51 protein-coding genes and 4 pseudogenes (1 of these 55 cut by a window edge) are annotated in these 56,854 nt (G+C 59.2%); 28 read left to right on the top strand and 27 right to left on the bottom strand.

Annotated features, from left to right (window positions below; translation table 11 throughout):
* Together ACR0NT_RS18230 and ACR0NT_RS18225 are read left to right on the top strand one after the other, a co-directional pair.
* Positions 1-752: the 3' portion of an aldehyde dehydrogenase family protein gene (locus ACR0NT_RS18230; protein WP_170674956.1), read on the top strand. The gene continues 751 nt to the left of window position 1, outside the view; 752 of the gene's 1,503 nt are visible here — the last part of the coding sequence; its start codon lies beyond the left edge, outside the window; it ends in the stop codon at positions 750-752.
* Positions 752-2,353 (top strand): GMC family oxidoreductase N-terminal domain-containing protein, encoded by a 1,602-nt coding sequence (locus tag ACR0NT_RS18225; RefSeq protein WP_170674954.1) that lies wholly within the window; start codon positions 752-754, stop codon positions 2,351-2,353. The genes ACR0NT_RS18230 and ACR0NT_RS18225 overlap by 1 nt, the downstream gene beginning before the upstream one ends.
* Positions 2,354-2,427: 74 nt before the next feature.
* On the opposite strand, the gene ACR0NT_RS18220 is transcribed toward ACR0NT_RS18225, so the two are convergent.
* Complete coding sequence (locus ACR0NT_RS18220; protein ID WP_170674952.1) at positions 2,428-3,246, bottom strand: aldo/keto reductase; 819 nt, start codon at positions 3,244-3,246, stop codon at positions 2,428-2,430.
* A gap of 144 nt (positions 3,247-3,390) precedes the next feature.
* Between ACR0NT_RS18220 and ACR0NT_RS18215 the strand changes: the two genes are divergently transcribed.
* From ACR0NT_RS18215 to ACR0NT_RS18205, 3 genes are read left to right on the top strand one after another with little or no spacing between them, the layout of a single operon-like run.
* Positions 3,391-4,971, top strand: coding sequence for an acyl CoA:acetate/3-ketoacid CoA transferase (locus ACR0NT_RS18215; RefSeq protein ID WP_170674950.1), 1,581 nt, complete (start codon positions 3,391-3,393; stop codon positions 4,969-4,971).
* Positions 4,971-5,735 carry an enoyl-CoA hydratase/isomerase family protein gene (locus tag ACR0NT_RS18210; protein WP_170674979.1) on the top strand — a complete coding sequence of 255 codons (765 nt, stop codon included), beginning with the start codon at positions 4,971-4,973 and terminating at the stop codon, positions 5,733-5,735. The genes ACR0NT_RS18215 and ACR0NT_RS18210 overlap by 1 nt, the downstream gene beginning before the upstream one ends.
* Before the next feature lie 24 nt (positions 5,736-5,759).
* Positions 5,760-6,071 (top strand): Dabb family protein, encoded by a 312-nt coding sequence (locus ACR0NT_RS18205; RefSeq protein WP_170448804.1) that lies wholly within the window; start codon positions 5,760-5,762, stop codon positions 6,069-6,071.
* Positions 6,072-6,080: 9 nt separating this feature from the next.
* On the opposite strand, the gene ACR0NT_RS18200 is transcribed toward ACR0NT_RS18205, so the two are convergent.
* Genes ACR0NT_RS18200 through ACR0NT_RS18185 form a run of 4 tightly spaced genes read right to left on the bottom strand, consistent with a single transcriptional unit; the run spans position 6,081 to position 10,015 of the window.
* Positions 6,081-6,941 carry a sugar phosphate isomerase/epimerase family protein gene (locus ACR0NT_RS18200; RefSeq protein WP_170674948.1) on the bottom strand — a complete coding sequence of 287 codons (861 nt, stop codon included), beginning with the start codon at positions 6,939-6,941 and terminating at the stop codon, positions 6,081-6,083.
* A 3-nt stretch (positions 6,942-6,944) separates the two neighbouring features.
* A complete protein-coding gene (locus ACR0NT_RS18195; protein ID WP_170674946.1) occupies positions 6,945-8,093 on the bottom strand; it encodes a dihydrodipicolinate synthase family protein in 1,149 nt (382 codons plus the stop codon).
* Positions 8,094-8,102: 9 nt separating this feature from the next.
* Positions 8,103-8,873 carry a 3-ketoacyl-ACP reductase gene (locus ACR0NT_RS18190; protein WP_170448797.1) on the bottom strand — a complete coding sequence of 257 codons (771 nt, stop codon included), beginning with the start codon at positions 8,871-8,873 and terminating at the stop codon, positions 8,103-8,105.
* On the bottom strand, positions 8,870-10,015 hold the full coding sequence (locus ACR0NT_RS18185; protein ID WP_170448796.1) for an acyl-CoA dehydrogenase family protein: 1,146 nt from the start codon (positions 10,013-10,015) through the stop codon (positions 8,870-8,872). Before ACR0NT_RS18185 ends, ACR0NT_RS18190 begins: the two co-directional genes overlap by 4 nt.
* Before the next feature lie 158 nt (positions 10,016-10,173).
* On the opposite strand from ACR0NT_RS18185, the gene ACR0NT_RS18180 reads away from it, so the two are divergent.
* From ACR0NT_RS18180 to ACR0NT_RS18170, 3 genes are read left to right on the top strand one after another with little or no spacing between them, the layout of a single operon-like run.
* A complete protein-coding gene (locus ACR0NT_RS18180) occupies positions 10,174-11,190 on the top strand; it encodes an aldo/keto reductase (RefSeq protein WP_170448794.1) in 1,017 nt (338 codons plus the stop codon).
* Positions 11,187-11,642, top strand: coding sequence for a MaoC family dehydratase (locus ACR0NT_RS18175; protein ID WP_170448792.1), 456 nt, complete (start codon positions 11,187-11,189; stop codon positions 11,640-11,642). Before ACR0NT_RS18180 ends, ACR0NT_RS18175 begins: the two co-directional genes overlap by 4 nt.
* A gap of 35 nt (positions 11,643-11,677) precedes the next feature.
* Positions 11,678-12,103, top strand: coding sequence for a heme-binding protein (locus tag ACR0NT_RS18170; RefSeq protein ID WP_170448789.1), 426 nt, complete (start codon positions 11,678-11,680; stop codon positions 12,101-12,103).
* 19 nt (positions 12,104-12,122) lie between these two features.
* Here the strand turns inward: ACR0NT_RS18170 and ACR0NT_RS18165 are convergent, their stop codons facing one another.
* The 8 genes and pseudogenes from ACR0NT_RS18165 to ACR0NT_RS18130 all read right to left on the bottom strand — a co-directional run.
* Positions 12,123-13,673 carry a polyamine aminopropyltransferase gene (locus ACR0NT_RS18165; protein WP_170448787.1) on the bottom strand — a complete coding sequence of 517 codons (1,551 nt, stop codon included), beginning with the start codon at positions 13,671-13,673 and terminating at the stop codon, positions 12,123-12,125.
* Between the two features lie 77 nt (positions 13,674-13,750).
* Entirely contained in the window at positions 13,751-14,338 is a 588-nt protein-coding gene (locus ACR0NT_RS18160; RefSeq protein WP_170674944.1) for a hypothetical protein, read from the bottom strand.
* A 9-nt stretch (positions 14,339-14,347) separates the two neighbouring features.
* Positions 14,348-15,655 (bottom strand): rhomboid family intramembrane serine protease, encoded by a 1,308-nt coding sequence (locus ACR0NT_RS18155; protein ID WP_170674943.1) that lies wholly within the window; start codon positions 15,653-15,655, stop codon positions 14,348-14,350.
* Positions 15,656-15,662: 7 nt separating this feature from the next.
* Positions 15,663-16,052: an adenosylmethionine decarboxylase gene (speD, locus tag ACR0NT_RS18150; protein ID WP_170448782.1), complete on the bottom strand. Its 390-nt coding sequence runs from the start codon at positions 16,050-16,052 to the stop codon at positions 15,663-15,665.
* A 238-nt stretch (positions 16,053-16,290) separates the two neighbouring features.
* Positions 16,291-16,494: pseudogene (locus tag ACR0NT_RS18145) on the bottom strand (preQ(1) synthase); the annotation flags it as partial.
* Entirely contained in the window at positions 16,439-17,080 is a 642-nt protein-coding gene (locus ACR0NT_RS18140) for a 6-carboxytetrahydropterin synthase (RefSeq protein ID WP_170674936.1), read from the bottom strand. The gene ACR0NT_RS18140 and the pseudogene ACR0NT_RS18145, both read right to left, overlap by 56 nt.
* Positions 17,028-17,431 (bottom strand): annotated as a pseudogene (locus tag ACR0NT_RS18135) (7-cyano-7-deazaguanine synthase); the annotation flags it as partial. The pseudogene ACR0NT_RS18135 and the gene ACR0NT_RS18140, both read right to left, overlap by 53 nt.
* Positions 17,432-17,467: 36 nt before the next feature.
* Positions 17,468-17,744: pseudogene (locus ACR0NT_RS18130) on the bottom strand (integrase core domain-containing protein); the annotation flags it as partial.
* A gap of 371 nt (positions 17,745-18,115) precedes the next feature.
* Between ACR0NT_RS18130 and ACR0NT_RS18125 the strand changes: the two are divergent.
* Together ACR0NT_RS18125 and ACR0NT_RS18120 are read left to right on the top strand one after the other, a co-directional pair.
* Positions 18,116-18,390 (top strand): annotated as a pseudogene (locus ACR0NT_RS18125) (class I SAM-dependent methyltransferase); the annotation flags it as partial.
* Between the two features lie 30 nt (positions 18,391-18,420).
* Entirely contained in the window at positions 18,421-18,831 is a 411-nt protein-coding gene (locus ACR0NT_RS18120) for a hypothetical protein (RefSeq protein ID WP_170448776.1), read from the top strand.
* Between the two features lie 54 nt (positions 18,832-18,885).
* Here the strand turns inward: ACR0NT_RS18120 and ACR0NT_RS18115 are convergent, their stop codons facing one another.
* From ACR0NT_RS18115 to ACR0NT_RS18090, 6 genes are all read right to left on the bottom strand, one after another.
* Complete coding sequence (locus tag ACR0NT_RS18115) at positions 18,886-19,590, bottom strand: DUF1868 domain-containing protein (protein ID WP_480443465.1); 705 nt, start codon at positions 19,588-19,590, stop codon at positions 18,886-18,888.
* A 64-nt stretch (positions 19,591-19,654) separates the two neighbouring features.
* Positions 19,655-20,665, bottom strand: a complete 1,011-nt coding sequence (locus ACR0NT_RS18110; RefSeq protein ID WP_170674934.1) for an Ldh family oxidoreductase — start codon at positions 20,663-20,665, stop codon at positions 19,655-19,657.
* Positions 20,666-20,677: 12 nt separating this feature from the next.
* Entirely contained in the window at positions 20,678-21,307 is a 630-nt protein-coding gene (locus ACR0NT_RS18105; RefSeq protein ID WP_170448772.1) for a DUF3726 domain-containing protein, read from the bottom strand.
* A complete protein-coding gene (locus ACR0NT_RS18100; RefSeq protein ID WP_170674932.1) occupies positions 21,304-22,992 on the bottom strand; it encodes a hypothetical protein in 1,689 nt (562 codons plus the stop codon). The genes ACR0NT_RS18105 and ACR0NT_RS18100 overlap by 4 nt, the downstream gene beginning before the upstream one ends.
* A 4-nt stretch (positions 22,993-22,996) precedes the next feature.
* Positions 22,997-23,971, bottom strand: a complete 975-nt coding sequence (locus tag ACR0NT_RS18095; protein ID WP_170674973.1) for a membrane dipeptidase — start codon at positions 23,969-23,971, stop codon at positions 22,997-22,999.
* Positions 23,971-25,470, bottom strand: coding sequence for an aldehyde dehydrogenase family protein (locus ACR0NT_RS18090; protein WP_480443462.1), 1,500 nt, complete (start codon positions 25,468-25,470; stop codon positions 23,971-23,973). The genes ACR0NT_RS18095 and ACR0NT_RS18090 overlap by 1 nt, the downstream gene beginning before the upstream one ends.
* A 45-nt stretch (positions 25,471-25,515) precedes the next feature.
* On the opposite strand from ACR0NT_RS18090, the gene ACR0NT_RS18085 reads away from it, so the two are divergent.
* Positions 25,516-26,388 carry a LysR family transcriptional regulator gene (locus tag ACR0NT_RS18085; RefSeq protein ID WP_170448769.1) on the top strand — a complete coding sequence of 291 codons (873 nt, stop codon included), beginning with the start codon at positions 25,516-25,518 and terminating at the stop codon, positions 26,386-26,388.
* 91 nt (positions 26,389-26,479) lie between these two features.
* Here the strand turns inward: ACR0NT_RS18085 and ACR0NT_RS18080 are convergent, their stop codons facing one another.
* Positions 26,480-28,618 (bottom strand): ATP-binding protein, encoded by a 2,139-nt coding sequence (locus tag ACR0NT_RS18080; RefSeq protein WP_170674930.1) that lies wholly within the window; start codon positions 28,616-28,618, stop codon positions 26,480-26,482.
* Entirely contained in the window at positions 28,615-29,322 is a 708-nt protein-coding gene (locus ACR0NT_RS18075) for a response regulator transcription factor (RefSeq protein ID WP_170448765.1), read from the bottom strand. Before ACR0NT_RS18075 ends, ACR0NT_RS18080 begins: the two co-directional genes overlap by 4 nt.
* Positions 29,323-29,643: 321 nt before the next feature.
* Between ACR0NT_RS18075 and ACR0NT_RS18070 the strand changes: the two genes are divergently transcribed.
* The gene (locus ACR0NT_RS18070; RefSeq protein WP_170448763.1) at positions 29,644-30,270 is read left to right on the top strand and encodes an adenylate/guanylate cyclase domain-containing protein; all 627 of its coding nucleotides are present in this window, start codon (positions 29,644-29,646) and stop codon (positions 30,268-30,270) included.
* A 134-nt stretch (positions 30,271-30,404) separates the two neighbouring features.
* On the opposite strand, the gene ACR0NT_RS18065 is transcribed toward ACR0NT_RS18070, so the two are convergent.
* Positions 30,405-31,172, bottom strand: coding sequence for a DUF5765 domain-containing protein (locus ACR0NT_RS18065; protein WP_170674928.1), 768 nt, complete (start codon positions 31,170-31,172; stop codon positions 30,405-30,407).
* Positions 31,173-31,245: 73 nt separating this feature from the next.
* Here ACR0NT_RS18065 and ACR0NT_RS18060 point away from each other — a divergent pair, with 73 nt between their 5' ends.
* Positions 31,246-32,067: a class I SAM-dependent methyltransferase gene (locus ACR0NT_RS18060; protein WP_170674926.1), complete on the top strand. Its 822-nt coding sequence runs from the start codon at positions 31,246-31,248 to the stop codon at positions 32,065-32,067.
* Between the two features lie 9 nt (positions 32,068-32,076).
* On the top strand, positions 32,077-33,216 hold the full coding sequence (locus ACR0NT_RS18055; protein WP_170674924.1) for a fatty acid desaturase: 1,140 nt from the start codon (positions 32,077-32,079) through the stop codon (positions 33,214-33,216).
* Between the two features lie 119 nt (positions 33,217-33,335).
* On the opposite strand, the gene ACR0NT_RS18050 is transcribed toward ACR0NT_RS18055, so the two are convergent.
* Entirely contained in the window at positions 33,336-34,316 is a 981-nt protein-coding gene (locus tag ACR0NT_RS18050; protein WP_170674922.1) for a zinc ABC transporter substrate-binding protein, read from the bottom strand.
* A 56-nt stretch (positions 34,317-34,372) separates the two neighbouring features.
* Between ACR0NT_RS18050 and ACR0NT_RS18045 the strand changes: the two genes are divergently transcribed.
* The 8 genes from ACR0NT_RS18045 (at position 34,373) to ACR0NT_RS18010 (ending at position 42,024) form a co-directional block, all read left to right on the top strand.
* Positions 34,373-34,885: a Fur family transcriptional regulator gene (locus ACR0NT_RS18045; RefSeq protein WP_170448753.1), complete on the top strand. Its 513-nt coding sequence runs from the start codon at positions 34,373-34,375 to the stop codon at positions 34,883-34,885.
* 2 nt (positions 34,886-34,887) lie between these two features.
* A complete protein-coding gene (locus ACR0NT_RS18040; protein ID WP_170674920.1) occupies positions 34,888-35,628 on the top strand; it encodes a metal ABC transporter ATP-binding protein in 741 nt (246 codons plus the stop codon).
* Complete coding sequence (locus ACR0NT_RS18035) at positions 35,628-36,425, top strand: iron chelate uptake ABC transporter family permease subunit (protein ID WP_170448748.1); 798 nt, start codon at positions 35,628-35,630, stop codon at positions 36,423-36,425. Before ACR0NT_RS18040 ends, ACR0NT_RS18035 begins: the two co-directional genes overlap by 1 nt.
* 133 nt (positions 36,426-36,558) lie before the next feature.
* Positions 36,559-37,230, top strand: a complete 672-nt coding sequence (locus ACR0NT_RS18030) for a Crp/Fnr family transcriptional regulator (protein WP_170674918.1) — start codon at positions 36,559-36,561, stop codon at positions 37,228-37,230.
* A 103-nt stretch (positions 37,231-37,333) separates the two neighbouring features.
* A complete protein-coding gene (locus ACR0NT_RS18025; protein ID WP_170674916.1) occupies positions 37,334-37,546 on the top strand; it encodes a YgaP family membrane protein in 213 nt (70 codons plus the stop codon).
* A gap of 46 nt (positions 37,547-37,592) precedes the next feature.
* Positions 37,593-38,477, top strand: coding sequence for an MBL fold metallo-hydrolase (locus ACR0NT_RS18020; RefSeq protein WP_170674914.1), 885 nt, complete (start codon positions 37,593-37,595; stop codon positions 38,475-38,477).
* Between the two features lie 21 nt (positions 38,478-38,498).
* Positions 38,499-40,178 carry a bifunctional protein tyrosine phosphatase family protein/NAD(P)/FAD-dependent oxidoreductase gene (locus ACR0NT_RS18015; RefSeq protein WP_170448740.1) on the top strand — a complete coding sequence of 560 codons (1,680 nt, stop codon included), beginning with the start codon at positions 38,499-38,501 and terminating at the stop codon, positions 40,176-40,178.
* Between the two features lie 85 nt (positions 40,179-40,263).
* A complete protein-coding gene (locus ACR0NT_RS18010; protein ID WP_480443456.1) occupies positions 40,264-42,024 on the top strand; it encodes a SulP family inorganic anion transporter in 1,761 nt (586 codons plus the stop codon).
* 51 nt (positions 42,025-42,075) lie between these two features.
* Here the strand turns inward: ACR0NT_RS18010 and betI are convergent, their stop codons facing one another.
* A complete protein-coding gene (betI, locus tag ACR0NT_RS18005; protein ID WP_170674912.1) occupies positions 42,076-42,660 on the bottom strand; it encodes a transcriptional regulator BetI in 585 nt (194 codons plus the stop codon).
* 143 nt (positions 42,661-42,803) lie between these two features.
* Here betI and ACR0NT_RS18000 point away from each other — a divergent pair, with 143 nt between their 5' ends.
* Positions 42,804-43,163, top strand: a complete 360-nt coding sequence (locus ACR0NT_RS18000; protein WP_170674909.1) for a cupin domain-containing protein — start codon at positions 42,804-42,806, stop codon at positions 43,161-43,163.
* A gap of 5 nt (positions 43,164-43,168) precedes the next feature.
* On the top strand, positions 43,169-44,905 hold the full coding sequence (gene betA, locus ACR0NT_RS17995) for a choline dehydrogenase (protein WP_170674969.1): 1,737 nt from the start codon (positions 43,169-43,171) through the stop codon (positions 44,903-44,905).
* 118 nt (positions 44,906-45,023) lie between these two features.
* On the opposite strand, the gene ACR0NT_RS17990 is transcribed toward betA, so the two are convergent.
* Positions 45,024-45,395, bottom strand: a complete 372-nt coding sequence (locus ACR0NT_RS17990; RefSeq protein ID WP_170448732.1) for a winged helix-turn-helix transcriptional regulator — start codon at positions 45,393-45,395, stop codon at positions 45,024-45,026.
* 132 nt (positions 45,396-45,527) lie between these two features.
* Here ACR0NT_RS17990 and ACR0NT_RS17985 point away from each other — a divergent pair, with 132 nt between their 5' ends.
* The 4 genes from ACR0NT_RS17985 to ACR0NT_RS17970 all read left to right on the top strand — a co-directional run bounded on the left by ACR0NT_RS17985 (position 45,528) and on the right by ACR0NT_RS17970 (position 50,292).
* Positions 45,528-46,136 (top strand): NAD(P)H-dependent oxidoreductase, encoded by a 609-nt coding sequence (locus ACR0NT_RS17985; protein WP_170448730.1) that lies wholly within the window; start codon positions 45,528-45,530, stop codon positions 46,134-46,136.
* The gene (locus tag ACR0NT_RS17980; RefSeq protein WP_170674907.1) at positions 46,123-46,842 is read left to right on the top strand and encodes a glutathione binding-like protein; all 720 of its coding nucleotides are present in this window, start codon (positions 46,123-46,125) and stop codon (positions 46,840-46,842) included. Before ACR0NT_RS17985 ends, ACR0NT_RS17980 begins: the two co-directional genes overlap by 14 nt.
* Positions 46,843-47,024: 182 nt before the next feature.
* Positions 47,025-47,993, top strand: a complete 969-nt coding sequence (locus ACR0NT_RS17975) for an ion transporter (protein WP_170448725.1) — start codon at positions 47,025-47,027, stop codon at positions 47,991-47,993.
* A gap of 205 nt (positions 47,994-48,198) precedes the next feature.
* Positions 48,199-50,292 (top strand): tetratricopeptide repeat-containing sulfotransferase family protein, encoded by a 2,094-nt coding sequence (locus ACR0NT_RS17970; RefSeq protein ID WP_170674905.1) that lies wholly within the window; start codon positions 48,199-48,201, stop codon positions 50,290-50,292.
* Positions 50,293-50,372: 80 nt separating this feature from the next.
* On the opposite strand, the gene ACR0NT_RS17965 is transcribed toward ACR0NT_RS17970, so the two are convergent.
* Together ACR0NT_RS17965 and ACR0NT_RS17960 are read right to left on the bottom strand one after the other, a co-directional pair.
* Positions 50,373-55,196: a hypothetical protein gene (locus ACR0NT_RS17965; protein ID WP_170674903.1), complete on the bottom strand. Its 4,824-nt coding sequence runs from the start codon at positions 55,194-55,196 to the stop codon at positions 50,373-50,375.
* A 562-nt stretch (positions 55,197-55,758) separates the two neighbouring features.
* On the bottom strand, positions 55,759-56,736 hold the full coding sequence (locus ACR0NT_RS17960; protein ID WP_170674902.1) for an HpcH/HpaI aldolase/citrate lyase family protein: 978 nt from the start codon (positions 56,734-56,736) through the stop codon (positions 55,759-55,761).
* Positions 56,737-56,854: the final 118 nt, after the last annotated feature.

Genomic DNA, 56,854 nt, shown 5'->3' with positions numbered 1-56,854 from the left:
CAGCGGCGGGGCAGAGCAATTTCAAGAAGCTTGGGCTGGAGCTGGGCGGCAAGAACCCTCAGATCGTCTTCGCAGATGCGGATCTGGAGGATGCTGCCGACGGTGTTGCCTTTGGCATCGCGTTCAACACCGGTCAGTGTTGCGTATCGGGTGCGCGGCTGCTGGTGGAACGCTCGGTGGCGGACAAGTTCGCCGAAATGGTCGCCGACAAGCTGCGCAAAGTGCGCGTAGGTGATCCGCTGGACGAACGCACACAGGCCGGAGCCATCACCACCGACGCGCAAAACCGGACGATCCTGTCCTACATCGCCAAGGGTCAAGACGAGGGCGCGACCCTGCTGACCGGCGGCACCACGCCCGAAATCTCGGGCGGGCAGTATATTGATCCGGTCGTGTTCACGAACGTGACCAATGACATGGCGATTGCGCGGGAAGAGATTTTCGGGCCTGTTCTGGCGGTCATCCCGTTTGACACGATTGACGAGGCGATCTCGATTGCCAACGATACCGAATACGGTCTGGCGGCCAGTGTCTGGACCAAGAATATCGACAAGGCGCTGACCATCTCTCGTCGCGTTCAGGCCGGACGGTTCTGGGTGAACACAACTCTGGCCGGTGGACCCGAGCTGCCGATTGGCGGGTTCAAGGCCTCGGGCTGGGGTCGTGAGGCCGGGATGCATGGTGTCGAGGAATACACGCAGATCAAGTCGATCCATGTTGAGATCGGCAAGCGATCGCATTGGGTGGAGTGATGGCTGAATCCGGATATGACTATATCATCGTCGGCGGTGGCTCGGCCGGATGCGTTCTAGCCAACCGCCTGACCGAAGACAGCGCGGTCAGGGTGCTGCTGCTTGAGGCGGGCGGCAAGGACAGTCATCCATTGATCCACATGCCGGTGGGCTTTGCCAAGATGACCGATGGCCCTCACACATGGGGCTTTACCACCGTCCCGCAGGTCAACGCCAAAAACCGCGAGATTCCCTATGCGCAGGGCCGGGTGATCGGTGGTGGCAGCTCGATCAACGCCGAGGTGTTCACCCGTGGCAATCCCATCGATTACGACCGCTGGGCCAATGAGGAAGGCTGCGAGGGCTGGGCGTTCAAGGACATCCAGAAATACTTCGTCCGGTCCGAACGCAACGCCATCCTGTCCGGCGATTGGCACGGAACGGAAGGGCCGCTGGGAGTGTCCAACCTTGACGCCCCGCAGAAAATGACACGGGCCTTCGTGCGCTCGTGCCAGGAAGCGGGTATTCCGTACAACCCGGATTTTAACGGCCCGGTTCAGGAAGGTGCCGGGGTTTATCAGACGACCACGTGGAACGCGAAACGCTGTTCGGCGGCAGTGGGATATCTGAAACCGGCCCTGTCGCGCCCGAACCTGACCTTGGAAACCGGATGCCAGGTGCATCGCGTGGTGATCGAGGGCGGCCGGGCCACCGGCGTCGAATACGATCAGGGCGGACAGATGCGCAGGGCGGGCGCTGATCAAGAGGTTCTGGTGACCTCGGGCGCGATTGGGACGCCCAAGCTGATGCTGCTGTCAGGCATCGGGCCGGCTGCGCATTTGCGCGAGCATGGAATCGAGGTCCAGCAGGACCTGCCGGGTGTCGGCGAAAACCTGAATGACCATTTCGGTATCGACATCGTGGCTGAATTGAACGGCCATCACAGTCTGGACAAGTACAACAAGCCACACTGGGCGGTCTGGGCCGGTATGCAATATTACCTGTTCGGCTCGGGCCCGGTGGCGTCGAATGTCGTCGAAGGGGGCGCGTTCTGGTATGCGGACAGCGCCCAGCCTGCTCCGGACCTGCAGTTCCATTTCCTGGCCGGTGCAGGGGCCGAGGCCGGGGTGCCGAGCGTCCCCAAAGGCAGTTCCGGTATCACCCTGAACTCTTACACCCTGCGTCCCAAGGCACGTGGAACCGTGCGGCTGCGGTCAAACCGGGTTGAGGACATGCCGCTGGTCGATCCCAATTTCCTCGGCCACCCGGATGATCTGAAGGTCTCGGTCGAAGGGGTCAAGCACAGCGTCGAGATCTTCCGGCAGAAAAGCCTGCAGAAATACATCCGCCAGATTCGTTTCCCCGATGACAGTGTGAAAACGCAGGCCGATTACGAGGCCTATGCACGGCAATATGGCCGGACCTCATATCACCCGACCTGTACCTGCAAGATGGGCGTGGATGAAATGGCGGTGGTTGACCCGCAGATGCGTGTCCGGGGGATCGATGGGTTGCGGATTTGTGACAGCTCGGCCATGCCCAGCCTGATCGGATCAAACACCAACGCACCGACGATCATGATGGCGGAGAAGGCATCGGACATGATCCGGGGCAATCACTGAACCTCCCGGCTCTCAATGGCTCAGGGGTTTTCCCGGTAAAAAGGCGGTACCTTAAGTGGTACCGCCTTTTTCATTCAATCCCACTTGGGTGCCCAGGGTACCAGGTCTTCACCAACGATCCGGTAACCGGTGTGGGTTTTGGCATCAATCCGGGCCATGTCGCTGCTGGACAGGGTGAAATCCATAACATCGAAATTCGCGTCGATATTGGCGCGTTTGGTCGACATGGTGTTGATCGAAACGCCCTTTTGCAGAATCCAGCGCAGAACGACCTGGCCCGCTGTTTTGCCATAGGTCTTGCCGATCTCGTCAAAAATCGAGTGTTTGAAGACCTCGCCGCGTGCGACCGAGCAATAGGACGACAGGGGAATGCCGGTTTCCGCCGCCGCTGCCAGCAGAGTGTCCTGGTTGAGCAGCGGGTGGAATTCGACCTGATTGGTGACCAGCGGCGTATCGATGATCTTGACCGCGTCGCGCATCATCTGGGCGGTATAATTCGACACGCCGATATTCTTGGCCAGCCCCTTGGCATGGGCCTGTTCCAGCAGTTTCAGCGACGGGGCGATATCTTCGCCGATCGGCGGCCAGTGCAGCAACAGGACATCGACGTAGTCCAGCTGCAGTTTTTTCAGGCTTTCCTCGACCGAAGGCAGAAAGGCCTCGTCGGTGAAATTGTCGGGGTGAACCTTCGTGGTTACGCAGATCTCATCCCGTTCGAAACCGATCTCGGCCAGGGCGTCGCCGGTTTCCTTTTCATTTTCATACATTTGCGCGGTATCGAACGAACGGTACCCAACCTCGGCCGCAACTTTCATCGCGTCGCGAAGCTCGTCCCCGGTCAGGGGAAATGTGCCGAAAGTGCGTTGATTGGTTTTTTGAAAGTAAATGTTCACGGTAGTTCTCCCGAAGCAATCCCTAAAGTAACTTAATGGTTACTTAGTTTCAGGTCAATTCCCGCGATCTGCGGATTCCTGTTGATTTTCGCGGTCCCTCGCGGCATAAAGATATAACCAGTTAGTTACTTTTGTGGGGACCGCATGACCAAGCAGATGACGGCGCGCGAAGCAGCAAATCTTGTTCCTGACGGGGCGACCGTTGCGGTGAATTCGTCAAGCGGCCTGTGCTGTCCGGACGCGGTTCTCAGGGGTCTTGGTGAACGGTTTGACGACGAAGGTGCGCCGCGGGACCTGACGACGATTCACCCAATTGCAGCCGGTGACATGTTCGGCACCAAAGGGGTGGATCATATCGCCAAGCCAGGGCTTCTGACCCGGATCATCGGAGGATCGTACCCGTCTGGTCCCAGCAAGGCAGAACCCCCATTGGTGTGGCAGATGATCACCGCCGAACAGGTCCGCGCCTATAACGTGCCATCGGGAATTATCTTCGACATGCTGCGCGAAGCGGCGGCCAAGCGGCCGGGCGTTCTGACAAAGGTGGGCATGGATACTTTTGTAGATCCCGATATCGAGGGCTGTGCCATGAATGACGCCGCGCGCGCCGAGCCCATCGTCAAACGTATGGAGTTCGAGGGCGACGATTGGCTTTACTTCAAGTCCATGGCCCCCAATGTCGCGATCATCCGTGCAACCACGGCTGACGAAAAAGGCAACCTGAGCTTTGAGCACGAAGGTGCCTACCTTGGTGCGATGGAAATGGCGCTGGCGGCGCGAAACAATGGCGGAGTGGTCATCGCACAGGCCAAGCGCGTTGCCGCAGCGGGCAGCATCCGTCCGCATGACGTGCATGTGCCGGGCATTCTAGTTGATGCCATCGTTGAGGCGCCGGACCAGTTGCAAACCACGGCCACCGAATATGACCCGGCGATTTCGGGTGAGCTGACACGCCCGATCGAAAGCTTCCGTACGGCGGAATTCAATGTCGGTAAGGTGATCGCGCGCCGTGTGGCCATGGAACTGAAGGACGGCTGGGCGGTCAATATCGGCTTTGGCATCTCGGCCAATGTGCCCCGCATTCTGGTCGAGGAGGGGCTTCATGGTTCGGTCACATGGATGATCGAACAGGGGGCCGTGGGCGGCGTGCCGCTGTTGGACTTCAAGTTCGGTTGTTCCGCCAATGCCGAGGCTTTCGTACCCTCGCCGCACCAGTTTTGCTATTTCCAGGCGGGCGGGTTTGATGCCTCGCTCTTGTCCTTCCTCGAAGTTGACAAGAACGGGTCGGTCAATGTCTCGCGCCTGTCGGCCATTCCGCACCGAACGGCGGGGGCGGGCGGTTTTGTCGATATCACGGCGCGAGCCCGCAAGATCGTGTTTTCGGGCAATTTCAACGCCGGGGCCAAGATGACGATTGAAAATGGGCAAGTGAAAATCCTGCAAGAGGGCAAGGTTGCCAAATTCGTGGATGAAGTCGATCAGATTTCCTTCTCGGGCAAGCGCGCAAAGGCGCAAGGGCAGGACGTAACCTATGTGACCGAACGCTGCGTGATCAAGCTGACGGATCAAGGGTTGATGGTCACCGAAATTGCGCCCGGTCTGGACGTGCAGCGGGACGTTCTGGATCAGGCGGCAACGCCTTTGCTGGTGTCGGATGATCTGAAAACCATGGATGCGGCCCTGTTTGATCCGGTGCTTATGGGTCTGGACCTGTCTGCCGCGTGATGGACCATTTCCAGCTGGATATCAGCGACGGGATTGCCCGCCTGACGCTTGACCGTCCCGAGCGGCTGAACGCGCTGACCGAGAAGATGATGGACGATCTGATTGCGCTGTGCCGCCAGATCGAACATGCCGAAGAGGCGCATGTGGTGATCCTGACGGGGGCTGGCAAAGCCTTTTGCGCCGGTGGCGATATTGATGCCTGGGCCGCACGGTCGGCGGACGGCTTTGGGCGTCACTGGCTGCGCGATGGGCATCAGGCATTGGATGCGCTGGCCCGTCTGCGTCAGCCGATGATCGCGGTATTGAACGGCCATGTTCTGGGCGGCGGGCTGGAACTGGCGGCCTGTGCCGATTACCGCATTGCGGAATCGCATATCCGTATCGGGCAGCCGGAGCCTGCGCTCGGGATCATCCCCGGCTGGTCCGGGACACAGCGCACAGTGCGCCGTTTCGGCTCGCAACTGGTGCGGCGTATGGCAATATTTGGCGAGGAGTTTTCCGCAAGCGATGCGCTGGCCGCAGGTCTGGTCGATCAGGTCACTGAAAAAGGGCAGGGCCTTGCGGCGGCAACGGAACTGGCCAAGCGGATGCGCCATCGCGGGCCGGTCGCGACCGAGCTGGTGAAAATGCTGATCAACGCCGCCGAAGGCGAAGAGAGTGAGCGGGTGTTTGAATCACTGGCGGGCTGGGTTGCCGCTGCGCAGCCCGAGCTACAGGTCGGTCTGGCCGCATTCAAAGGCCGCAAAAAGGCAGATTTCTGGTAAACGTCTCTGGGAAGGAAGAATGAAATGATACGTCATCTGGTGCATCTGCGCTTTGAAAGCGATGTTTCCGAGGTTGAGAAGTCTGCGCTTTTCAAGGATCTGGAAGGTCTGAAAGGTCATATCGACGGCATTCTCGATTTCCAGAGCCGCAGGAACGTGTCCGTCGAAACCGATCTTGTGCGCGATTTCAACGACATGTTCTGGTTCGATTTCCGCGACGCGGCGGTGCGCGATGCCTATCTGGTCGATCCGACCCATCAGGAGATCGGCGGCCGGATCGTTGCGAAGACCGTGGGCGGTGTGGATGGCGTGTTTGTCTGCGATATCGAGGTCTGATCGCGGGGTCTAACAACAGGTTCTGAAGCGATCCACGATCACGTCCAGAACCTCATTCGGGTCCCGTTTCCACCAGTTTTCAGCCGAGAAGATTTCGACCTCGCACAAGCCATCATAGCCGGCATCTTCCACGGCTGCGCGCAGCGCATGCAGATCGGCAACGCCGTCGCCCATCATCCCTCGGTCCAGCAGAATATCCGACGTATCAGCCAGCCAATCGCACAGGTGATAGCCATAAACGCGTCCCTTTGCTCGGGTCGAAAGGGTGTCGGCCAGCGTTGTATCCCACCAGACATGGTAGACATCGATCGCGACACCCACATTGTCCGCGCCAACCACATCACAGACATTCAACGCATCCGCGGCGGTCATCAGGCAGGTGCGGTTACCGGCGGTCGCGGGGTTCAGCGGCTCAAGGGCCAGTTTCACGCCGCGCTCAGCCGCGTACGGGGCGGCGCGCGCCACGCGGTCCGCGAGGATTTTCTGGCTTTCCAGAACGCCTTTGGTTCCCGGTTCAGGTCCGCCGGTCACGATGGTCAGAACCTGGGTTTCCAGCGCCGCGGCCTGATCGATGGACAGGTGAAAATCGTCCATGATTGCTTGATCCGACGGCAAGGCAAGTGGCCCGGTCAGGAACGGCGTGCGGCACAGGCCCACAACCTGCATCCCGGCGGCGCAAACACGCTGGCCAATCTGCGCCGCGCGCCCGTCCAGCTCGCGCCGCCAGAAGGTGATCCCGCCATATCCCCGTGCCGCGCAGGCGTCGATCACCTGCTCTGGGCTCCACCCCGCGCCGTAGCCATCAAGATTGTGGCCCAGCGTCGCCGTGTTCAGCGCCAGCGCGGAATGGTCGTTCGAGAAATCGCGCAAAGCTCAGACCCCGTGGAGTTTCAGCATATGCCCCATCCGCTCAATCGCCAGATCGGGATCGCGCAGCAGCCCGCATTCATCGGCCATTTTAAAGCAATCGGTGAAATAGGGCAGGGACCGTGTCGCCTGCGCGCCGTTCAGCATGATGAAATGGTCCTGAAACCCGTTCAGCCAGGCCAGGAACACCACCCCGGTTTTGTAGTACTGCGTTGGCGCACGGAAGATATGGCGGGCCAGCGGGACCGTCGGGTCCAGCGTTGCGCGGAAGGTCTTGGCGTCCCCTTCGCTCAGCTTGCTGACCGCATAGGCCGCTGCCGGGGCGAGGGGGTCAAATATCCCCAGCAGCGCATGCGAGTGGCCCAGATCGTCGCCTTCGATCAGTTCGGGGTAGTTGAAGTCGTCGCCCGTATACATGCGGACGCCTTCGGGCAGACGGCGGCGCATGATCACCTCTTTCTCGGCGTCCAGAAGCGAGATTTTGATGCCGTCCACCTTGTCCACATTGGCGCCGATGATCGACAGCACGGTTTCCAACGCGTCTTCGAAATTGTCGGCACCCCAGTAACCGGCTAATTGAGGGTCAAACATTTCGCCCAGCCAGTGCAGAATGACAGGCTCATCACAGGCGTCCAACACGTCATTGTAGACCGAGATATAGTCGTCCGGCCCGGTTGCCACCTTCGCCAATGCGCGCGAGGCCATCAAGATGATGCGCCCGCCCAGTTTCTGGATTGCCTCGACCTGCTCAAGATAGGCGCGGCGCACGTCGTCCAGCGATTTGGCGTCCGCGGGGTCCAGATGATCCGTGCCGCAGCCATTGCCGACCAGCGCGTCGGGCAGCTCTTCCTTGGTGCGCCGGATCAGCTCCAGCGCGCCGGTCCAGTCCAGCCCCATACCGCGCTGTGCGGTGTCCATCGCCTCGGCAATGCCCATGCCCATGCCTGCCAGATAGTGGCGGAATTCCATGGTCTTACCCCAATCCACATGGGCCGGGCCGGTCGGGTCGTGATCACCAAACGGGTCCGCCACCACATGGGCGGCCGAATACAGAATCCGGGCCGAGTTCGGGGTCAGTTTCGAAGGCTGAACCGGGGTGCCGATCAGCGCGTAATCATGCAGTTTTCCGGTGGTATCGGGCAGCTGAATTTTCATCGAAACACCTCAGAAACGGGGAACAAGCATACCGGCATCGGCCGAGATGGCCTGACCGGTTGTGTAGGGAAGTTTGCCGCTGGCCAGAGAAGCGATGATCCGGCCTATATCCTCGGGCTGGCCGACGCGGGGGAACAGGGTCAGCCCGTCCTTGGCACGTTGGTCGTACATTTCAATCACCGGGGCGGTCATGTCGGTGGCGATCAGGCCGGGCTGCACATCATAGACAGCGATGTTTTCCTGCCCCAGACGCACGGCGAAGGTTTTCGAGATCATCGCCGCCGCCGCCTTGGATGCGCAGTACTCGGCGCGGGGAACGGCCACCGCCACCGCATTCGACGACGTCACGTTGACGATGCTGTGAAACAGCTCGGGATCGCGGTCGCGGGCCACAAGCCGCTTGGCAAAGGCTTGCGACAGAAAGAACATCGCCTTGGTGTTGACGGCCATGCAGCGGTCATAGCTGGCCTCGGTAACGTCCAGCAGATCGCCGCGTTGCATCACGCCCACGCCTGCGTTGTTCACCAGCGTTGTCAACGGGCCGATGTCGGTTTCAACCGCGGCCAGTTGGGCGTCATGCGTGTCGATTTCAGAGACATCAAAGGCCGCCGCCACCGCCGGAACGCCTAGGGCGCGGATGGTGTCCAGCGCGCCCTGCAGTTCATCGTCCATCTGGGGGCCATTTACGGCAATGGCAAAGCCTTCGCGTGCCAGAGCCACGGCTGCCGCCAGCCCGATCCCGCGAGAGGACCCGGTCACAAGTGCTGCGGGGCGGCTCATGCGGCAGCCCCTTTTGCCAAGAGTTCACGGGCAATGATCATGCGCTGAATCTGGTTGGTGCCTTCGTAAATCTGGGTGATCTTGGCGTCGCGATACAGGCGCTCGACCTCGAACCCGCGAATATAGCCAGACCCGCCAAAGACCTGCACCGCGTCCGAGGACCGCTGCACCGCCATGTCCCCCGCAAAGCACTTGGCCATCGAGCAGGCTTTGGTGGCGTCCTGACCGGTGTCGATCTTGTAGGCGGCGGAATGGACCAGAAGGCGGGCGGCCTCGACATCCTTGGCAATGTCGGCCAGCAGCCATTGGACCCCCTGAAAATCCGCGATGGGCTTGCCGAACTGTTTGCGCTGTTGGGCATAATCCGTTGCGGCCTCAAGTCCCGCTTGACCTATGCCAACCGCCAGTGCGGCGATACCGACGCGGCCCTTGTCCAGAACGCTCATCATCATGTGAAAGCCGCGCCCTTCGGTGCCCAGCAGGGCATCGGCCGGCAGGCGGACGTCATCGAAAGACAGCGGGCCAACCTGGCTGGCGCGTTGGCCCATCTTGATCTCTTTGGGGCCGCGGGTGACGCCGTCGGCGTGCAGATCGACCATGAAAATCGACATGCCACGATGCCCGGCCGCTGGGTCGGTGCGGGCCAGAACAAAGCCCACATCAGCGACCGGGGCATTGTGAATCCAGATCTTGCCACCGTTCAGCACCCAGCCGTCGCCGTCACGCACCGCCGTCGTGCGAATGCCCGACACATCGGTGCCGGCTTCGGGTTCGGTGATGCAATAGGCCGGGCGTAGCTTGGCGGCCAGAAGATTCCCCAGCCACTTGCCTTGCTGTTCCGGCGTTCCGTGGCGCACCAGCAGGGTCGTGACCAATTCCAGCAATCCGCATTGATCGGCAATCGAGGCATAGCCACGCGACAGCTCCTCCATCACCAGCGCGTAGGTAACCGTGTCGAAGCCTGGCCCGCCAAGTTCCTCGGGTACGCCGATGCCGAACAGGCCCAGTTCGGCCATCTGGTCATAGATTTCGGTTGGAAAACGCGAGTCGCGATCCAGTTCCTCGGCGGCAGGGCGAATGACGTCCTCGGCGAACTGCCGGGTCATATCGCGAACCTGAAGGTGGGTTTCGGTCAGAAACATCGTAGCGCCCCGTAATGTAACTAATCAGTTACTAATACGCGTCGCCGGGGCGGTTCGTCAAGTGGGTTGATCGGTTTCGCCATATGAGTTAAATAACCAAATAGTTACTTAATAACTGCGCAAATATCGGCGATCCGGTTTGCATTTGGGAGGCTTGCATGAATCCGAACACACTGAACAAGTTTGGCCGGGTGGATCTGAACGTATCCGCCTTTGGCTTTGGCACTGCGCCGATTGGCAACATCTTTCGCGAGATTGACGAGGCAACGTCGGACGCGATGATCCAGCACGCTTGGGACAGGGGCGTTCGGTATTTCGACACCGCCCCGATGTACGGGCACGGCCTGTCTGAAATGCGGACGGGGCACAGCCTGCGCTGGAAGGACCGGGGTGATTTCATCCTGTCGTCCAAGGTCGGCCGGGTTCTGAAACCCGCGCGCCGTCAGGACATCAATTTCGAGCCCTGGACCAATGCCGCACCCTTCACGATGCATTTCGACTATAGCTATGACGGGATCATGCGGTCATTCGAAGACAGCCTGCAACGTATGGCGCTGGAACATATGGATATCTGCTTTATCCACGATATCGACGTGTTCACGCGCGGCGCGGAGCAACCCGAAGTGTTCAAGCAAGCCATGGACGAAGCCTGGAAAGCGCTGGAGAGCCTGCGTGATCAAGGTGTCGTCAAAGCCATCGGTGTCGGCGTCAACGAATGGGAAGTGTGCCACGCTGCACTTGAGCAGCGAGACTTTGACTGCTTCCTTCTGGCCGGGCGCTATACGTTGCTGGAACAGGACGCTTTGGACAAGTTCCTGCCGCTCTGCGAAGAGCGCGGCGCCGCAGTTGTGGTCGGCGGCGGCTTCAACTCAGGCATTCTGGCGACGGGTGCGAAAGAAGGGGCCAAGTACAACTACGCTCCGGCCCCTGCCGACATCATGGACAAGGTCAGCAAGATCGAAGCCGTCTGTGCCGAATACAACGTGCCCCTGCCCGCCGCCGCGCTGCAGTTCGTGGTCGCGCACCCGGCGGTACCAACCTTCATGGCGGGCACCCGTACGGTCGAGCAGTTGGATCAGAACCTGAACTGGTTCAGCCATGACATCCCGGCCGAGTTCTGGGCGGACCTGAAAACCAAGGGTCTGCTGCGCGAAGACGCTCCGGTTCCGGAATGACCGCTGACCCTCTGACTGCAGGCGTCTATGGCTATCACGACCTGCAGATCGGGGATGTGATGAAAACCGGGTCTGCCGAAATAACGGCGGACCGGATTTCGGACTTTGCCGACCTGACCGGCGACAAATACCCGCTGCATCTGGATGACGATGTGGCCCGACAGCTTGGCTACAAGGCGCGGGTGGCGCATGGGCTGCTGGTCCTGTCGGTGGTGGACGGGCTTAAGTTTCAGTCCGATGCACGGCCTGACGGGCTGGCATCGCTGGGGTGGAACTGGCGGTTCGAACAGCCGGTTTTTGCCGGGGATACGATCCGGGCTGAACTGCATGTCGTTTCAAAACGCGAAACCTCATCCGGTCGGCGCGGAATCGTGGCCTTCCGGTTCGACGTTTTCAATCAGGAAGGTCAACGGGTGCAACAGGGCACGAATGAGTTGATCTTCGACCTGTGATCAAAGCTGCAAAACTCCAGGATCAAGGGAAAGACATGTCTGTTTCATTCACCAAACGCTTCATCTCGCAGGGTGCTGCAAACGCGGCGGTGCAGGAGGCCCTGGCTCACGCCGCTGAGAACGGGTGGCAGGTTGCGGCCGTTGTTGTTGACCCCAGCGGTCACATGGTTGCTGCGGGGCGCATGGATGGTACCCCGGCAGCGGTGGCTGACTTTGCGCTCGACAAGGCCAGAACCGCCGTTTTGGGCAAAACCACACGCGCCTTTGCAGAACGCATGTTGTCGGCGCCCGCGTTGCAACTGGGTTTGTCCAACCGTCCCAACCTATGTGCCTGGGATGGCGGGATGCCTATTCTGGAAGACGGCCAGCTGATCGGTGCGATCGGAGTGTCCGGCGCCGCTGGTCCTGACGACATTCTGTGTGCCGAGGCTGGGGTTCGGTCAATTGGTCTGACCGTGTGATGCGCGGCGCGGTTTTACCTCAATAGCCGGATACGTCGCGCGAATATTCGTGATAGATGCCCGGATCAAAGATCGAGTTGACGGTCAATTCACGCTTGGGCCGCAAATCCTCGGAGAACACCTGGGCGGCTGCGAAGACCTCAGGGGTTACGAACTTCAGACCTTCGGGCAGATCGCCCAGCGTCGAGGTCGGATCATTGGCTGCAAGATTGTATCCCCAGATCCCGAATGAAGGGATCGACATCTGATAATTCACGACCTGCGGGAAAATCTCGGACAAGGTCTCGGAAATCGTCCAATAGGTGTGGGGCGAAAAGAAGGGCGAGCTGCTTTGCGTGACCAGCACCCCATCCTCGGACAGAATGCTCTGGACCATGGCGTAGAACTCGACCGAATAGAGTTTTGACAGCGCTTCGTTATGGGGATCGGGGAAGTCGATGATGATCCGGTCGTAGGTCTGGTCGGTGGATTTCACATAGTTGAACGCGTCGGTGTTGTGGATGTTCAGCGCCGACGCCTCCATGCTGTGTTCGTTCAGGCGGGCGATGGGGGCCAGATTGCGCCCCAGATCGGTCATCGCGGGATCAAGGTCGACCAGATCGATGCGTGACACGCTTGGGTGTTTCAGAACCTCGCGTACAGCAAGCCCGTCACCTCCGCCCAGCACCAGAACGGATTTCGGATCATTGTCACCCCAGGACAGAACGGGGTGGACCAGCGCTTCGTGATAGCGGTATTCATCCGCTTCGGCAAATTGCAGGTGGCCATCGATATAGAGGCGCACGTCGTTCTTTTTCCAGGTATTGGTGACCACAAGTGACTGGTATTGCGACTGTTTGCGCCAGACGATGCGGTCAAAATACAGATGGTCCTGCGCAAAGGCGGTGATACGCCCTGCCAACAAAGTCAGCGCAAACAGCAGGACAATGGTCCCAATTGCGCAGGCCAGCATCCTTTTGGGCGCGTCCAGCTGGTCGCGTAAACACAGAACGCTGAGCAGGGCGACCATGGCGTTGGTCAGGCCGATGGCGAACGAGGATGAGATCAGCCCAAGGGACGGCAGCAGCAGGATGGGAAACAGAACCGATCCGCCAAGCGCGCCGATATAATCCAGCGAAAGCACATCGGCGATGGATTCCCGCGTGGTGCTGCTTTCCGACAAAACCCGCATCAGCAGCGGTATTTCCAGCCCGACCAGAAACCCGATCGACGAGATGAAGGTGAACATGCCGACCGTGTAGAACCACGGCGCATAGGGAAACAGCATGAACAGCGATACGCTGCACAGGCCGCCGATTAGCGCCAGAATCAGCTCGACCCAGATGAATGTCTGGATCAGGTTGCCGTGGAAAAAGCGGGATACATAGGACCCGACCCCCATGGCGAACATGAAAAACCCGATGGTCAGCGAGAACTGATAGACTGAATTGCCCAGCAGGTAGCTGGACACCGTCCCAATGATCAGTTCGTAGACAATGCCACACAGGGCAACAACCAGGATTGCGCCCAGCAGAACCATTGCCTGCCGACGCGGCAGGTCTGAGTAGCGCGGTGTCAAAGTGTCGGTCATGCAAGTATCCGGGAAACTGGAAAGCCCGGCGCGATTATTGCGCCGGGCCTTAGTGGGGTGTGATGCGTGCGCAGCGCTTACTTACCGGCGCGCAAACCGCCCGAGCGGGCACTGCGCGGGGCCGAATAGCTGGTACGCGGAGTCACCGTGCGGTTGTTGAAGCTGGAGGCGGAGATACCAGCCGAACGCTGGCGCCCGATCAGGTTGCCAATCAGCGCACCGGCCAGAAAGCCCGCACCCGAGAACCGCAGGCCAGCGGACTGACCGGTGGTGTCGGTGGCGATCAGGCGGTTGTTGGCCTCGTCGATCTCGATGGTGAAAATCTCACCCTCACCCGTGTCGCGGACGCCGTTTGTGTTCGGATCGGCATAGCCCGAAAACTTGGCGTCGGACAGAATTTCCAGACCCAGAGGAGTGTCATAAAAACGCGGTTCCGAATTCATCACCTGCGTCAGATAGCCGGTGAATTCATCCACTTGCGCGTCAGAGGCTTCGGCGATGCTGTTGGCCTCAAGATACTCTTGATATTGGATGATGGCGAATTCCGTGCGGTCCAGAACCTGCCCGAGATCGGCAGTCTGTTCCGATTTCGGGGCTAGGAAATACGAATAGGCCGCAAAGCCCAGAACGCCCACAATGACGATCGTTTTCAGTTTGCCAAACATTGAATACTCCTATGGATTTTCAAACTGTGTTTTTTCAAGTTCGCAGCGCCACCAGGTCTGATGCAGGCCTTTGCCGTAGAACTCTTTGAGTTCACCGCATTTTTGCAGACCCTGCGCTTGCAGGTCCGCCGCATTGGCGTCGGACAGGTCGGATGGGATGGCCAGAACGGCCATGCGGTATTTCTGGGTGCGTGCCAGCGAAAGCTGTTGATCCAGACCGCTCAGCCCGGTGTTGGTTTCGCGCCAGCGCAGGCCCGCCACGTCGTCGGTTTCGGGGGCTTTGTGAACCTCGAAGATCGACAGGCCGGTATTCGGAGAAGGGTCCGCAGGCAGGATTTCGGGTGCCTCGGGGTTTTCCAGCCCATAGACGATCTTGGCCTCGTTCGGGCCGTGATATCCGGGCACTGTCAATTCGACCGAGGCACCAAACTCTTCATAGAGTTTATGCGCGGCGGCATAGAGTTTCTTGCCAAACTCTTCATAGTCGCTGGTTTCGATGAAGATCTTGCGAACCTGCAACTGCGCCAGCTTGCCCAGCAGGTCGTTCAGCATCAGGTTGCCCAGGCCCTTTCCGGTATGGGCCTGATCCAGATAGGTCCAGGACAGCCAGGCAACGTCCGGCACATCCTCGTCCAGGCAGTAGCCGATCAGCCCAATCACGTTGCCTTTGTCCTGCAGGACGAACATGTTGTCCGTCCCGTCGTCCACGAACTTGCTTTCCGCCTCGGTCGCGTCATCCTCATCTGTCTGTGCGATGATCTGGATGGCAGAAGACACGTGACGCCACTCCATAGGTTTGAGTTTGGGCCCGCCTGAGCCGAAAAGGGCGCTAAACATAGCCAGTCCTCCGCCGATCAAGGCGCTTGCGATATGGGTGAAAACAGCGATCTGAGGGCGCAGAAACAGCCACTCGGCCGCAAGAACGATGCAGATCAAGGCCAGCGTCCAGCCGCGCCGTTCCGGCGGGCTTGCGACGATCAGGCCATAGGAAACCAGGCCGTATGCAACACCCGACAGGCCGACAAACCCCGGTCCGGCCAACAACAGCTCGGCGGTTGTTCCAGCAAAGGCGAACAAGGCGGCAAGCGCCAATGTCCGGAGCCAGCCCAGAACGGGTTCGGTCAAGCTCCCGCCGATAAGGATCAGCAGGCAATTGAGCGTCAGGTGACTGAGATTGCCATGCCGAAACATGAACAGCAGATGATCGGGAAAATCCACGATCGGTCCGGAATACCGGACCGGACCCAGCAATGCGTAACCCGCAATCGCGCTTAGTATGAGGCCTATCGTAACCGGGCATCTGCGCAGTTCTTCCATTCGTCTTTCAGAAACCCGCCGCAGCGAACTGATGCGCTGCGTGGCCAATCAGGCCGCGACGTATGGATTGCACATTGACGCGTTGCGGACTGAAATAGGATTTCAGAACGTCCAGGCTGAGCTGTGGTTCTGCGTCGCCGCACATGAAGATATCGATGGCGGCATACCCATGTTCGGGCCAGGTGTGGACCGAGATATGCGACTCGGCCAGCAATGCGACCCCGGTGAACCCCGCCCGTTGCCCGAAATCATGGGTATTCACCTTGAGAACATGCGCTTTGGCAGCACTTGCGGCGCGTCTCAGGGCTTTTTCGGCGGGGACGGGATCGTAAAGCGCGCTTGAGTCGAAAAAATCTGCTATAAGGTGTATGCCCAGCGAAGACGAAATGCCGTCCATAAAAAACTAAGCCCCAGAACTCAAACTATTGGACCATGTGTAATATACTGTTCCATATCGTCAATCTCAGTTTGAGCAGATCTGGGGTCAAGTATCATTCTGTGACAAAATAACACAACCGACAGAGGATATGTAACTCGACCGGAAACCTGCTTGGGCATGTTGTATGGCCCGCTTCCAAAGCTGCGCCAGTTCATTTGCCGGAACGCTGCCCCGATCGCGGAGCTTCTGTAACGGCCTAGCCGCGACCACGATAGGGCGGCACGCCCTGATCGGGAATCCAGACGTGATCGGGTGTGGCTCCGGTCTGCCAGAATACGTCGATCGGAATGCCGCCGCGCGGATACCAGTAGCCGCCGATCCGCAGCCAGCGCGGGTCCAGAAATTCAACCAGGCGGCGGGCGATGGACACGGTGCAATCCTCGTGAAATGTGCCGTGGTTGTGGCAAAACCCGTGGCGTGAACCAGCCATCGGCGGTCACCTTTTCCACCAGCCACAGCAACCGGTCCGACAGGGTTTGCGGATCGACGGGCAGGTCGGGGCCGACCTCGGCATTGCCCGGTTGCAGATAGAGAGGCAACGCCGGATAGCGGTCGGCCACGGCGCGGGCCCAAGCATAATTGGTGTCGTCAAAGATCACGATTTTCATCACCACCTTCGGGCCATCTTGCGCGGCCTCGATACACGCCGAGAAGGCGCCCCAGCCATAGAAATGACGCGCCATGTTTTCGGTCGTGGTCAGGATGTTCATCACGTCGTTCAGGTGGTGATGATCGAAGGTTTCGTCGATATAGGTCTTGAGCGGTTTCAGCTCGCCATAATCCGGCACGAACCCGTCGGCGTTCAGGTTGGGCGCGGCCAGTTCGACCTCGACGACATAGTTGTGCCCGTGCATCCGCGCGCATTGGTGATCATCGGGCAGATGGGCCAACTGGTGCGAGGCGGAAAAGTGGAACTCTTTGGTGATCCGATAATCAGGCGATTTCCTTCTGCGCCGTGGCAGCGACCCAGAAATTGGGATCTTCATATATGGTCGGGTCCTCGACATCGGCCAGATGGAAGGCCTCGCGCCGCTCGACGCAGGTGCCGCAGTGCCCACAGTGATGTTCTCTGCCCTTGTAGCAGGACCATGTCTGCGCGAACGGCGTGTCCACGCGTGCGGCCTCGGCCATGAGGCCGGCTTTGCTGCGATGGACAAACGGGGTGAACAGCGACACGTCGGATAACCGTCCAGCGCGCGTTTCTGCATCGCCTCGAAGGTCTGGGTGAAACTCGGGCGGCAATCGGGATAGATAAAGTGATCCCCGCCATGCTCCGCAGCCGCCACCGCATCTGCACCCCGCGCCGCCGCAGCGCCAAAGGCCACGGACAGCATGATTGTGACCAGCCTCATCTGACTGGTTCAAGTTGATTGTTAGTACTTCCTTGGCCTCTGATCCATCGGGATGATGGTTTCGGGTGCTGGCGGGCGATAGCCCAGTGCACTGTGGGGGCGTTTTATGTTGTAGTCTCCTCCATTGTTCGATCAGGATTTGTGCTTCGCGCAGGCTATTGAAGATTTCGCCGTTGAGCAGCTCGTCTCTGAACCTACCATTGAAGCTTTCACAGTATCCGTTCCCCCACGGGCTCCCTGGTTTGATGTAGGCTGTCTCAACCCCGATAGCAGCAATCCAGTCCCTGACGGCCTGCGCAGTCCCCAAATGGCGCGCGCCAAGTGATCATAGCCGGGTCTCAGGTCCCTGCCGTGGTTTTGCACAAACCACGCCGCAGGTGAGATCGACTATGACCGATGCTAGTATTGCACAGGGCGGGCCTGTTTTGGTTGCGATTGATATCGCAAAGGCCCGCCATGAAGTTCTGATCTCGGTTCCGGGCAAAAAGCGCCGTCGCCGGCTTCGAGGTGAAGCTGGTGTCGTTGGTCGCTTGTTTGCCATTCTTGGTCCTCCGTTTCCTAAACATACGATGGACCAGTTCAGTTGGAGAGGTTCACTTCTGCGGGTCAGGTATCGAAATCCGCAGCTGAAATATACGATGAGTTCTTTGTCCCGGCACTGTTTGGCGAATGGGCAGGCGCCTATGTAAACGCGCCAGAATTACCCCTGAAAGTGCCATGCTGGATGTTGCCTGCGGCATCGGTGCCACAACGTGCGACGCCCACACAAGGGCGGGTTCTGCAGGGCGCGTTGTTGGCCTGGACCGAAACCCGGATATGCTTGACGTGGCGCGCAGGCGGCCCCCGGATGTCGACTGGACCGAGGGCCGCGCCGAAGCGCTGCCGTTCGCGGACGGGTCTTTTGATGTTGTTCTTTGCAGTTCGGCCTGATGTTCTTTGGCGACAGGCGCCAGGCGTTAAAGGAAATGCGGCGGGTGGTGCGGTCGGGAGGCAAGGTTGCGGTCTCTGTTTGGGATGAGGCCGAGACCTCGCCCGGATATGCCCGCATGATCGAGCTGATAGACAATATGTTCGGCGCGGTCGCTGCAAATGCACTGCGGGCACCTTTTGTCCTTGGGCACAAGCCGTCATTTCTGAGCGTGCTTGAAGATGGGGGATTTCAGGAAACAACTATAACCACCGTTACGGGCGCCGCGCGGTTTGCCTCGATCCGCGAATGGGTTCGAATGGATGTTCGCGGGTGGACATTGGCCGAATTCATCGACGATGCCGGGTACGAGGCTTTGGTCGCAGAAGCGGAAAAACGGCTGGAACAGTTTGCGGCCCCGGACGGATCGGTGGCATTCCCGGCGCCCGCGCATTTGGCTATGTGGACAGCCGATTGACGCAAGCGGCAGGAAGCTGACGCTTTTTTGTCCGTGTGCCGTCGAATGGGCTGCTTAGCTTTCCAGCACTCGGATTTCTTCGAACCGTGTCATGTCGGCAAACTTACAAAAGGCGGGGGCGGTAAGTGGGATGACAGGCGCGACATCTGCAAGGTCTGCAAGGATTGCACCAAGTTCAGCTTGCCAGACGGGCAGCACGGTGTCGGGCAACCAGTCGATCGGGTAGGCAAAGGTCATGTGATGCTGATACGCGTCGTGGTCGTCGTGACGATAGGCAAATGGTTTGGTCAGCGCCTCGCGCCAGACCCGCATCTTTGCCTCGTCTTCTTCGGTGGCACCTTTGAGTGCAAGACCCGTAGGGCTTATGCCCGCCACACGCACTGCAAAGCCCGGTGGCGCTGGAAAATCAGCGAGCCGATCGATCATGGCGTCGGTGATGCTGGCTACAGATGCATCGCGGTCAAGATCACGGGGCCAGGTGTCCGCTGTGCGGCGGGTTTCGATAACGCCTTCGAACACCGTCATGTGCAGGCTTTCGACAGGGGTGAAAAGAAAGCGTTTGGCTTCCGGCAGTGCCTTCATTCTTCTGCGCGCCTCCAGCACGGCTTCGTGAGCTGGGGCGTCGAAATCAAGATGGCAGACAACGGTATTGCCTGCCTCGGGCAGGAACTCCTCAGCGTTGTATCGCTGACCAAACCGCCGCGGGGCGTTTGGGTTGGTGCTGGCTGCAAATGGTGCCACGTTGACGTTTAAAGACAAGGTAAAGCTCCGTTTTTAGCGCCCTATGCGAAAACTGTTGCAGGCTTAGGACCGCATCAATCATCTAGCCCAAGAGCGCGTCAATCCTGGACAGCGTCGCCGTGTTCACCGCCACACCACTTTTGCGGGCTGCCAGACGTTTGTCCCGGCGACCATCGCCGGGCAGATGCGCCCCGTCCTGAAAACGGATGGCCTCGATCAGGCTGGCGATGCCCGTCTCGAACGATCCGCTGGCGGTTGCCTCGGGATCTATGGCTATGAAGAACTGGCCGGTTTTCGGCGGGCCGCCTGCAGTGCCCGAAAACGGCGAGGCATTGATGCCCAACGTGGCCCCGGTCAGCGCGGCGGCCAAAACCTCGACCAGCAGCGCGACGCCGACGCCTTTATATCCGCCCGATGGGGCCATTGATCCCTTAAGGCCGACCTCGGGATCGGTGGTCGGGTTGCCGTCTACGTCCAACGCCCAGCCAACCGGGATCGGCTTGCCTTCGCGTGCATGTTTCATGACCTCGCTCTTGGCAATCGTGCTGGCGCTTTGATCGATCAGCAAGGCGGGCTGACCATCGGTTCCGGGGACTGCGACAGAGAATGGATTGGTGCCCACGACGGGTTTCGAGCCACCGGACGGGGCAATCGAGGCCGGCGCGTTGGTAAACCCCATCGCGACCAGTCCGGCTTGGGCAAGCCTGTAGGTATGATAGCCCAGAACACCGCAATTGTAGCTGTTTTTGATGGCAAGAACCGCGACGCCTTGTTCCCGCGCGGCCGGGATCAGAGTGTCAAATCCCAGATCAATGGCGGAATGGGCAAAGCCGGTTGCGGCATCAACGTTCACTACGCCCGGCCGGGGGTGTGACAGTACAGGTTTTGCGACCCCGTCGACCTTGCCGCATTGCACATGCTCACAATAGATCGGGATATAGGCCAAGCCGTGGCTGGCGACGCCGTCCGCCTCGGTCGCAGCGGTTGCTTGCGCCAGCGGGCGGGCGTTGCCTTCGGATGTGCCGGCCGCCACCAGAGCGCGGAAGGACAAGTCTTCTATTTCGGCGAGGGTCAGGGTCCGTGTTTCGGTCACTTTGGTCTCTTTTCAGTCGTTGTCGGAAAGCCCGGCCCCTGCGCCCAGCAGGCGGGATTCCTCGGTTGCGGGGGCATAGGTGCGATGGGCAAAACGGTTCAGAACATCCCAATCATCCGGCGCGGGGCGTGCGCGTGTGTACCGCTTGCGCGGAACATCGGGCGCACCGCCCTGCGAAACGATGACCCGTCGGGCTGTGATCGGCAAAGTGTCGGGGGCTGCCAGATGGTCGCCATCTGTGACCGCATGCGCCCCGTCGATTTCAATGCTTATGCAGCATTTCAGAATACGTGCCGCATTGGCGGCAAAGGGCAACAGCAGAGCGGGAGACACAACCGCTTGCAGCTCGACCGGGCCGGTCTTCAGCAGATGGGCGCAGTCGGACAAGAGAGGACCCGCCGACAGCGGGCACAGGTCGCCGTCGCCCCGCCAAGGGCCATCAACCTGCCGGGGACGGTGTGCGGCAAGGTCCGAAGCCAGCCCGAGCTTCAACAACCGGGCCAGAGCCCCGGCGCCATCCAAGCCTTGGGCGCACAGCCATCGCGCCGCTTTTGACGCCTCTTCTGCTTGTCCCCAGGAATATCCGGCCCCGCGGGTGGCGCGTTTGGCCGTTGCCTCCATTTCGTTCAGTGAAAAGCTCATGCCGGCACCTCTGGATAGACCCAAAGATCGGCGTTCTCAGATGTCAGCTCCTCGGGGTAGGGCGCACCGGCATACATGCAGATACGGACCCATCGATCCGAACGCGGGTCAAAATGAGTGGCGCCGAAGAACGACAGCTTTGCCCGCAACATATCCAGAGGCACAACCGTTGCGCCAATCGTATTGTCCCGGATTTCGCCATAAGGCGCGGTGCGGGTCATCTGCGCGCGCCGGACGGTGTGGCGGTGTTCGGGATGACGCAGCAGGAATTCTGCAATGGGCAGGACACCGTCCCATCCGCTCAACTCCGCATGGGCTGCCGCCGCGTCCCGCGCCGGAGCCAGAGGCTGCTCATAATCCGCGATGGGTTCTTCGAACCGTTCGCCCATGCGGGGTTCCAGTTTCTCTTCGGACACATACCACGCGCGGGCGCAGTTTTCTCGGGATGCCCAGTCCAGCTCCAGCGCCCAGCCAAAGGCGCCCCGGATCAGGTCGCGGACGTCGCTGATCGGCATCGCCCCGTCGATCACAAATGCCCGGGCATTGCCATCGGCCATGCACGAGGCCAGCCCATCCACAAGATCAGCGTAGGGTTCAAGGATCAGCGAGGCGAGATATTCCTGCCCTTCTTCGCTGAGCGCGGTTTGCGACCAGGCCACCAACCGGTTCCAGGGATGGCTGCCGGTCAGACCGCCCTGATCCACATAGTCCGAGATCGCCTGCAGGTCAGCGTTCAAAGCCGCCAGTTTTTCGATTTGTATGGGATGTTCGGACCGCCACCACGTTATCGAAAGCTGGCTGCGTTCAAATACCTGCCGGAAGTGATCGACCTCAGCCGCAGTTGCGGTTTCAACCGCGCGGACGCGCAAGATCGCCTCTTCCCGCGCCATGACCCAGTTGTTGAACAGAATGGGGTGGTTGACGATGAAGGGTGCCATACCGAGGCCGGTGGAGTTGCCGATGCCCAGCCAATGGGCAATGTCGGGGTCCAGTTTTGCGGCCTGATCGCCGCCCTTGGCGTTGGCCATATGCTGCACCAGATCTCGGACGAAGGTGCGGGTGAGAAACACCGACAGCATCTCGGCCTGAAAGGGGGCGCTGGTTTCCGGACGGTTCGCGATGTTCTCGCGATCTGCCGCGCCAAACTTGCCGGACCCATAGACGGCGGTCGTACGCATCAGGTAGCCGACCTGATAGATTTGCTGCACATCCGGTTGCTGCCCTGAGGCCAGCGCCTCAACGACATGTTCCCACAACCTGACCGAACGGTTGGCGCGGGACAAGGACAGCTCGGTTTCACTGACGCGCCCGGCTTCCTGCAGGGGGACGTTCTTGGAAAGACGCTGGATATCAGCCTCGGTCGGGATACCGTCAAACAAGGCGAAGGTGGCGTCCCAGGCGTCGGCAATCACCCGGTCCGAGCGTTTTTCGGATGGCAGGTCGTGGGCGAAGGCAACCAGCGAATACGCCCTGTCCGGGCCGTGGGCGGTATAGACCGCTGTCCCGACGCCTTGGGCGTCAATGTCAAATACGGGGCGTGAAAAGGACCAGTTTTCCCGCGCCATGCGGCGGGTCAGCTGCCGCATGAAGCTTAGCCGACACTGGTGCAAGGACCCCAGCCGCGACAGTCGCATGACAGTGGCCGGGTTGCGTCGGTCGATGTGAATTTGCGCCTGTGTTTCCATTCGGTTACCCCCGGGCAACGAAGTTTTCGGCAAAGAACCTGTACCAGTTTCCTCCCATGATCCCGGCCACTTCGTCATCATTCAGACCGGTCGCGCGCAACCCTTGTTCGATGTTCCCAAAGTCGCGGTTGTCCCGGAACCAGGACGGCATCGCAGGGAAGCCCGGGTTGTTGGCCGATCCCTCGCCATAGTCGATCTGTTTGGACCAACGCCCCACCCGCATCCATTCGACCACGCTGTCGGGCTGATCCTGACACAAATCCGTGCCGATCCCGAGATGCTCTGCGCCGTATTTCTCAGCTGTCCGGGCGATCATCTCGCAAAAGCTGTCCAAGGTGCAGTCCGACTTGCCTTTCAGGTGATGAGGATAGACCGAAAAGCCCAACATCCCACCGTTTTCGGTCACCGCCCGGATCACCGCATCCCGCTTGTTGCGCAGGGCAGGCGACCATTCATGCGGGTTCGCGTGGGTGACAGCGATCGGGCGTTCAGACAGCTCGGCGGCTTCGATGGTTGAGCGGTCGGCCGAGTGGCTCATGTCCACCACAAGCCCGACCCGGTTCATCTCCTTGATCACTTGACGGCCCATGCGGGTGATGCCGGTATCTTCGGCCTCATAGCAGCCCGTGGCCAGCAGGGACTGGTTGTTATAGGTCAGTTGCATGAACCGCGCACCCAGAGTGTGCACGATTTCGACCAGCCCGATATCGTCTTCGATGGGCGAGGGGTTCTGGAAGCCAAAGAACACGGCCGTCCGCCCGGTTTTGCGCGCCTTGTCGATGTCGCTGGCCCACAACCCTTTCATGATCAGATCAGGGTATTGCTCGAACCACCTGTTCCACTTTTCAAAGTTCAGGACCGTTTCGCGGAAGTTCTCATGATAGGCGATGGTGACATGGATTGCGTCCACGCCGCCTTCGCGCAATTGCCGAAAGATCTTCTCGGACCAATTGGCATATTGCAGCCCGTCGATCCGCATCACATCGGCTTTCCTGCGCTGATATACGCGGTCTTGACCGTGGTATAGAACTCGGCCGCAGCCTTGCCCTGTTCGCGCGGGCCGTAAGAGCTGTCGCCGCGTCCGCCAAAGGGCACGTGATAATCAGTGCCTGCGGTGGGCAGGTTCACGGTCACAACCCCGGTGCGCGCGTTGCGGCGGAAATGCGTGGCGCGGGCCAGGCTCTGCGTAACTATGCCCGAGGTCAGGCCGAAATTGGTGTCGTTGACGGTGGCCAGAGCCTCATCATAGGTGCCGACCTTGATGACCGAGGTCAGCGGCGCGAACATCTCTTCCCGGTTGATGCGCATGTCGTTGGTTGTGTTCAGGAATACGCCGGGGCTCATGTAATAGCCATCCTGAGGCATGTCCAATCGCTGGCCGCCACAGGCCAGTTCCGCCCCCTCGGACTTGCCCAGATCGGCATAGGCCAGATTTTCGGCGAGTTGCTGTTCACTGACGACGGGACCCATCTGCGTGCCCTCTGCCAACGCGTGGCCGACTTTCATCGCCTGAGCCCCGGCCACCAGTTTTTCGACAAAGGCATCGTGCACGGCGGCATGAACCACAAGCCGAGAGGATGCCGTGCATTTCTGACCGGTCCCCCCGAATGCACCCCCCAGCGCCAGCGAGACGGCAAGGTCCAGATCGGCGTCGTCCATCACGGCCAGCGCGTTCTTCGACCCCATTTCCATCTGCACTTTGGTCAGGTTTTGAATGGCAGCCGCAGCGATGCCCTTGCCGACCGGGACGGACCCGGTGAACGAGATGGCGTTGACCTTGGGGCTTTCCACCAGCCGCTGTCCGATGGAACGGCCCGATCCCATGACAAGGCTGAACAGACCTTTGGGGATGTCCTGACGGCTGATGATCTCGGTCAGGGCAACAGCCGAAGCCGGGGTGATATTAGCGGGCTTCCAAACCACGGCGTTGCCGTAGCACAGCGCCGGAGCAATCTTCCACGACGCCGTGGCGGTCGGAAAGTTCCACGGGCTGATGACGGCAACCACCCCAACTGCCTCGCGGCGCACGTCGATTTCGATATCCGGGCGCACGGAGTCGGCGTTTTCACCGATCTGGCGCAGGCATTCAGCGGCGTAATAGGTGAAGAACTGTCCGGCGCGGTAAACTTCGCCTTTGCCTTCGGCCAACGGCTTGCCCTCTTCCCGGCTGAGCAGGGTGCCAAGCTCTTCGGCGCGGGCCATCAGTTCGGAACCGATGTTCATCAGCACCGCCTGCTTGCGCTCGAGCCCATAGGCGGCCCACTCGGCCTGCGCGATACGCGCCTGGCCCAAAGTTGCCTCAAGCTGATCCGCACTGGCCTGAGCGAAATGGCCGATCAGGTCGCTCAGATCCGACGGATTGCGGTTTTCGATCTCGCTTTCGCCAGCCAGCCATTCGCCAGCGATCAGGTTCAGATTGGTCACAATAGGCCCCACGTCAAAATTGGTCTGGCAGAGAATGGACTTTGCAATCAGCATCAGTCAAACTCAAACAGTTGAAGAAAACTTCAGGAAAATTGAAGCATGGCCATCAAGATCGAAATGCTGCGCTGTTTTTGCACGGTCGCGCAGACGGGCAACCTGACCGAGGCGGCCGATCGCTTGGGGCGCACACAATCGGCCGTTTCGATGATGCTGAAGCAGTTCGAGACCCACCTGGGCAAAAAGCTGTTTGCAGGCGAGCGAAAAACGCATCTGTCTGCCCTAGGCGAGCAGGTGTTTGAAATGTCTCTGAAACAGGTTCGTCAGTTTGATCAGACAGTGCAGTCTATCGAAGCGGCTGCGGATGCCGCCCACGGCCTGATGCGCATCGTGTCGGTTCCCTCGGTCGCCGCGTTGGTCTTTCCTTCCGTGCTTGAACATATGACCCACCGCTTTCCCGGGCTGAAGGTCGAATTGCGCGATACGGATACGCAACAGGTGCTGGATTCGCTTGTGGACGGCAAAGCGGATATCGGAATTGCTTCGGGGTTCCATCCGTTGAAAGGTATCAAGGCCGTGCCCCTGTTCGAGGATCAGTTCGGGCTTGTATGCGCGTCTGATCATCCGCTTATCACACGATCAGCGCCGCCCACCGTGGATGATGTGATGGCCGCCGCATTTGTTCGGAATGCCCTGTGTGATCTTATCCAGACACCAAAATTCGTGCAGGCCATCGCGGATGCCGATGTCACCATTCACAATACGCATTCGCTGATTACCATGGTCAGAACCGGCAAGTGGGTGACCGTGCTCCCACAAACCGTCGCGCGTTTTCTTCCTGAAACCACCGCATTCCGCGCCCTGTCGGACCTGCCGGACAAACGGCAGGTCTATCTGTACGTCAAGGAAAAACCACGGTTTCAGGAGCTGGCAGATGCGTGCAGCGCCTTCATCCTGAGTAGAAAACTGTTGTGAAGCGATTGAATAATCCGGGTTGCCAATTTCGGCAGATCCGCAGCCGGATTTGTCTGTTGTGATCAATCCCCGAATGGAAGAGCGCGACCTGTCAAGCCGTTCGTTTTTTGAGGCCTTTCAACACGGCCCCACATGAATCGATCAGCTCTTTCAACTCGACGCCATAGTTTTCCGTGCCACTTTGCAAAAGTGTCTCGACCGATTTTGCCATGTTTGCAAGCTCGGTTTCACCAAAGCTCGATACGCTGCCATATACCCGGTGAACCAGAAACTCAATCCGATCCCGATCACCCTGTTTCTGCGCTTTTTCAAGCTGCGAGTGGCAATCTTCCAATGACTCTCTGAACGCCAGAAAGACCTGTTCCATTTCTTCACCGCTCAGGAATTTGCTGAGGCGCGCTTTGGTGGCTTCTGACCCCTTGGACACGTATGGCCTGTCCGAGGGGTGTTTGCCTATCGACGCCCGGATCGCGCCGTACAGAACACGTTCGTCCAGCGGCTTGGAGACGACGGCATCGAACCCCGCTGCCGTATACTCATCCAGGTCTTCGGGCATCACGTTCGCAGTGACGGCTATGGTCGCAATCGTCTTTTCGGGCTGCTTGGCCTTGGCAATCCTTTTGAGGTCGCGCGCCAGTTGCACACCTGTTGTATCGGGAAGGCGGATATCGGTCAGGATGCAATCAACGTCGTCTGGCCGAAACAGCTCTTTTGCGTCACGGCCGTTTGCGGCCGCGGTGACCTCATGGCCATCTCGCTCCAGCAGGCTTTTGAGGATTTCCATGCTCGTGGGATCGTCTTCTACAATCAGGACGTTCTGCTGTGTTCCCACGGTGATGGCCATGCCTGATGCCTCGGATTGCGGCGAGGGGGCCGGGGCGGCCTGAAACGGGACTTTCACCCGGAAAACCGTGCCTTCGCCCAGGCTGCTTTTCACGGAAACCTGCCCTTCCAGCGAGGTCACAAGCCCGCGCACGATGGAAAGCCCCAGCCCGGTTCCGCCAATTTTGCGGGAATCTATGTTTGACGCCTGCGTGAAGGGTTCAAAAATACTGGCAACCTGATCTTCGGGGACACCGATCCCGGTGTCGCTGACCGTGAAGGCCACGGACTGTTTTGATTGCTCGAACGACAAGGTCACCGAACCCTCGTGGGTGAATTTCACCGCATTGCCGAGCAGGTTCAGCAAGATATGCCTCAGATGTCCGCTGTTGCCGCTCAGGTAAACGCCGTCGTCGAACTGAGGGATAATCAACTGCAGATTTTTCGAACGGGCCAGCGGGCGCAGTACGGCCTCAAGATCCTGAAGGATTTCAGACAGGTTAAAGGTCTGAAATTCGTGGTCTTCGGCTTTTTCCTCCAGCCTTGCGATGTTCAGAACGTCATCGATGAGGTTTCTCATCGCCAGGCTGGACCGTTCGATTTCGTCCAGCCTTTGATCCAGCGACGCGCGGTCTTGCGGCGTCAGTTTGATCAGCCGGATATTCCCGACGATGCCGTTCAGCGGCGTGCGCAGCTCATGGCTTGCGGTCGCCAGAAACTGCGATTTTGCTTCATTCGCCTTTTCCGCGTCGTTGCGCGCCTTTTCAAGATAGACGCTTTGAACAAAGTTCGCCCGCAACGTCCTTTCCGAGAAGAACTTGGCATACAGGCCAATCAGAACAGTCGAGCACAAGACAAAAGATGGCCCGATCCAGGTATCGATGCCGCTGCCGGAGTTATCAAACACCAGATAGTAGGAGACCGGGATAAAAAGCATAAGTTGCAGTGCGGCCGAATGTGAAAAGACAAAGGGCAGAAAGACCGTTCCCGCCAAGCTAATCAGAGCAAAACGGTACAGGAAGTCTTTGGACGCATGGTCGCCGGAAAACGCAAACGCAGCCCAGATCGCCAGATACATCATGGTCCAGCCGACCGAAATGATGATGGGCAGCGTACGCGCCGGCAGCTTGTGCGAGAAAAAGAAAAGTCCAAAGATAAACGAGATGATGAACAGTCTGGCGCCCCAGACCGCCAGATCCTGTCCCGAGAATGAACGCCCATTCAGTACAAAGACTTCAAGGAAGGCGTAAACGACGTAGAAGGACGCCCCGAACAACAAGGCTGTCCGGAATTGTCCACGCGTGGACTCGAAATACCACTCGCGGTATTTGCCCTCGACGGTCTTATCTACGAAATTCTGGGTAACCGCGTTGATAGGTTCGTCGTATATGTAGGCGCGCGGTTTCAACTTCGCACCAGCCCCAGCCGATAGCCGACGCCATGAACGGTTGAGATGATTTTGGGTCCGTCGCGCCCGCTGGACAGCTTTTTCCGGATTTTGGCGACCAGCGCGTCGATTGTGCGCTCGCCGGCATCATGATCCGGCGACAGGGCAACAGCATCCAACAGGACCGCGCGGGACAACACCCGCCCGTTTGCGTTGACGATCGCCATCAGCACATCAAATTCAGCGCGGGTGAACGGGGTCGTTTCCAGCCTCTCGTTCCACACTTGTCGTGTGTCGAGGTCAATTTCAACGTCCCCCAGACGCACGCGAGTTTCCCGGCGCGGTGCCGATGCATGGGCGTTCGTCCGCCGCAGAACCGCGTTGATGCGCGACAAAAGCTCGTCGGGATCAAAAGGTTTGGTCAGGTAGTCGTCACCCCCGATATCCAGCCCGCTGATCTTGTCGCTGGCACTGTCTCGGGAGGACACGAAAATGATGGGAGGCTGCGCCGATTTCGCCCGCATCGAACGTGCCAGCACCAGGCCGTCTTCGTCCGGCAGCCCAAGATCAAGCAGGGCGATATCCACCGGTTTTGAGGCCAGGATCGCGCGGGCATCTGCCACGTTCGAGGCCTGCAGGACGCTGAAATGAGGCTTGAGAAGTGCGGACGTCAAAGCAAGCAGTGACGGATCATCTTCTACCAACAGTACATTCAGCTTTTTCAAAGTTCAGTCCCCAACACTCTGTTTCGATACGCGATTTCACATGGATGGACGTCGCGGCCCGCTGTGCTCTAACCTCTTTTTGGAATATGTATCCCGTGAAGCACAAGCCTAGCGTGCGCTAAACCAGCCGCTGTTAACACTTCATTAACATTTGCATCGCGGCTTGTTGACAATATGCAAGTAGCCTGCGGTGCAAATACCTTATTTGGTGGTGCACAAATGCTGAACACATCGTTTTCAATAATTGAACCTGTTGATTATCCCGAAATGCCTGAACCGCTGAGCCCCTGGAAGAACCTTGGTTCTATGGGTGTTCTCGACATGACCAGAGACGATCCGGCGGTTGTAAAGAGATTCCCGACCCGGCCCGGCAAGGCCCAGTCGGATCAGGGCAACCTGATCGACCAAACTTTCCAAGAGAATATTTCGCGTAACGCAGACGACAGTGAAAACGACAGTCTTCTGATCACGATCATGATGACTGACGTTGTGAACTCGACCGAAATAATCGCACGCCTTGGCGACGCGAAATGGCGGGACATCATGGATTGCCTTGATGCGGCCGCAATTCGGACTGTTGCCCGGCACGATGGCACGCTGATCAAGCTGATGGGCGATGGGCTGCTGGCCGCCTTCCCAAGACCCAGCGCCGCGATTGCATGTGCCCGTGAGTTTCAGGCCGAGGCAAGTAAGTCCGGCCTCAAGATCCGCACCGGGATTCACGCGGGCGAGTGTCTGCGCACCGTGAACGACGTGACCGGGATCGCGATTGCAATTACGGCCCGTGTTCTCAGCCTCACGCCGGGCGGACATGTCTGGGTGTCCAGCACTGTCCGCGATCTGGTTCTTGGATCAGGTCTGGACTTCTCCAAGGTGGGGCCGAAGACATTGAAGGGTCTGTCGGAAGAGTGGGTCCTTTATCAACTGGCTGAGGAAGACACGGCGTAGGGCCGGTGTCGGTTTGGGTTTTCGACTCTCAAATGCGCGAGGGGGGTCTGAATGTTCAGTAATGAATGCATTCAGATCGCAAGCACGAGTGAGAGGAGAAATGGTGATGCGCGGGTGAACGGGTTGTTCGGTTTCTAGAGTGTTCTTTTATATCTACCGTTCACCCTGCGCAGCACATCCCACAAAGGCCAGGACTTCACGAACAGAAACTCCCGCAATGGCGTGAAGACAATTGTCATCACGATCCCCAGCGAAAACAGGCACCAGATCGCAGGCATTTCCGTGGGGCTGGATGCCGTGGCCCAGGCCAGCGTCGGTCCGACCATCAGCTGAAACCCGGCAACTTTCCAGGCTCCGAACAGGGCCGGAAGTATGAACATCACGGTGAAGTAAACCGGGAAATTCAGATCGTATTGTCGGCCGAATATCGTGGCGGGCAGCCGTTCGCCCAGGTCATTCAGCGGCAAGTGCCAGCCGATATGCCAGCTTTCCTGCTTGACGCACAGATGGTCGCTGCACAACAGCCGACCGGGCCTGCACGCGCCGGCCCATTCGAAGGGATAAATTTGTATCAACAGATACGCCCCGGTCAGCGCGCCGATGCCCAGCACCACCGGCATGATCATCCGGCGCACGTCGTTGGGGATGAAGTAAAGCGCAAGGATGCAGGTAAACAACGGCTGGAACGCGATGTGTATATAGGCCAGCAGGGTTGCGACCTGGTTCTGGGGCAGGGCGCATTGGCCTTCGACCGAGTAGGAGTATCCCTGCAGCACTTCGATGGCGGTGAAATACACCAGCGGAGACCAGAGCAAGGCGCTGTCGCCCTGACGTATCGCTTTTATGGTGGCGACGACCCCGACGGCGGCGATCGTATAAGAAGCTGGTCCACTCCAACACATTGTTCTATCAATTTCCGAAACTTACCATGTCGGGATCAGTATGCATTCGTTGAACCACCGAGAAAGGCCTTTTTTGATCGATGAGGTTCTGGACGATTTCGCAAGGTTCGATTTCCCGCTGAAAGACATCTGGCTCAGCGCCGCCCGGTTCCATTTTCAGAATCTGGACCCTGAGGTTTCAGCCCTGCCGCCGGGTGCCCGCGCGCTTGAGATCGGCTGCGGGGCCGGAATACTGTTGACGTTGCTGGGGCAAAAGAACCCCGGTATCGCTTTGGAAGGGATCGAACCTTTTGCCGAAGGGTTCGAGACAATGGAAGGTTTATTGCAACACGCCCAGCGGTTGGGGGCGCAGATTCACCGGTCGGCTTACGAGGAGTATGACGCGTCACAAGCCTATGATCTGGTCTATCTGGTCAATGTGCTGGAGCATCTTCCCGATTGGCGGCACTTTCTGGATACGTTGCCGCGGTTCCTGAAACCGAAAGGGCGGTGCCTGGTGCTGTGCCCCAATTACGGGTTTCCCTATGAGCCCCATTTCAACATCCCCGTTGTCGGGTCAAAGGCAACGACCGGGCGCATGTTCCGGCGGCGGATTGACTGGGTCGAGAACACCTACAACGTGCGCGGCCTCTGGAACAGCCTGAACTTTGTCCGCCTGTCTCAGATCAAGCGGCATCTGTCGGGGTCGCGGCTGAAACTCTGTGTGCGGCACGAGATAACGGACCGGATGATCGACAGGTTCAACACCGATCCCGTGTTCCAGAAGCATATCGGAGTGTTCAACACGGTTGGACGCACAGCAAAGGCCCTTGGCGTGACGAAAGCGCTTCGCCTTGGGCCTTGTGAAAACATTCAGCCTTACATGTTTTTGGAGTTTTCCCGCGTGTCCGAGTGACAATTGATCATGACCGCGACCACTGCGCCAAGGCAGGGTATCTCTTCGGGCAATCGATGGGTTGACCGACCCTTGCTAAGATCAGGCTGTTGGTGGCACAGTGCTTGCAGATTAGTAGATTTTGCCCAACGACAAAGAATGAACTCGATCAAAGTTCCGCGCCAGTTTGCACGAGCAGACAATTGGTCCGCCTGCAAAGCCCTAGCGATCAGTGTGATCGTTGTCGCGTTTGGGCTGGGCGTTCCCGCCGCGTTTCCCGGATCCTGGCTGGCGCTGCTTGGCGGTGCGTTGCTTTTTGGCGCGGGGATTCTGAGGCTTTATTCGATTCAGCATGATTGTGGACATTACAGCTATTTTCCGGATCGAAAGCTGAACGATCTGCTCGGCAATTGCCTGTCGATTTTTTCGGGCATTGCGCACAGCGTCCTGAGGTACAATCACAATCTGCACCACTTGCATCTGGGTGATCTGGAACACCGGGATGTCCACGAGGTTTACGTGATGACAAGGCGCGAATATGAGGCTGCGCCGGTTTCCAAAAAGCTGTTTTACCGCGTCTACAGGCACCCGGTTACCTTGTTCCTTCTTGGGCCGCTGCTGGTCTATTTTGTTCAATACCGCTGGCCCAGAAACACGTTGAAAGTCAGTGTTCGGGATGTGCTGCTGCAGAATTTCGCAATGTTCGGGTTCTGGTTCCTGGTGGTCACATTCCTGGGGTGGTGGGCTTTTTATGCCTTGATCCTAGGAAGCATCCTTGCGGGCAGTTTTGGCATATTTGTGGTCTATGTCGGCCACAATTTCGAGGAAACCTACTGGCGGGACACGGGCAACAAAAGCGCTCATGCTGCGGCATTGAACGGGGCAAGTTCACTGCGATTGGGAGTTCTTGTCGATTTTGTTCTGTTGAATTTCGGGTTTCACGATCTGCACCACTACAACGCGAAAATCCCCTGCTATCGCCTGAAGGAATGCAATGCTGCTATAGCCCAGGACTGGAATAGCGCGGCCATCGGGCTCAAGGAGTCCGTCGAATGCCTGCGGTGGCGGTTGTGGGATGAAGACACAAACAGAATGATCCCGTTTCCACAGTCTTTCCGGCGCGATATTCGGTCCGGATTGGCCAGTGCATCACGATCAGGCGAGTTGTAGTCTCAGCAAATTCGTGGACTGCGTGGGAAGTCACCGCTGAGCTTGTCAGAGACGTACCCGTCTCAAGCAGAGGTTGGCCCGGTCGATGTTACAGTTTTCGACCGGGCATTTCGCCTGCACTAAAGGCAATCGGCCAGTATCTTGGCCATGTTGCGGATGACTTGCGGGTACAGCGCCGCACCGGGCTCAAGATCGGACCCGAGCGGATCGATCACACCGGTTTTGGCTTCGGTCCCGTCCAGCACGGTTTTGACAATCCCCGGATTGAACTGCGGTTCTGCCAACACGCAATCGACGCCCTCTTCGCGGATGCGGTTCTGGATTTCGGCGATGCGCGCCGGGCTTGGGTCGGCTGCGTCACCGATCGAAATTGCGCCCGAGGCGGGGAAGTCAAACGCGTCCTCGAAATACTGGTAGGCGTCGTGGAACACGACAAAACTGCCGCCGCGGACCGGTTCCAGTGTCTTGGCAACCTCGGCAGACAGCGCGGCCATTTCTTCGCGGGCAGCCGCGGCGTTTGCAAAATACGCCCCCGCATTGTCCGGGTCGGCGGCCGATAGTTGCGCCGCGATCAGGTTCAGCCAGTTTTCTGCATTTGCCGGAGACAGCCAGGCATGGGGATCATGGTCACCATGCGCGTGCTCTTCGTCATGACCGTGGTCATCATGATCCTTGCCTTCGGAACGTTCTTCATGATCGTGGTCGTCATGATCCTCGCTTTCCCCATGTTCATGCGCCTCGAACAGGGCATTTTCACGGAAATCCAGACGAACCGTGCCGTCCGAGTCCAGCAACGATGTGACGGTTGCGGCACCGGCCAGCGTTCCCACTGCACCTTCCATCCAGGGTGTCAGGTCTTGCCCGATCCAGAACACCAGATCGGCCTCTTGCAATGCAGCAGCTTCCGAGGGGCGCAGGTTGTATTCATGCGGCGATGCGCCGGGCGGAACAATCAGATTCGGCGTTCCAACACCCTCCATGACCCGGGCCACCAGCGAATGAATCGGTGCGATATCGGCCGCGACGTTCGGAACATCCGCCATGGCCGTTCCACCCATAAGTGCAGCCGAGATCGATACTGGGAGAAGCTTTCTGGACATCAGACCCTCTATGTGATTTTATAACGTTACGAGCCGCATACATGATATGGAATAACATGACAAGTGACACGCATCCCATACCGGTCGAGGGGACGGCCCCGGTTGGGTTCCAGAAACATGACCACGAGCATTGCGTCGAAACTGCGCTGGCCACGGCAGAAGCGCGATGCAAAGAGGAAGGTCTGCGCCTGACCCCGGTTCGGCGCAAGGTTCTGGATATGTTGCTGCAGGAACATCGGGCGCTGGGTGCCTATGCCATCCTTGATCGTTTGCGTGACGAAGGGTTTGGGTCTCAGCCGCCGGTGGCCTATCGCGCGCTTGATTTCCTTGTCCAGAACGGGTTCGTGCACAAGATCGAACGGTTGAACGCGTTTGTCGCCTGTTCGCATCCCGGAGCTGCGCATTCTCCGGCCTTCATGATCTGCAGAAAATGCGACGCCGTGGCCGAGGCGCAGTCTGCCCCGGCCAAAGGTGTTTTGGGCGCGGCGGCGCGTGCGGCGGGTTTCGAGATCGAGCGAACGGTTGTAGAAGCCGAGGGAATCTGCCCTGGCTGCACCAAAAAGGCGTAGAGATGACCCTGATCACCGTTGAGAACCTCAGCGTGCGCTATGGCGCCAATACCGTTTTGCGTCATGTGGACATGGCTATCGAGCCCGGAGAGATCGTCACCATTGTCGGTCCGAACGGGTCGGGCAAGACCAGCCTGTTGCGGGCTGTCATCGGTGCCACCAGGCCATCCGCGGGCAAGGTTACCCGCAAGCCCGGTCTGAAGATCGGATATGTCCCGCAAAAACTGCACATTGATCCGACCCTGCCAATCTCGGTTGAGCGTTTCATGGGTCTGACCCACCGTGTTTCACGCAAAAGCTGCGAAAAGGCGCTTGAGACGGCGGGCGTGCCTGATCTTTTGCAGCGCCAGATGTCGCAATTGTCCGGCGGGCAGTTTCAGAGGGTGTTGCTCGCCCGCGCTCTGATCAATCGGCCGGATATCCTGCTTTTGGATGAGGCGACTCAGGGGCTGGACCAACCGGGATCGGCCGCATTCTATCGCCAGATCGAAGATGTGCGCCGCGAAACCGGCTGCGCCATTCTGATGATCAGCCATGAATTGCATGTGGTCATGAGCGCGTCGGACCGGGTGATCTGTCTGAACGGGCATGTGTGCTGCGAAGGGTCGCCAGCCGTTGTCGCCTCGGCCCCGGAATACCGGGCGCTGTTCGGTACCGGCACCGGCGGCGCGCTGGCGCTTTACCGTCATGATCATGACCACGATCACGACCACTGTGACCATTCTCAGGAAGCAGCAGAATAATGCTTGATGATTTCATGACCCGTGCAACGCTTGCGGGTGTCGGCGTTGCCTTTGCCGCCGCCCCCCTTGGGTGTTTCGTCGTCTGGCGCCGAATGGCGTATTTCGGAGACGCGACGGCCCACGCAGCCATCCTTGGCGTTGCGCTTTCGCTGACCTTTCAAATGTCTGTCTTCACCGGCGCATTGGCGGTTGCTTTGATCATGGCACTGACCGTCACCTTGCTGGCCGGACGTGGCTATGCGATGGACACGCTGTTGGGGGTTCTGGCGCATTCCGCACTTGCTTTTGGCCTTGTTGCGGTGTCGTTTTTGTCGGGTGTTCGTATTGACCTGATGGCGTATCTCTTTGGCGATATTCTTGCAGTGTCCCGCTCTGATCTGCTGGTGATCTGGGGCGGGGCCGCGCTTGTCGTGGCGCTGATCGCGTGGCGTTGGTCGCAACTGCTGACTGCGACGCTGAACGAGGAACTGGCCTATGCCAGCGGGTTCGATCCCAAACGCGAGCAGTTGATCCTGACGCTTTCCTTGGCCGTAACCGTGGCGGTGGCAATCAAGGTGGTGGGTGTTCTGCTGATTGCGGCCATGCTGATCATTCCGGCAGCTGCCGCGCGCAGTCTGGCAAAGTCCCCGGAAACGATGGCTTTGATCGCTGCCGTGATCGGTGCGTTTTCCGCCGTTGCGGGGCTGAGGGCTGCTTACGTGTTCGACACGCCCGCAGGCCCGTCGATCGTCTGCGTTGCCGCGATCCTGTTTGGCTGCTTCAGCCTGGTTGGCTGGCAGACACGGCACCGGGCCTAGGCCGCCCGGCTATCTGCGCTGGTGACCCCTGAGTCTAGTCTGAAAGGTTTACAACAGGCGGCAGATACGCTTTCACCTTAATGAATGTGTTTGTTGGGGAACGCCCCAACGCGCCTTAACCGAGCGGGACGCCATGGATCACACGTGGATCGACAAGTTCAAAGGTCTGAGCCGTCTGCCCGAAGATATTCGGGCAGAGCTTGTTGCAGGCAGTCAGGTCATTTCGCTGCCCGCAGGCACTCAGGTCTTTGCGCCGGGTCAGACGGCGGACAATCTGTTGCTGTTGCTGGACGGGACCGTTCGGGTGCAGCAGAAATCGGATACCGGTCGAGAGGTCTTTCTGTACCGGGTTCATGCAGGTGAAAGCTGCGTCTTGACCACCGCCTGCATGTTGGCGTTCGAGGATTACTCGGCCGACGGGATCGCCGAAACCGACATCACCGCCGTTGCCATCCCTCGGGGTACCTTTGACGGCCTCGTTGCAAAATCGACGGTGTTTCGCGAGTTTGTCTTTACCGCCTATTCTCGGCGGATCACCGACCTGTTCACATTGATCGACGACATCGTTTTTCAACGCATGGACGTCCGTCTGGCCGCACGATTGCTAGAGCTTGCGGACGACCGCAACGTCGTGCACGCAACCCACGCCATTCTTGGAACCGAGCTGGGAACCGCGCGCGAGGTGATCTCGCGCACCCTGTCCGAATTCCAGCGCCGCGGCTGGGTCGAGCAAGCCCGAGGTGAGGTTCGTCTGACCGAACGCGAAGGGCTGGAGCATATGGTCAAAGCCGCCAGCGCCGCCTGAAATCGTCCGATTTTCCAAAACTCGCGGCTTTGGTGACCAAGTCACCAAAGGTCCGACCCCGGCTGTGCGATTGAAAGCCCATCGATTCTCGATGGAGTAAGACATGACCACAAATATGGGAAAAATTGACCGCGCCCTGCGCATCGTGATTGCCGCAGCCCTGGCCTATGCCGCCCTTGGAACAACCGTGCTTGGCACCGGTGGCCTGTTTTGGCTGGCGTTGATCGTCGCGGCGGTCTTCACGCTGACTGCCTTTGTGGGGAACTGCCCGCTCTATCGCATCATCGGCCTGAAAACCTGCAGCGATTGCGGCTGACCGGAACGGTTGCCACACCCTGAATACGACCCGGAGGAGACATCACATGACGACATATCCCGTAAACATGGCCGTAAAACCCGACGTTTTCGCGTTTTTTGACGAGGCCACGAATACCATCAGCTATATCGTCAAGGATCCGGGTTCGAACGCCTGCGCCATCGTCGACAGCGTCATGGATATCGATTACGCGGCGGGCCGTATCACCTTTGATCACGCGGACGAACTGATCCGCGTGATCACGGAAAAAGGGCTGAAGCTGGAGTGGATCATCGAAACCCATGTCCACGCCGATCACCTGTCGGCCGCGCCGTATATTCAGGAAAAACTGGGCGGAAAGATCGGGGTCGGCGCCCAGATCACCGTAGTGCAGGATACATTCGGCAAGGTCTTCAACGAAGGCACCGAGTTTCAGCGCGACGGGTCGCAATTCGATGCCCTGTTCGAGGATGGCGACACCTACATGATCGGCACCATGCAGGCCTTTGCCATGTATACGCCCGGTCACACCCCAGCCTGCATGGTTCATGTGATGGGTAACGCGGCCTTTGTTGGCGACACCTTGTTCATGCCGGACGGAGGCTCGGCCCGTGCTGATTTCCCGGGTGGGGATGCCGGGGTTCTCTACGACTCGATCCAGAAGGTTCTGGCCCTGCCAGATGAAACAAGGCTGTTCATGTGCCACGACTACGGGCCGAACGGGCGCGATATCGCCTGGGAAACCAGCGTGGCCGAGGAAAAAGCCCACAACATCCATGTCGGTGGCGGCAAGACGAAGGAAGAGTTCGTCAGGTTCCGCACCGAACGCGATGCCACGCTTGCCATGCCCAACCTCATCATCCCCTCCCTGCAGGTCAACATGCGGGCCGGAGAGGTGCCGACCGACACGGATGGCAACCCGATGCTCAAAGTGCCGGTCAACGGGCTCTAAGCCGAAAAAGGGAGGAGAGTCATGGAACTGCGTACCATATCGTCCAAGTTCACGGTCAGCCCGCAGATCACGGTTGACGACGTTCAGACCATCGCAGCACAGGGATTTCGCGCGATCATCTGCAACCGGCCGGATGGCGAAGGCGCCGACCAGCCATCGTTCAAGGAAATTGCCGCCGCCGCCGAAACCGCAGGGATCGAGGCGCGCTATGTCCCGGTGCAGTCCGGCATGGTGAAAGATCAGGATGTTTCCGCGTTTGGCGAGGCGTTGGAGGACGTTCAGCGCCCGGTGCTGGCCTATTGCCGGACCGGAACACGATCGGCCACGCTATGGTCGTTTCACGAGGCCAAGAAACGCCCGATGTCCGAAATCCTGATGGCTACCAAGGCGGCAGGCTATGACATGAACGGCGTTGCCCGCCGGATTGCCAATGGCGGCAAAACCCCGACCGACACGGGCGACGCGCATTTCCAGGTGGTGATTGTCGGCGCAGGTGCGGGCGGCATCTCGGTCGCCGCCAGTCTGAAGTCACGGCAGCCTGATCTGGACATCGCGGTCATCGACCCCGCCGATATCCACTATTATCAGCCCGGCTGGACCATGGTGGGTGGTGGCATCTTTGACGCCCAGACAACGGCCAAAACCATGGGCAGCCTGATCCCGAAAGGGGTCCATTGGATCAAGGCCGCGGTCGCCGCGTTCGAGCCGCAGAACTACGCCGTCGTTCTGGACGGGTGCCGGGTGGTGAAATACGACCGCCTTGTCGTATGCCCTGGGTTGAAGCTGGATTGGGGTAAGGTCGAAGGGCTGGAAGAGACTCTGGGCCGCAATGGCGTGACGTCGAACTATCGATACGACCTCGCGCCCTACACCTGGAAACTGGTGCAGGAGATGAAGGATGGTAGGGCGCTGTTTACCCAGCCGCCGATGCCGATCAAATGCGCCGGTGCGCCGCAAAAGGCCATGTATCTGTCGGGCGATGCCTGGTTTAGGAGCGGCGCGCTGAAGGATATCGACATCCAGTTCATGAACGCGGGCGGCGTGTTGTTCGGGGTCAAGGATTATGTTCCGGCGCTGGAGCGATATATCGAGAAATACGGTGCCACGCTGAACTTCTTCCACAATCTGGTGTCAATCGACGGGCCAGCCAAAAGTGCGGTGTTCGAAGTGGTCAAACCGGATTGTGACCCGGATACAGTCGAGGTCGAGTTTGACATGATCCATGTGTGCCCGCCCCAGACTGCACCTGATTTCGTGCGTGTCTCACCGCTGGCCGATGCGGCGGGCTGGGTCGATGTGGATCAATCGACACTGCGTCACAAAACCTACGACAATATCTGGTCGCTTGGTGACGTGATGAATGCGCCCAATGCAAAAACCGCCGCAGCGGCCCGCAAACAGGCGCCAACCGTGGCGGGCAACATCGTGGCCGACATCGCAGGGCGTTCGGCTGTGGCGCAATATGACGGCTACGGGTCCTGCCCGCTGACGGTTGAACGCGGCAAGATCGTGCTGGCCGAGTTCGGCTATGGCGGTGCTCTGAAACCCAGTTTCCCGCGTTTCCTGATCGACGGGACACAGCCAAGCCGCATGGCATGGTTCCTAAAGGAAACTCTGCTGCCGCCGATCTACTGGAAGGCCATGCTGCGCGGTAAGGAATGGATGGCACGGCCCGAGAAGCTGAAGGTCTCACCAGAGTAGCAAGTGAATCTGCCTGCGTTTTCGTGCGCAGCGACATGCGGGGGGTGCCGGCAGCACTGCCCGCTCTGAACGCTGGAAAGTCTAGATGATCGAACACCTCCGCCAATATGTCCCCGTTCTGGACTGGGGCCGAACCTATACGCGCGGCGCCTTTTCAAACGACCTTATTGCGGCCCTGATCGTGACGATCATGCTGATCCCGCAATCACTAGCCTATGCCTTGCTGGCCGGATTGCCCCCCGAGGCGGGGATTTACGCATCAATCGTGCCCATCGTGCTGTATTCGATCTTCGGTACCAGCCGGGCTCTGGCAGTAGGACCTGTGGCGGTGGTTTCGCTGCTGACCGCAACGGCCATTGGGCAGGTGGCCGAACAGGGGACGGCGGGCTATGCCGTTGCGGCGCTGACGCTGGCCTTTCTGTCCGGTGGGTTTCTGGTGCTCATGGGCGTTCTGCGCCTTGGGTTTCTGGCCAATTTCCTTAGCCATCCGGTCATTGCCGGGTTCATCACGGCCTCGGGCATTCTGATCGCGACCAGCCAGGTCAAGCACATACTGGGGGTCAGCGCGCATGGTCATACGCTGCCGGAAATGCTGGGTTCGATCTTTCAACACCTGCCCGAGATCAACTGGGTGACCGTGGCGATCGGAACTCTGGCGACCGGTTTTTTGTTCTGGGTGCGAAAGAACCTCAGACCGTTTCTGAACCGGTTGGGAGTACCGCCGGTGCTGGCAGATATCCTGACCAAAGCCGGTCCTGTCGCAGCCGTGGCCGCCACGACCGTCGCAGTCTGGCGGTTCGATCTGGCTGCCGAGGGTGTGCAGATCGTCGGGAGCGTCCCCCAAAGCCTGCCGCCCCTGACCCTGCCTGGATTTTCCCCGGATCTGATCTGGGCGCTTGCTGTGCCTGCAATACTGATTTCGATCATTGGTTTTGTCGAAAGCGTTTCGGTGGCGCAAACTTTGGCGGCCAAGAAACGTCAGCGGATCGATCCGGATCAGGAGTTGATAGGTCTGGGGGCCGCAAATCTGGGCGCCGCCTTCACCGGGGGGTATCCGGTGACCGGCGGCTTTGCCCGCTCGGTTGTCAATTTCGATGCTGGCGCGGAAACGCCCGCAGCGGGTGCATTCACCGCCATCGGTCTGGCCATCGCGGCGGTGGCGTTGACACCTTTGGTTTTCTACCTGCCCAAGGCCACGCTGGCGGCGACCATCATCGTTGCCGTGCTCAGCCTTGTGGATCTGTCCATCCTGAAGAAAACCTGGCGCTATTCCCGCGCCGATTTTATCGCCGTGACCGCAACCATTCTGCTGACGCTGGGACTGGGGGTTGAGGTTGGGGTGGCCTCCGGTGTGGCGCTCTCGGTGCTGCTGCACCTCTACAAGACCTCGCGCCCGCATGTGGCCGAGGTTGGGCTTGTCCCCGGAACCCAGCATTTCCGGAACATCCTGCGCCATGATGTGGAAACCGTGCCCTCACTGGTGACGCTGCGCGTGGATGAGAGCCTGTATTTCGTGAACGCACGTTTTCTGGAGACGCTGATCCAAAGTCGCGTGACCGAAGGATGTGCGGTTCGGAATGTGGTGCTGATGTTCTCGGCGGTGAATGAGGTGGACTTTTCAGCCCTTGAAAGCCTTGAGGCGATAAACCACCGGCTGATCGACATGGGCGTCGGTCTGCACCTGTCCGAGGTCAAGGGTCCGGTCATGGACAGGCTGAACCGCACGCAGTTTCCCGATAAGTTGAACGGGCAGGTGTTTCTGTCGCAATATGATGCCTGGTCAAGCCTTGCCCAAAGCGAAACCAGTGCGGGGGGCGCGACGAGGTTCTCTTCGGTCGGTGGGTAACCTTCGACCCCGGTTCTTCGATCGCGTCGCGCGGGTAGTCTACGGTCCGTCTCAGCGGTGCGCTGACAGCGCCTGTTCCGTCAGGGTGGTTACCAGATTCTGCGCTGCTGTCAGGTCGACGGGTTCGACGCGCGTTGCGTGTTGCAGCCACACCCCGTCGATCAGCGCAACAATCATGCGCGCAATGTGTCCGCCCTCCTCATCGGAATAAAGCGGAGCAATGGCCGAGCGGACAACGTCGAGGTTCCGCTGCTGATAGCGCAGCAGTTCCTGATGATAGTCGGCTTCTGACCCTGCAAGGCAATAGAGCGTCAGCCACACCGACGACAGCCGTTTGTTCGATTGTTCGGGCGCCAGCGCCATACGCACCAGCGCCAGCACCTTGTCCCGCGGCGGGGTATCCTGTTCCGCGATCAGGTCCAGCTGCTCGCCATAGGAGGTCACCGCATGGCGGATCGCTGCCAGCAGCAGCCCCTGTTTGGTATCGTAGTAGTGGCAGACCAACCCGGCAGAAACACCCGCCTGATGCGCCACATCCCGGATCTTCAGCGCACAGAACCCCTTATCATTCAGCACGTCCATGGTGGCCTCGATGATCTGGAGCTTGCGGATTTCGATGTCTGACAAACGTGACACGGGGTGACCTCTTGTGACTTCGGGCCTTTGTAGGCGGCGCATAGGCTGAACACCAGTCACATCATTGAACCGCTGTTCAACAATTTATTGAACAGCGGTTCAATCAATGCTAGCCGTTCCGCAACACATGTCCGGAGGCCCAAATGATCCGCGCAATCAATCTGACCGATGCCGGGGCACATGCCCTGATGGCTGCCCCCCGCCAGATGATCATGAGCTCGCCCCAGGTAGTTTCGCCGCAGGAGTGGGAAAATCTCGTGATCGATCGTGCCTCGGACGAGGTGCGTGTCGGCACCTGGAAATGCGAGCCCTACACCGACGAGATCGTCGATTATGCCTATGACGAGTTCATGTTCATGATCGCCGGAACGGTCGAGTTGATTTATCCCGACGGCAGCTCTGACAGGTTTGGACCGGGGCAGGCATTCGTGTTGCCCAAGGGGTTCACCGGCACGTGGAAACAGCCCGAAACGGTCGTCAAATTCATGGCGATGATCCGCTGAACCGGGTGGGGCATTACGATTATATCATTGTGGGTGCTGGCTCTGCGGGTTGTGTGCTGGCGAACCGGTTGGGTGAAGACACACGCAAGCGCATTTTGGTGCTCGAGGCCGGGGGCAGCGACAATGCCATGATCGTGCGGATGCCCTCGGCCCTGTCGATCCCGATGAACACCAAGCGGTTCAACTGGGGGTTCGTAACCGAACCCGAGCCGCATCTGGACGGGCGCATCATGAACCTGCCGCGGGGCAAGGGGCTGGGGGGATCAAGCTCGATCAACGGCATGTGCTATGTGCGTGGCAACCCGATGGATTACGAACTTTGGGCGGATCATGGGGCGACGGGGTGGAACTGGGCCAACGTGCTGCCCTATTTCAAGCGATTGGAAAACGCTTCGGACGCAGGCGCATTTCGGGGGCGCAGTGGCCCGATCAAAGTGACACGCGGGCCCGAAATCAACCCTCTCTACCAGGCGTTCATCGAGGCGGGTGTTCAGGCCGGATACGCCCGCAGCGCCAATATGAACGACCTCCAGCATGAGGGCTTCGGCCCAATGGAAATGAACGTGGACGCGGGTGAGCGATGCAGTGCCGCCGTCGCCTATCTGCGCCCGGCCATGGCGCGGGGCATTGTCCGGGTCGTGACCCACGCCCACACGACGCGCATTGTGACTGAGGGGCGCAAGGCGGTCGGCGTTGAATACGACCACAAGGGAAAGCGCGTTCAGGCGCATGCTTCGGAGGTGATCTTGTCCGCAGGCTCGATCATGTCCCCCGTCATTCTGCAGCGGTCGGGCATCGGCCCGGGCGGTGACCTTAAGCAGACCGGGATCGACGTTGTCCATGACCTGCCCGGTGTCGGCGGCAATCTGATGGATCATCTGGAACTTTACGTGCAGCAGGAATGCACGCAGCCGGTGACACTTTACCCGCATATGAGCCTTTTGGGCAAAGCCCGGATCGGGTTGCGCTGGCTGCTGCGCCGCGACGGGTTGGGGGCCACCAATCATTTCGAGGCTGGGGCCCATATCCGCAGCCGTGCCGGTATCCTATACCCGGACATACAGTTTCACTTCCTGCCGCTGGCCATTTCTTATGACGGGAAAGCGCTGGCCAAGGGGCACGGGTTTCAGGTGCACGTGGGTACGAAGCGATCGAAAAGCCGAGGCAGCGTGCGGCTGAACGCATCGAACTCGCTGGAACCTCCTAGCGTGCGGTTCAACTATATGAGCCACGAAGACGACTGGACGGAAATGCGTGCCTGCGTCCACCTGGCGCGCGAGATTTTTCAGCAACCCGCCTTGGCCCCTTTCGCCGGTCGTGAACTTGCCCCGGGACCGGATTGCAAAAGCGACGCGCAGATCGATCAGTTCATCAAGGACAAGGTCGAAAGCGCCTATCACCCTTGTGGAACCTGCCGGATGGGTGCGGACGCGCAGGCCGTCATCGACCCCAAAACGATGCGCGTGCACGGGATGGAGGGATTGCGCGTCGTTGATGCTTCGGTCATGCCGCAGGCCACGGCCGGGGACCTCAACGTGCCGACGCTGATGCTGGCGGAACGCGCCGCTGATCTGATCAGAGGCGCCAGCTTGCCCGCTGCCGATCCGGCGCCGGTGTTGGTGGATGCCAATTGGCAGAACCGTCAGCGGTCGGGGACAATTGGCGCGGACCTGAGCGGCGTGGACACCGGAACCCTGTTTGCAGAAGAGCGTAATCTTGTGAGCGGCAAAACGTATCGATAACCGATTGCTGAGGATTGCCCTCGGATGGGCCAGCAGGTCAGCCCGCCTCCGCCAATCCTTACATGGGCATCATACTGAAAAGGCTTGATCTGAAGGCAGGGCCTCTTGGGCGGCGCGTTCAGATATCTGCGCTACTCTGAGGCAGGCTCTCGCTCCATTTCCGCAGCGCGTCCAGAAACCCAAGTGCGGTGCAACCCAATTCGGTGATCTCGTACTGTACCGAAACCGGCGCGGTGTCCATCACTTCGCGCCGGACCAGGCCCCGAGCCTCAAGCTGGCGCAGCCGCTCGGTGATCATCTTTTTGCTGGCGCCGCCAATCAGGCGGGACAGATCGTTAAAGCGCACAGGACCGTCCTTGAGGTGCCACAGGATGGACCCCGTCCATTTCCCGCCGATGATCCGCATGCCGCGTTCGATCGGGCAAGGCTCTGAACAGGCGTCATGAACCTGCCGCCGCCCCTTGGTATCGTCTTCGATCCGCGCCCGCATTCTGCACCTCCGCCGCTCAAGAACTAGGTTACTAAAAGTATACTGGTTGCATTTCCTTCATTGGGTACACAACTTCATCACGACGGCGCACAAAGTCAAGCGACCGCAGAGTCATGGAACAAGGAACCAGACATGAGCAACATCCTGATCATCAACGGCACGCAGCCCTATGAGTTCGCCCCGGGACGTTTGAACGCAAGCCTGGCGCAAAAAGCGCAGGAGACGCTGGCAGCCAAAGGTCATACGGTGCGCCTGACGACCATTGCGGATGGCTACGACATCGACGCCGAGGTGGACGCGCATGTCTGGGCCGATGTGGTCATCATGCAATTCCCGGTGAACTGGATGGGAACGCCCTGGGTGTTCAAGAAATACATGGACGAAGTGTACACTGCCGGAATGGACGGGCGTCTGAGCACCGGGGATGGCCGCACCACCGAAGCGCCGAAAGCCAACTACGGTATGGGCGGAGGGCTGCAGACCACGAAATACATGCTGTCCGTGACCTTCAACGCGCCGCAAGAGGCGTTCGACAACCCGTCAGAGCCCTTCTTTGCAGGCGACAGCGTCGATGACCTGATGCGCCCGATCCACTTGACCGCCAAATTCCTTGGCATGGAACAGCTGCCGACCTTTGCCGCGTATGACGTCATGAAAAACCCGGGGATCGAGGCCGATTTCAAACGTTTTGACGCCCATCTGTCCGCCGTATTCGCCGAGGCCGAACATGTCGCGGCCTGATATCCATCTCTATACCGCGGCCACCATGAACGGTTACAAACCGGTGATCTTCTTGGAGGAAGCAGGCGTTCCCTATGACCTCACGGCGATCGATTTCTCGAAACAGGAGCAGAAAACACCGGAGTTTCTGAAGCTCAACCCCAACGGCAAAATCCCGACGATCGAAGACCGGGCCGAGGGGCGGGCGATTTTCGAAAGCGGGGCCATCCTTTGGCATCTGGCCGAGAAATACGGGCAATTCCTGCCCGCCGATCCGGTCAAACGGTCCGAAGTGATGCAATGGATGTTCTTTCAGGTCGGCCATGTCGGCCCGATGATGGGACAGGCGATGTATTTCCAACATATTGCCGCCCCAAACGGTCATGAGGAACCGTTTTCGATCAAACGCTATATCGACGAATCCCGCCGGTTGCTTGAGGTTCTTGACGCCCATCTTGAGGGCAAGGAATGGCTTGCGGCCGGGGAATACACCATCGCAGACATGATGATCTATCCCTGGGCGCGCGCCTATGTCTGGGCCCGCGCAAGCGTTGAAGGCCTGCCCCACCTTCAAGCCTGGTTCGACCGGATTGATGCCCGCCCGGCGGTGCAAAAGGCCCTGACCATTCCCAAGGTAAACCCGCATTTTTGGGACACAGAGGCCGATGCCAGCGCTTTTGCCAAGGAAAATGCAGCCCGATTTGCCGGGGATGTCAGGAAGGACTGATTGCGGAACTGTCATTGATCCTGACGATCACGGCGGGACATGCGTATGTCCGGCGACGTTACAACCATTGCCTGTTTCGCTATCATGCCGCATGTGCCTTCTTGGATAGGCACTTGATCCTGGGGAGGGCGCCGTCTCAGCACCTGCATTCCCCGTGACCCGGGCCTGGATGACGTATCGCCATGAGTGACACTATATCGGAGCAGAGAAGCCTGCGTGCGAAACTCTACTGGTGGCTGGAGCGGCCCGACCGCACCGCAATCGGGCCATGGCTGCTTGAGATCGCTTTGATCGTTCTGATTTCGCTCAATGTCACCGCCGTGATCCTTGAGACGGTCGGACCCATCTACACGCGCTGGCACGTCGCGCTGGACCTGTTCGAAGGGCTTTCCTTGCTTGTTTTTGTGGCCGAGTACGCCGGGCGTCTCTGGGTTGCGCCGGAAGACCCGGATTGCAAATCCCGTCTGGCCTGGGTCCGGTCTCCGCTGGCCGTGATTGACCTGCTGGCGATATTGCCGGCACTGCTCTACCTGTTTTTCCCGATGGATCTGCGCATCCTGCGAACGTTCCGGATGCTGCGGCTGCTCAAGTTGACCCGGTATTCTCCGGCCCTGGGGATGCTGTTTGCCGTGTTCGAGGAAGAGGCCGGATCTTTCTTTGCCGGGTTTTTCATTCTGCTGGTGATGCTGATTTTCGCCGCCAGCGGTGCCTGGATAGCCGAGCACGAGGCGCAGCCCGAAGCCTTTGGCTCGATCCCTGCAGCCATGTGGTGGGCCATGGCCACATTGACGACCGTGGGCTATGGCGATGTGACACCGGTCACCGTGGCGGGCAAAGTGTTTGGCGCCTTGATTACAGTGATCGGCATCGGCATGGCGGCGTTACCTGCGGGGATCCTTGCCAGCGGCCTGAACGACCAGCTGCACCGGCGCCGCGCCAGAATGGAGCGCGAATTCCGCGCCGCGCTGGAAGATGGCGATATCTGCGAAGCGGATGAAAAGGATATCGAAGCCCTGAGAAAAAGTCTGGGCCTGTCGCACCGTGCCGCCAATCACATTCGCGACCAAATCCACTCCGAGACACAATCAGAGGCAGGCCGGTGCAAAACCTGCGGTCAGTCCCTGCCGGTACCCGAGGAGGCGCTGGACTAAAGTGCCGAATTGTCGAAGCGCGTGACCAGACCCTCTGCCAAAGCGATATCAACGGGCCTATGGCCTTTGGTCATCCGGCGCAAAACGCTGCTGAACCTGCGAAGTTTGGATGGACGGGGTCCGGTGTTCTCTTTACCTATCACCAGAACAGAATAAGCACGCGCCTATCGCCCGTGCAGAGGTATCAGAGACCGGAGCATACAACATGGCCCAAGGCCAAACGATTTCTATTCAGGATGCCTTCAAACTGGCGATGTCGCATTATCAGAACGGCGAGCTGAAACCGGCGGCCACGTTGTTCTCCGAGATTGTCAAGGCCGCACCGGCCCATGCGCACGCGCATCAGATGGTCGGCCTCACCGCGTTTCTGGCCGGGCAGGGGGACGTCGCCGTCAAAGCTATGCGCGAAGCGGTCCGGCTGCAGCCGAACGATGCTGTGTTTCTGGCAAATTTCGTCGAAATCCTGCGCTCAGCCGGTGAGTTGGACGAAGCCGTAGACATCGGACTGCGGGCGATCCGCCTGGCGCCGGGAAGTGCCGCGGCGCATTCGAACCTCGGCCTTGTCTACTATGATCAGAACAACCTGACAGAGGCCGAAGCATCGCAACAACGCGCGCTCGTGCTGGACCCTGATTTTGACCGTGCCATCAATAACCTAGGCAGCATTGCCCGCGACAATGGCGACCGTGCAAAGGCGGCAGAGTATTACCGCAAGGCGCTGCGGATTAACCCGGCCTCGTCCGAGACTACCAACAATCTGATTTCCGTTCTGGTCGAGGCCGAGAACCCTTCAGAGGCCCGCGCCGTGGCCGAGGCGCAGATGCAGCGCACCCCGCAAGATGCGGAATTGCACCGGAATTTCGGCAGGATATTCCTGCTGGAAAACGATCTGGACAAAGCAGAGTCCGCCTTTCGCAATGCGATTGCGATCAACGGGCAAAAGGCCGAAAGCTATGTGGGGCTGGCGCAGGTTTTGTTCGAAAAGAACCACCCCAAACTGGCCTTGATCGAAGCCGAAAACGCTGTGCGCCTTGATCCGAACTGCGCCGTGGCCTTCCACTATGTGGCCATGGCCAAGGCTCATCTGGGCGATCTGGCCGGCGCCATTGCCAACTATGAAACGGGGCTGGAGCTGAAGCCGGACATGTCGGCCAGCCTGCTGGCGCTGGGGCATCTTGCGCTGGAACAAGGTGACGCTGATACCGCCCGCGCCCGGTTTGAACAGGCCGCTGATACCGCAGAAGACAAGCTGGGCGCGTTGCTTGCTCTGTCAAAGGTGGACAAGACCACCCCGAACAGCCCGATCTTTCACCAGATGGAAGCGGCTCTGCCCACCGCCGCCGACATGCTGCCCCAGAAAGCGGCGGCTTATCACTATGCGATGGGCGAGTGTTATGAGCAGTTGAAACGGTATGATGAGGCATTCCGGCAGTTTGATACCGGTGCCCGGCTAAAGCGTGGCCTCGTCGACTATGACGCGGCTGAAACGGATCGGTTGACGGACGATCTGATCGCTACTTTCGACAGCAATATGATCCACCGGTTGCGCGGTTGCGCCGTCAGCAGTGACCGACCGATCTTTGTGCTGGGGATGCCGCGATCGGGCACAACGCTGACCGAGTCCATTCTGGACGCGCACAGCAATGTCTTCGGTGCAGGTGAGCTGAATGACATGCAAAACCTGTTCAGCCGCGTGGATGGCACCCCGGCCACGGTGCCGGAAACCGTCAGGGCGCTTTCGGACGACCGGCTGAACCAACGCGCCGAGGATTATATCGAAACGCTGACCGGGCACGCGCCCGCAATGCCCCGCATCGTGGACAAGATGCCCGCGAATTTTCAGCTGCTGGGCTTGATCCACGGTCTGTTTCCCAACGCGAAAATCATCCACGTCGCCCGCAACCCGTTTGACACCTGCCTGTCCTGTTACACGCGCCTGTTCGAGCGTAGCCAGTTGCACAGCTATGATCTGGTCGAATTGGGCGGCTACTACACCAACTATGTGCGCCTCATGAACCACTGGTACGACACGCTGCCCGAAGGCGCGTTCCTGACGGTTCATTACGAAGCGTTGGTCGATGATATCGAGGCCCAGACCAGACGGTTGCTGGAGTTTTGCGGTTTGGACTGGGACAGCAACTGCCTGGATTTCCACGCCCGCAAACGGCGCGTGCGAACCGCCAGTGTGCAACAGGTGCGCCAACCGCTCTACCGGTCCTCCAAGGCCAAATGGCTGAACTATGAGGATCAACTGAAACCGCTGGTCGAAACGATTGGCGATATTTCGATAGATTTCTGAGTGTTGAGCCTGCGCAACCAAAGGTAGGGCGGATAACCCGCCCTACCCGAAAACTAATGGTGTGCCCGGTGAGGTGCCGGTCAGAAGGACCACCGCAGTCCGGCCCGGAAGTTCGGCCCCTGCGCGTCGCTGCCGATTTCCTGTTCGGCATTGGCCTCGAACTGCATGTTGGGGACAAACTCGTGCTCGTACCCGATCAGCACGCTGCCGCCGGTGAAATCGTTCGAGGCAAAGGACAGGCTCTGCGTGGTTGAGAACACCGTCACGGACGCATCGGTATCACCCAGATCACGCCGCAACACGCCCGACAGCTGACCAACCAGAGTGCCGCCACTGTTCAGCGCCCTTTCCACATCGACACCCAGACGGGCCTCGATCACTTCGGTGGTGCTGTCCCCGACCGTGGCATTGGCCGACGAACCGGTCTCGGTATAGCCGTCATCCTTCTGGCGGGTATAGCGCACATCGCCAAAGCCCATCAGCGAGAACGCGTTGCTGACGTCGAACGGCCGTTCGGCCCCCAAATAGGCGGTCACAAGCGTGCTGTCATACTCGGCATTCGCATCGGCGCTGCCGGTAATTTGGCGGGACCGATCGGTGGACAGCCAGCCGAAGCCCAGCCCGGCCTCAACCGTGTACAAGCCGAACTGACGGCCCACAGAGGCGTCCAGATACACGCCGTCGGTGTCGAAATCCGTCGTATCCGTATCCCCATCCGAGCGGAATACGCCCAGCCCCAAAGCCAGCGCCAGACCATTGTCCAGTTGACCGGAATACCCGACACTGCCGTTGAACACCGTGACATCGGTATCCGTTCCCGCGTTTTCGAACTGGCGCGACGTGGCGTCGATCATCGCATAGGGACGGAAGGGGCCAAAGCTGATGCCCGACACCCGACCGGTGGTCGAATTGCGCGTGACCTGCACCTGCCCCCCATAGTTCAGTGCGTTCACCGACCCGTTGACCGCACCACCGTAGAAGGCCGTCACATCGGCCGACGTCAGCAGGTCCGAGGAATCGACACTGGCGTAAACTGGCGCCGCACCGCCTTCATCCTGCACGAACCAGCCCGAGCGTCCGTCCGAAACCGTGGTGGTAAACACACCGGATCCCGCAGCAGCGTCCTCGAACCGGAACACCGCACTGCCGCCATTTGCATCCAGGTTGACGTTGTGATCCTGAACCCGGATCACACCGCCCACCGTGTCGGTGCTGACCAGATTCAGGGTCCCGGTGCCGGTTCCCAGATAGATGGCATAGGCATCGCCGGCTTCGGACGATGCCGAGATATCGCCCACGGCCGCGATTTCACCGTCAAAGTTTTCGAAGTAGAGGCCATAAGCGTTGACCATATCGCCGCCCGAGGCCGTCGCCTGAATAACTCCGTTGTTCGAGAAACTGCCTTGCATGTCTTCGATATAGAACCCTGCGGCGGTGCCATCAGCGCTGGCCGTGGCATTGACCAAAGTGGCCGTCGCCGTCACGGTCCCCGAGTTGGAGACATCCCCCGCCATCGTGTCGTACAGCAGAACAGCCTGCGCCCGTGCGCTCTCGGCCCCTTGGGCAAAAACAGTGATGTTGCCGCTGTTCTGGACCAAACCGCTGGTGCCGCCGCGTATGTAAATGCCGCGGGCGCTGGAATCCTCGGTCGGTGACAGGCTTTGTGCGGTGATCGTGCCCGAATTGGTCAGCGAACCGTCCAGACCGTCGCGGATAAACACACCTGCCACATAGGCGCTGTGACCCTGCGCCTGAACCGCGATTGCACCGCTGTTGCTGACGTTACCGTTGACCCCTGCTCCGGTGTAAAAGCCATAGGCCTGCGCCTCGGTGTCCTGAGATGTTGCGTGTGCTGTTACCGAACCCGAATTCGAAAAGTCTCCATTGACGGTTTCTTCGACATAAAACCCGTGGGCCTCAGCTTCGGCTTGTGCCGAGGATTGCACGGATACCGAACCCGCATTTGTGATACTGCCGTCGAAGTCATCGACGCTGCCATCGCCACCGACATAAAAACCGTTAGAGATGGCAATATTGTTCGATGAACTCGCGCTGACGGTAATCGCGCTTTGGTTGTTGAAGTCGCCCGTCATTCCGTGTTGCGAGTAGACCGCCGATGCAAGCGCCTGTTGCTGGGCTTCAGCCTGAACGACCATTGATCCTGTGTTCGTCACATTGCTGTCGGGTGCGTGATGATCAAAGTAGATTGCATAGGCGTTGGCATATTCATCATCCGAACTGGCCTGTACTGCGAAAGTGCCAGAGTTGTTGATATCCACGTCCACCGCGTCATTTCGGGTCAGAAGACCATAGGCCTGCGCCTCTTCCTCACCCGCATCCGCCACGGCAAGAATAGTGCCCGAGTTGTTCAGCGCGCCAGTCCAGTCCCGGTTGACGTAAACACCGGCAACCGTGGCTTCGGTGGCACCAATCCCCTGAACCGAGATCACACCCGAGTTGACGATTGCGCCATCCAGACCCGAAACCACCGAGATGCCATACCCCAGCGCATCATCGGTATGGCTCTGGGTGACAATCGAAATCGTGCCAGAGTTCAGGATGTCTGCCTCAGCCTCACCGGACACTCTCAGCCCGATCGCCTCGGCCTCACCCCCGGAATTTGCCTGTAGGGTGATCAAGCCACTGTTGCTGATATCCTCAGTGACACCGTCGCGGATGCTGACGCCATAGGCGTCCAGATCATCCTCATCCGTGTGGCCAATAACCTGAATCGTGCCCGTGTTGGAAAATGCCCCGTCCAGACCACCATCGATCCGGATGCCGTACACATCGGCCGAGGTGGCGCTGTCGACTTCACTGCGGATAATGCCGCTGTTTTCGACATTCCCGGTCACGCCATCATGGACGAACAGACCATAGGCATAGGCCTGTTTGTCCTCTGCGGTCCCTTTCACCAACAGGGTTCCGGCGTTGCTGACACCACCCTGAACGTGGCCTGTGACATCCAAACCCATCGCCGAGACGTCCTCATGATTGGCGTTCGAAGCTGTGGCTGCAACAGTCAGGCTGCCTGTGTTTGAAAAGACGCCCATCAGATCGCCATTGATCTGGAAACCCGACGCGGTGGCCGTGTCTACACCTGCTGCCGAAACGGAAACCGACCCGTCGTTCACGATGTTTCCGGTCATGTCGCCATAGGACACCAACCCATAGGCCAAAGCACCCGATGAGGCCGCGACAGACTCGGCGCGGATACTGCCTATATTGAGTATGTTCCCGTCCAGGCCTCCGCCAATGCGCAGACCGGCGGCGTCTGCTGTTTCGGATCCCGCATGTGCAACAGCTGTAACACTGCCCGAGTTTGTGATGCTACCTGTCAGACCGCTTGTAATGTCGACGCCGCTGGCCCGCGCGCTTGAGCCGCTGGCATCAGCCTTGACCGTGATGTCGCCGCCGTTGTTGAGATCCCCGGTCAGACCGCCGGCAATGTCGATACCGTTGACGGAAATCTCGTCAGAACCCGAGGCATTGACGGTAATCGTGCCGGTATTCGAGACCATCCCAGTCAGACCACCGCTGACATCAAACCCGTCCGCGCGTACCTCAGTCGATCCGGACGCGGTCACCGTGACGGTGCCAGAGTTTGTGAGGTCTCCGGTCATCCCACCGGCAACATGCAGGGCCTCGGCCACAACACGGCTGAAACCCCCATCCGCTTTGACCGAAATTGTTCCGGAATTCAGGAAGTTCCCGTCAAAACCGCTGGAGACATTGAAAGCGTCTCCATCAGCGGCCGAGGTACTGTTGGAAACGACGGTGACTGTTCCTGTGTTCGTGATGTTCCCGGTCATGCCGCTGCTGACGTAGAACGCGTCGGCATCCGCTTCGCTAAAGCCGCTGTTGGCATTGACCGAAATCGTCCCGGAATTCAGGAAATTGCCGGTTAGACCACTGCTGACATAAAACGCGTCCGCATCGACCGAAGAGGAGCCCGCCGCGTTGACAGTTACCGTGCTGGCGTTGGTGATGTCACCGGTCATGCCGCCGCTGACATAGAACGCATCGGCGTCGGTTTGGTTGAAGCCGCCCTGCGCGTTGATCTGAATGCTGCCTGAGTTCAGAAAGCTACCCGTCAGGCCGCTGCTGACGTAGTACCCATCCGCGTCCACGGATGAAGACCCCGAAGCGGTGATTGTCATCGTCCCCGCGTTGGTCACATTCCCCTGCAAACCGTTGTTGACGCGCACCCCGTCGACATTTGAACTGGTTTGGCTGTTAAGCGCCTGAACCGTGATGCTGCCTGAATTCAACACATTGCCGGTCAGGCCATTGTCAACCTGGACGCCTGTGGCCTGTGCTGTTTCAGCTCCGGAATTGGTCTGAACGGTGATGGTGTTCGAATTGACCAGATTTCCGTTTACTGCGCCCTCCACATCGACACCGATCGCCGAAACACTGGCGCCGCCGGTCGTTGTCGCGCTCAGGGTCCCGGTGTTGCTGATGGTGGTGTTGACGTCATCGCCAAACAGTAATGCCGCCGCTGTCGCGTTCGAGGACCCGGCTGCGGCCACAGCAGAAATTGTTCCCCCGTTTTGGACCGTTCCGGTTGCCTGAACGCCGTCCTCGAACCCTGCGCCGACGGCGACTGCATTGTCAGCAATAGTCGCGGCATTGGCCGACAGGGTTCCGGTATTCTGGAACGTCCCGCCGAAATCACCGTTGGTCAAAAAGCTCATGGCCGTGGCGTTGCTGGTCGCACCGGCAACCGTTGCGCTGATCGCGCCATTGTTCACGATCTGGCCGGAGGGCAGTACCTGAGTGTCCACCAGCAAACCAATAGCCGTTGCATTGGCCGTTGCCGACACGGTGCCATCGTTGATCAGGGTGCTGGAATAAACCGGGTCTAGCGTCACGGCAGGGGCCGTAGCCGTGGAAACACTCACCGATCCTGTGGACGTGATGCTGTTATCCTCGTCATTCAAGAAGACCACTAGAGAGGTTTGGGGCTTGGAAATCACCTCAGCTACGGCCATCCCCGACGACACTGTCCCTATGGATGCCGAGGCCAGAAACACCGAAGGAGCAATGCTGGCAATTTTGCCTTTCCATTTGACAACTCGACCACCCCTGGCCGCGCGCGCCTGCACGGACCGCCCCAAACCGCCTGTATTCACCGATGTCTCCCCTCAAAGGACTTTTTTGTTTGCTTGGACGTTCCCTAAGAACGAAACCCGGCCTAAATGTGGCAAGCTCAGTGGATGTGGACTTTTAATTCACACGCGATGTGTCAGTTGCAGCTCGGCAAGTTTCAGTCTTATATTATATATTGATTTCAAAGTGATACACTTAATAGAAAAACGGTACCGCAGGTTGAGGCACCGAGGGGAAAATACTCCGAGGTTGTGAATTGGACGTTCGAGTCGGCCAGCTCTGCTCTGCTGACACCCGCACAAAAAACTGCGAGGGCTATTCCCTCGCAGTTTCTGTTTTTCAATCTCAAACGGGTCAGGCCGCAGCGATCTGGCCTGCTTTCTCTACCAGCACTTCGGCTTGACGGATCGACGCATAATCGATCAGGCGGCCGTCCAGCGACACCGCGCCTTTGCCTGCGGCTTCGGCCTCGGCCATGGCAACGAGAATGCGCTGAGCCTTGTTGACCTCGGCGTCGGACGGGGACATCACCTCGTTCGCCAGCGTGATCTGGCTGGGGTGGATCGCCCATTTGCCTTCGCACCCCAGAACCGCCGCACGTTTGGCCGCAGCGCGGTAACCGTCCGGGTCCTGGAAATCGCCGAACGGCCCGTCAATCGGGCGCAGACCGTTGGCGCGGGCGGCAACCACCATACGCGCCAATGCATAATGCCACATGTCGCCCCAATGGGTCATGCGACCGCCATCCGTATCCGGGTCAGTCAACACCGAATAATCCGGGTTCACACCGCCGATGATCGTGGTCCGCGCGCGGGTCGAGGCCGCATAGTCGGCAACGCCAAAATGCAGGCTTTCGTTGCGCTTCGACGCGGCTGCGATCTCGCTGACATTCTGCATCCCCAGCGCAGTTTCGATGATGTGCTCGAAGCCGATGCGTTTCTTGTAGCCCTTGGCGTCTTCGATCTGAGTAACCAGCATATCGACGGCATAGACGTCAGCGGCGGTGCCGACTTTGGGGATCATGATCAGGTCCAGCCGCGTACCGGCCTGTTCGACCACGTCCACCACGTCGCGGTACATATAATGCGTGTCCAGACCGTTGATCCGCACCGACATGGTCTTGTTGCCCCAGTCGATATCGTTCAGCGCTTCGATGATGTTCTTGCGCGCCTGTTCCTTTTCATCGGGTGCAACGGCGTCTTCCAGATCAAGGAAAATGACGTCCACATTCGACTGCGCCGCCTTTTCGAACATACCGGGCTGACTGCCCGGAACGGCCAGCTCGCTGCGGTTCAGGCGGGCAGGGGCTTGTTCAATGGAATGAAAGCTCATGGTTCGGGTCCTTCAACTTACAGGTTAGGATAGATCGGGAATTTGGCGCAGAGGTCTGCGACCTCGGCTTTGACCTTGGCTTCGACTTCGCCGTTGCCGTCCTCGCCATTGGCGGCCA

The sequence above is a fragment of the Ruegeria sp. AB10 genome (assembly GCF_056542745.1).
Note: the sequence above shows the minus strand (reverse complement) of the source record. Positions and strands in the feature narration are given on the sequence as shown.

Excerpts from the sequence above, each read along its gene's own strand:
- ACR0NT_RS18225 (WP_170674954.1), top strand. The coding sequence starts at position 752 with ATGGCTGAATCCGGATATGACTATATCATCGTCGGCGGTGGCTCGGCC.
- ACR0NT_RS18215 (WP_170674950.1), top strand. The coding sequence starts at position 3,391 with ATGACCAAGCAGATGACGGCGCGCGAAGCAGCAAATCTTGTTCCTGAC.
- ACR0NT_RS18210 (WP_170674979.1), top strand. The coding sequence starts at position 4,971 with ATGGACCATTTCCAGCTGGATATCAGCGACGGGATTGCCCGCCTGACG.
- ACR0NT_RS18205 (WP_170448804.1), top strand. The coding sequence starts at position 5,760 with ATGATACGTCATCTGGTGCATCTGCGCTTTGAAAGCGATGTTTCCGAG.
- ACR0NT_RS18195 (WP_170674946.1), bottom strand. The coding sequence starts at position 8,093 with ATGAAAATTCAGCTGCCCGATACCACCGGAAAACTGCATGATTACGCG.
- ACR0NT_RS18190 (WP_170448797.1), bottom strand. The coding sequence starts at position 8,873 with ATGAGCCGCCCCGCAGCACTTGTGACCGGGTCCTCTCGCGGGATCGGG.
- ACR0NT_RS18185 (WP_170448796.1), bottom strand. The coding sequence starts at position 10,015 with ATGTTTCTGACCGAAACCCACCTTCAGGTTCGCGATATGACCCGGCAG.
- ACR0NT_RS18180 (WP_170448794.1), top strand. The coding sequence starts at position 10,174 with ATGAATCCGAACACACTGAACAAGTTTGGCCGGGTGGATCTGAACGTA.
- ACR0NT_RS18175 (WP_170448792.1), top strand. The coding sequence starts at position 11,187 with ATGACCGCTGACCCTCTGACTGCAGGCGTCTATGGCTATCACGACCTG.
- ACR0NT_RS18170 (WP_170448789.1), top strand. The coding sequence starts at position 11,678 with ATGTCTGTTTCATTCACCAAACGCTTCATCTCGCAGGGTGCTGCAAAC.
- ACR0NT_RS18165 (WP_170448787.1), bottom strand. The coding sequence starts at position 13,673 with ATGACCGACACTTTGACACCGCGCTACTCAGACCTGCCGCGTCGGCAG.
- ACR0NT_RS18160 (WP_170674944.1), bottom strand. The coding sequence starts at position 14,338 with ATGTTTGGCAAACTGAAAACGATCGTCATTGTGGGCGTTCTGGGCTTT.
- ACR0NT_RS18155 (WP_170674943.1), bottom strand. The coding sequence starts at position 15,655 with ATGGAAGAACTGCGCAGATGCCCGGTTACGATAGGCCTCATACTAAGC.
- speD (WP_170448782.1), bottom strand. The coding sequence starts at position 16,052 with ATGGACGGCATTTCGTCTTCGCTGGGCATACACCTTATAGCAGATTTT.
- ACR0NT_RS18140 (WP_170674936.1), bottom strand. The coding sequence starts at position 17,080 with ATGAAGATCCCAATTTCTGGGTCGCTGCCACGGCGCAGAAGGAAATCG.
- ACR0NT_RS18105 (WP_170448772.1), bottom strand. The coding sequence starts at position 21,307 with ATGAGCTTTTCACTGAACGAAATGGAGGCAACGGCCAAACGCGCCACC.
- ACR0NT_RS18100 (WP_170674932.1), bottom strand. The coding sequence starts at position 22,992 with ATGGAAACACAGGCGCAAATTCACATCGACCGACGCAACCCGGCCACT.
- ACR0NT_RS18095 (WP_170674973.1), bottom strand. The coding sequence starts at position 23,971 with ATGCGGATCGACGGGCTGCAATATGCCAATTGGTCCGAGAAGATCTTT.
- ACR0NT_RS18090 (WP_480443462.1), bottom strand. The coding sequence starts at position 25,470 with ATGCTGATTGCAAAGTCCATTCTCTGCCAGACCAATTTTGACGTGGGG.
- ACR0NT_RS18085 (WP_170448769.1), top strand. The coding sequence starts at position 25,516 with ATGGCCATCAAGATCGAAATGCTGCGCTGTTTTTGCACGGTCGCGCAG.
- ACR0NT_RS18070 (WP_170448763.1), top strand. The coding sequence starts at position 29,644 with ATGACCAGAGACGATCCGGCGGTTGTAAAGAGATTCCCGACCCGGCCC.
- ACR0NT_RS18065 (WP_170674928.1), bottom strand. The coding sequence starts at position 31,172 with ATGTGTTGGAGTGGACCAGCTTCTTATACGATCGCCGCCGTCGGGGTC.
- ACR0NT_RS18055 (WP_170674924.1), top strand. The coding sequence starts at position 32,077 with ATGACCGCGACCACTGCGCCAAGGCAGGGTATCTCTTCGGGCAATCGA.
- ACR0NT_RS18050 (WP_170674922.1), bottom strand. The coding sequence starts at position 34,316 with ATGTCCAGAAAGCTTCTCCCAGTATCGATCTCGGCTGCACTTATGGGT.
- ACR0NT_RS18045 (WP_170448753.1), top strand. The coding sequence starts at position 34,373 with ATGACAAGTGACACGCATCCCATACCGGTCGAGGGGACGGCCCCGGTT.
- ACR0NT_RS18040 (WP_170674920.1), top strand. The coding sequence starts at position 34,888 with ATGACCCTGATCACCGTTGAGAACCTCAGCGTGCGCTATGGCGCCAAT.
- ACR0NT_RS18035 (WP_170448748.1), top strand. The coding sequence starts at position 35,628 with ATGCTTGATGATTTCATGACCCGTGCAACGCTTGCGGGTGTCGGCGTT.
- ACR0NT_RS18030 (WP_170674918.1), top strand. The coding sequence starts at position 36,559 with ATGGATCACACGTGGATCGACAAGTTCAAAGGTCTGAGCCGTCTGCCC.
- ACR0NT_RS18025 (WP_170674916.1), top strand. The coding sequence starts at position 37,334 with ATGACCACAAATATGGGAAAAATTGACCGCGCCCTGCGCATCGTGATT.
- ACR0NT_RS18020 (WP_170674914.1), top strand. The coding sequence starts at position 37,593 with ATGACGACATATCCCGTAAACATGGCCGTAAAACCCGACGTTTTCGCG.
- ACR0NT_RS18015 (WP_170448740.1), top strand. The coding sequence starts at position 38,499 with ATGGAACTGCGTACCATATCGTCCAAGTTCACGGTCAGCCCGCAGATC.
- ACR0NT_RS18010 (WP_480443456.1), top strand. The coding sequence starts at position 40,264 with ATGATCGAACACCTCCGCCAATATGTCCCCGTTCTGGACTGGGGCCGA.
- ACR0NT_RS18000 (WP_170674909.1), top strand. The coding sequence starts at position 42,804 with ATGATCCGCGCAATCAATCTGACCGATGCCGGGGCACATGCCCTGATG.
- ACR0NT_RS17990 (WP_170448732.1), bottom strand. The coding sequence starts at position 45,395 with ATGCGGGCGCGGATCGAAGACGATACCAAGGGGCGGCGGCAGGTTCAT.
- ACR0NT_RS17985 (WP_170448730.1), top strand. The coding sequence starts at position 45,528 with ATGAGCAACATCCTGATCATCAACGGCACGCAGCCCTATGAGTTCGCC.
- ACR0NT_RS17980 (WP_170674907.1), top strand. The coding sequence starts at position 46,123 with ATGTCGCGGCCTGATATCCATCTCTATACCGCGGCCACCATGAACGGT.
- ACR0NT_RS17975 (WP_170448725.1), top strand. The coding sequence starts at position 47,025 with ATGAGTGACACTATATCGGAGCAGAGAAGCCTGCGTGCGAAACTCTAC.
- ACR0NT_RS17970 (WP_170674905.1), top strand. The coding sequence starts at position 48,199 with ATGGCCCAAGGCCAAACGATTTCTATTCAGGATGCCTTCAAACTGGCG.
- ACR0NT_RS17960 (WP_170674902.1), bottom strand. The coding sequence starts at position 56,736 with ATGAGCTTTCATTCCATTGAACAAGCCCCTGCCCGCCTGAACCGCAGC.